Raw genomic sequence first — 56,574 nt, forward strand, 5'->3', positions numbered from 1 at the left:
CCGAGGGCCGCGACCGGCTCTCGCAGTGGGGCCGTGTCTTCGGCGGCGCCCCGCGCGCGCCCGGCCCGGACCTCGCCACCGGCGCCGTCGCGCCCGTCAGGACGGGGCGGCGGATCGGCGCCGTCGCGCTGGGTATCGCCCTGGTCGTGCCGCTCGCCCTGCCCTCCCTGGAGGGCGGTCTGCTGGACGGCACGGGGCGGGGCGTGGGGAACGGCCCCGGAGGCGGCGGCACCATCTCCGCCGTGAACCCGCTGGTCTCGCTCCGCGACAGTCTGAACGTGGACGAGGACCGCACGGTCATGACCTATCGCACCAACACGAACGAGACGCAGGACCTGTATCTGCGGATCGTCTCGCTGGACGACTTCGACGGCACGGCCTGGAAGCCGGCCCAGCGGCACATCCAGGAGGTGCCGAAGACGTTCCCGGCGCCGATCGGTCTCGGCGGTGACGTCCGGCGGTCCGCGATCCAGACCCGCATCTCGGCGGCCGAGTGGTACGGGCAGGACTGGCTCCCGATGCCCTATCCGGCCAGCAAGGTCGACATCAGCGGCTCCTGGCGGTACGAGCCCGTGGGGCGCACCCTCGTCGGCGACCACGGCCAGAACACCCGTGGTGTGCAGTACCAGGTGACGAGCCTGATGGTGCAGCCGACGGCGCAGCAGCTGGCGGACGCTCCGCCCCCTCCGGCCTCCCTGAAGCGGGAGTTCACGAAGGTGCCGGAGTCGTTGCCCGCGGTCGTCGCGAACACGGCCCGCAAGGTCACCCGTGGCTCGGCCAACCAGTACGAGCAGGCGGTCAAACTCCAGGACTACTTCGCCGTCAGCGGCAATTTCCGGTACGACACCCAGGTGCAGGCCGGCAGCGGCTCCGCCGCGATCGCCCGGTTCCTGAAGGAGAAGGAGGGCTTCTGCGTCCACTTCTCCTTCGCGATGGCGGCGATGGCACGGACGCTGGGGATCCCGGCCCGCGTGGCGGTCGGTTTCACTCCGGGCACCCCGCAGGCCGACGGATCGATGTCGGTGGGGCTGCGGGACGCGCACGCCTGGCCCGAGCTGTACTTCGAGGGGGTGGGCTGGACCCGCTTCGAGCCGACCCCCAGCCGGGGCACGGTGCCGGCGTACACGCAGTCGGACACCCCGGGCAATGACCTGCCGGTGGTGCCGAGGCCGTCCGACTCGGCGTCCTCGGCGCCCTCCACGGCCCCGTCGGCCAGCGAGAGCTGCTCGACGCAGTTGCGGAAGCTGCAGGCCTGCCCGAGCGAGTCCTCGGCGGCGGCGATCGGCCCGTCCGACGACGACTGGCCCTGGTTCAAGATCCTCGCGCTCACCCTGGCCGGCCTTCTCGTCCTGGGTCTGCCGCTGCTGCCGATGCTCTGGCGGATGAGGGTCCGTGCCGTGCGGCTCGGCGGCCACGGCCGCACCGAGGCCGATGTCCCGGCGTACACGCTGGCGGCCTGGCTGGAGGTGACGGACACGGCGTGGGACCACGGGATCGCGCCGGAGGAGTCGCAGACCCCGAGAAAGGCAGCCGAGCGGATCGCCCGGCTGGGCGAGTTCGGGCCGGAGGCCTCGGCCTCGGTGCACCGGCTGGCCGCGGCCGTGGAGCAGGTGCTCTACGCTCCGCGTCCCCGCCCGGTGACGGGTCTCGCGGAGGACGCGCGCCGGATCGAGGGGGCCTTGAGAGCCTCCGCGAGCCGTCCCGCACGACTGCGTGCTCTTCTCGCCCCGCGTTCGGCCGTCCGGGTGGCCTGGTCCACGGCGGCAGCCTGGACCACGTTCAGAACGCGCCTGTCGGCCCGTCTGGACGCCGTCCTCCGTCGCCCCCGCCCGTCGGGCCAGAATCCCTGAGCGACACGGAGCCCGGCCGCAGATCTCGCACGATCCGCGGCCGGGCTCCGGTCTGTCGCGCCTCCCACGGCGGTGGCCCGTGGGCCCTCGGGCCGGGGCACCGCCCGGCGGCAGGCCGCACGGGCCGTCGATCATCGGGCGCAGACGTCAAGGGCCCGGCGTGGGCGGTTACCGCGATGCCCGGCCCAGGCCCGGAGAACGCCCGCGTGAGTCCGCACCGCGGGGCGTGGAAGGTGCCTGAACGCATGCCTGAGGGGGCGTCCACCCGATCGGGTGGACGCCCCCTCACGTACAAGGTCTTCGGCTACGACACCGGAGGTCTACTGACCGCCCTGTTGTTCGTCGCGACGACGCTGCCAGCGCTGTTCGATCCGATCCATCACGGACCGGCGTTGCCGGCCCTGACGGCGAGCGGCGGGCGAACCCGCAGCGGTCGGCTGTTCACCCGGCTTGGGAGCTTTGCGCCAGCCGGTGACGGCGAGCACCGCGCAGCCCAGCATGACGAGGAAGCCCACCACGCTCAGCCAGATCTGAACTGCGACCATTCCAGCCATGAGGAGCGCGATACCCACCAGGAAGCCCGCGACCGCCTGGTAGACCCGTCGCCGGGTGTACGTACGCAGCCCGCTTCCCTCAAGCGCTGTCGCGAACTTGGGATCTTCGGCGTACAGCGCTCGCTCCATCTGCTCGAGCATTCGCTGCTCGTGCTCCGAGAGCGGCACGGAGTCCTCCTCATCGTGCAGTCGCCGGGGCGACCGGGGGTCCCCTTCAGGATAGGCAGGGAATCGCCCCCGTGAAACCCGCCCCTCTACGCCAATCCGCCAACCGGAACCCGCCATGGCACCCCGATCCACTGAGGCGTGCATTCCCCAGCGAACGGTCCGTCATGCCGGACGGTCTCCCTCGATCATACGGCGCCGAGCACACGATCGGGTGGTCTGTGGCGTACTCCATCTGACGCCGAGCCCCTGATCAGCGGCGCACCACGGGAGGCACTCAGCCCTCGACGGCCCCGCGGGCCTCACCGAGCACATGGAGCTGTGTGGCCACGGAGTGGAAGGCGGCGAGCTCGGCCGCCGCGGCCTCCAGCTTCAGAAGCGCCTCCAGCGCGCCCGGCTCGGTGTCCACCAGGACTCCCGGGACCAGGTCCGCGAAGACCCGGACCCCGTGCACGGCGGCCACGTGCAGGCCCGCGCCGGTGACCAGAGCGGTGAGCTGTTCGGCGGTGAAACGGTGCGGAACAGGATCACTCTCACCCCAGCGTCCGTCCGGGTCGTCCAGGGCGTGTCGCGCCTCCTTGAAGTGACCGGCGAGGGCACGGGAGAGCACGGCGCCGCCCAGTCCCGCGGCGAGGAGGCTGAGGACGCCCTCGGGCCGCAGGGCGTCCACCACGTTGCGGACGCCTTCGGCCGAGCTGTCCACGTACTCCAGGACGCCGTGGCACAGCACCGCGTCGTAGCCGCCGCGGTCGACCACGTCGAAGAGTCCGTGCGCGTCGCCCTGGACGCCCTGCACGCGGTCGTCCACGCCGGCCTCGGCGGCGCGGCGCTCCAGTGCGAAGAGCGCGTTCGGGCTGGGGTCGACGACGGTGACCCGGTGTCCGAGGCGGGCGACCGGCACGGCGAAGTTGCCGCTGCCGCCTCCGGTGTCCAGGACGTCGAGCGACTCCCGCCCGGTGGCCTTGACCCGGCGGTCGAGGGCGTCCTTGAGGACCTCCCAGACCACGGCGGTACGGAGAGAAGCGCGGGGGCGCATCGGGTCCGACACGGCAGTTGACTCCTCGGCGCGGCACCGCCTCGTGAACGGCGGAGCGATCTTCGGGCCCCCCGGCGGGAGGCAGCAGGCGCCTCCACCCTATTGCCTCCGCCGCCGTGGCCGATCCCCCGTCTCACGCGCGCCGGACCACGTGCCGGCCGGGTGCCGATCCCGTGCCCGTGGGGGCGCCCGTCGGGTGCGGATCGGACACCGGTCGGAGGCGGATCGGGTGCGGATCGGACGCGGATCGGACGCGGACAGGACGCCGATCAGGTGCCGACCTGATCCCCGCGGCTCCTCCGGTTCCCCCACTCGCGCCCCTCCCCCGGCTCGGCCTCCTGGTCCTGCCGGGGCTGGGGCAGCACGGGTTGCAGGACGAGCATGCGCTCGACGAGACGCAGGAACACGGCGACGTCGCGTATCAGGTCGTCGGCGTCGCGCGTCGTGGCCGCTCCCCGTATGCCCGCCTCGGCGCGGGCGCGGCGGGTCGCCCCCGAGGCGAACAGCGCGCTCCACTCGGTCAGTTCGGGTGCGATCTCCGGGAGGACCTCCCAGGCGCTGCGGATGCGGGCCCTGCGGCGGGACGTGGGCTCCGGACGGCCGCGGGCGGCGAGTACGGCGGCGGCTGTTCGAAGCGCCGCCAAGTGGGCAGTCGCGTAGCGCTCGTTCGACGTCTCCAGCGCTGTCGCCTCGTCGAGGCCGGCGCGGGCCTGGGCGAGCAGGTCGAGAGCGGCGGGTGGCGCGGTGGCCCGGCGGAGCACGGGATGCACGTCGCCGGCGGGGCCGGTCAGTGAGGGGGCAGGGCCGGTGGCGCGGCGCCGGCGGGCGGCGGCTGCGGACGAGCTGGCCATGACGAACCTCCTGTCGTCGTGTGACGGCACTGTGGCCGTATGTGCCCATCGTGCGGTATGGCACTGACAATCCGTTCTGACCTGGGATTTTGCTTCGATCGAAGGTTCGGAGTAGTTTTTGCACTGACCAGTCAGTTTAAAATCAGTTCGATGTTCCAGGGGATGGGGAAGCTGTGGACGGTCCGCACGGACTGGGCGTCACGGCCGAGGAGTTCGGGCTCAGGGGACCCCGCGGCTGGGCGTTCCGAGGGGTCCGGTTCGACGTGGAGCCTGGATCGCTCGTCGCGATCGAGGGACCGTCCGGATCGGGCCGCACCTGCCTGCTGCTCGCGCTCACGGGACGGATGAAGGCCACCGAGGGGACGGCGGCCGTCGGTCCGTCGAGGCTGCCGAAGCAACTGGGCGCGGTGCGCCGGGTGAGCGCCGTCGCGCACGTGCCCGGGGTCACGGACCTCGACCCGGCGCTGACCGTCGGGGAACACCTGCGTGAACGGGCCCTGCTGCAGCGAAGGTTCGGCGGCTCTCTGCGGTCCCTGCTGCGCCCGCGCGGCGAGCGGGCGCGCGAGGCCGCGCTGCGGATCGAGGCCGCCCTGACCGCCGCCGGGCTCGACCCGGAGGCGCTTCCCAAGGGGGCCAGGACCGCCGTACGGGATCTGGAGCGCCTCGAAGCCTTGCGGCTGGAGATCGCGCTGGCCCTGATCGGACGTCCCCTGCTGCTCGGCGTCGACGACACCGACCTCAAGCTCTCGGATGCCGAACGGGCCGACGCGTGGGCCCTGCTGTCCTCGCTCGCCGCGTCCGGTGTCACGGTGTTCGCCGTGTGCAGCGAGGCTCCCGAAGGGGTCCCGGCCGTGTCCACCACCACGCCGGCGGACACCGACGTCCCGGTCGACGCCCACACCCCGGTCACCGGCGACAGCGACAGCGACAGCGACAGCGACAGCGACAGCGACGACAACAACGACAAGGAGTCGGCCGATGCGCTCGCCGAGACTGGCCGCTCTTGAGCTCCGCCGCTTCGGGCGGGGCAAGCTCCCCCGTGCCGCGCTGGTCGCTCTCCTGCTGCTGCCCCTGCTGTACGGCGCCCTCTACCTGTGGTCGTTCTGGGACCCGTACGGCCGACTCGACCGCATACCCGTGGCGTTGGTGAACGACGACAAGGGCGCGACGGCCGCCGGCCGGAAGATCGAGGTCGGCGACGACATCACCGAGGGGCTGCACGACAGCGAGACCTTCGAGTGGCACGAGGTGAGTTCGGCCGAGGCGCGGCGGGGCGTCGAGGACGGCACGTACTACCTGTCGCTCACGATGCCGGGCGACTTCAGCGAGCGGATCGCGTCCAGCTCCGGCAGCTCGCCTGAGACGAGCGCTCTCCAGGTGCGGACCAACGACGCGAACAACTACATCGTCGGGCAGATCTCCCGGACGGTGTTCGGCGAGGTCCGCACGGCGGCGTCCACGAAGACCTCGCGCTCGTTCCTGGACAAGATCTTCATCTCGTTCTCGGACATCCACGGGAAGACCGTGCAGGCGGCCGAGGGGGCCGACGAGCTCAACGGCGGCCTGGGCAAGGCGAAGAAGGGCTCCAAGGACCTGGCCGACGGCCTGAAGGAGGCCAAGAAGGGCAGCGGGAAGCTCTCCGGCGGCCTGAAGAAGCTCACCACGGGCGCGGGCGACCTGGAGGACGGTTCGCGCCAGGTCGCTGACGGAACCCAGCAGTTGGCGGACAAGGTCAACGGGGTCGCGGACAAGGTGGGGCCGTTCCTGAAGGACAACGAGAAGTCGATCGGGGACACCGCGCAGCTCGTCGCCGACTCGACCTCGGGGATCCGGCACAACCTGGACACCCTGGTGACCACGGCCCCGCTCGCGGCCAAGGGCGCCCACGCGGCGTCCGACGCGCTGGACGGCGTCTACCGCGCACGGTGCGCGGCCCTGCCCCTCCCCGACCCGGCGTGTCCCGAGCTGAAGAAGGCGAAGGAGGCGGCCTCCGACGTCGTGAAGGTCGCCGACGACCTCAACACGCTGATCGACGACCAGGACGGCGACCTCGCCGCGATGGACAAGAACCTGAAGACGCTGGGGAAGCAGGCCCAGGCACTCGCCGACCGCTCCCCGCATCTCTCCGAGGACCTCGACGACGCCGTCTCCAAGATCAACAAGCTGAACGACGGTGCAGCGAAGGTCGCCAAGGGGGCGAAGCGGCTGCACTCCGGGCTCGGCACCGCCGAGACCGGCGCCGCCGACCTCGACGACGGCCTGGGCCGCCTGAAGACGGGCGCGACCACGCTCGACGGCGGCCTGTACAAACTCGTCGGCGGTTCCGACAAACTGGCCGGCGGACTGCACGACGGCGCCAAGAAGATCCCCGACTACGACAAGGACGACCGCGACCGGCGGACGCAGGTCATGGCCGACCCGGTCCAACTGGCCTCCAGGGACCTGCACAAGGCACCCAACTACGGCACCGGATTCGCCCCGTACTTCATTCCGTTGTCGCTGTGGGTGGGCGCGATGGTGGCGTACATGCTGATCCAGCCGCTGAACCGCCGCGCGCTCGCCGCGGGGGCCTCGGCCTGGCGCATCGCGCTGGCCGGCTGGCTCCCGGTCGTCGCCGTCGGCGTCCTCCAGACCGCCGCCCTGATGGCGGTGCTGCACTGGGGGATCGGCCTCCAGATGGTGCGGGCCGCCGGAACGGTCGGGTTCCTGTTCCTCGTCGCGGCCTGCTTCGCAGCGATCGTGCAGTGGCTGAACGCCCGCTTCGGACCGGCCGGACGGATCCTCGTCCTCGCCCTCCTGATGCTCCAGCTGACGTCCGCGGGCGGCACCTACCCCGTCCAGACCAGTCCGGGCTTCTTCAACGCGATCCACCCCTTCCTGCCGATGAGTTACGTGGTCGAGGCGCTGCGCCGGCTCATCACCGGCGGCGGCCTGGGACCCGTCTGGCCGGCCTGCGCCGTCCTGACCGCCTTCACCGCGGGCGCCCTCGCCCTGACCGCCCTGTCGGCCCGGCGCAAACAGGTGTGGACCCTCGACCGGCTGCACCCGGAGCTGAGCCTGTGACCCGGCACGCGGGCGCTCCTGTGAGAATCGGGACCATGGAAAGCAGCAGCACCACGGCGGCCGGCGGCGGCCGCCGCGAGGCCACCCGGCAGAAGCTCTACGAGGCGGCCGTCACCCTCATCGCCGAGCAGGGCTTCTCCGCCACCACGGTGGACGAGATCGCGGAGCGTGCCGGGGTCGCGAAGGGCACGGTCTACTACAACTTCGCGAGCAAGTCCGTCCTCTTCGAGGAGCTGCTGCGGCACGGGGTGGGACTCCTCACCGCCTCGCTGCGGGAGGCGGCGGAGGGCACCGCGCGGGACGGCGGCAGCAAGGTCGACGCGCTGGACGCGATGATCCGCGCCGGTCTCGTCTTCATCGACCGCTACCCGGCCTTCACCCAGCTGTACGTGGCCGAGCTGTGGCGCACCAACCGCGCGTGGCAGTCCACGCTGATGGTGGTGCGGCAGCAGGCGGTCGCCGTCGTGGAGGGCGTGCTGCGCGACGCGGTCGCCGAGGGCGAGCTGAGCGACGAGATCGACATCCCGCTGACCGCGGCGGCGCTGGTCGGGATGGTCCTGGTGGCGGCCCTGGACTGGCAGGCGTTCCAGCCGGAGCGCTCCCTGGACGACGTCCACGCGGCGCTCTCCCGGCTCCTCCAGGGACGCGTCAGCGGCCGGGGCTGACCCCTCCGGGACGGACGGCCGCCGCCGACGAGCACACCAAAGCGCCGGTCCGCAGTGGCCGCGTCCCCCGCGGGCCCTGCGAACCGGCGCTCCGTCGTGCTCCCCCGTGCGTTCCCCGACGAGACCCCGTTCGGTCGTCCTCCGGGCTCCCCCGTGCCTCACTCCCGCCGAGCCTGCCGGCGGAAGGAGCGGCCAAGGGCGCGTGTTCCGTTCCGCCGCCCCGTGTCGGCGGTACCGGAGCCGCGCCCCCTCCGTGCCTCCACTCTCTCGTTCCCGCAGGTCGGAACCCATCCGTACGCCTACTCATCTCGGCGTCTGGGTACGGATACTCAGGCCTGCGCACGGATGCCCAGGACGTGCGCCCGCCGAGTGGCTACGATCGCGTCCGTGTCCGTACTCCCCCTGGTCTTCACCAGCGGCTGGGCCAGCGGCATCAACGCGTACGCGGTGGTGCTGCTCCTCGGCATCTTCGGCGCGACCGGGCTGACCGACGAGGTCCCGGAGACGCTCCAGCGCCCCGAGATCCTGATCACCGTCGGCGTGCTGTTCCTCTTCGAGGCGGTCGCGGACAAGATCCCGTACGTCGACTCGGTCTGGGACTCCGTGCACACCGTGGTCCGGCCCGCCGCGGGCGCCTGGGTCGGGGCGCTGCTCGCCGGACAGAGCGGTTCCGTCTCCGACCTGTGGGCGGGGGTGCTCGGCGGTTCCACGGCGCTGGCGAGCCACACGGTCAAGGCCGGGACCCGGATGGCGATCAACACCTCACCCGAGCCGTTCAGCAACTTCGTGATGAGCACCGCCGAGGATCTCGGGGTCGCGGGCATCCTCACGTTCGCCATGTTCCATCCGGAGGCGGCGGCGATCATCGCCGCCGTTCTGCTGTTCAGCGGCCTCGTGGTGGTCTACTTCCTCGTCTCGCGCATCCGGCGGTTCATGCGCCGCAGGGCACAGCGCCGGGAGGAGAGACGGCTCGCGGAACGGGTCGGACAGCCACCCGACAGGACCGGGCCCGTCCACCGGGACTGACCTCCCGGAGGGGGCTGTCGGTGGCGGCCGATAAAGTCGCCGGCATGGGACGGATTGCGGTGATCGGCGCCGGGATGGGCGCGATGGCGGCCGCCGCCCGGCTGGCCGTCGCGGGCCACCGGGTGGTGGTGTACGAGCGGGCGGAGACCTACGGGGGTTCCGTGGGCCGCTTCGAGCGCGACGGCTTCGCCTTCGACACGGGCCCCGGCCTGCTGACGCTGCCCGCGGTCTACCGCGATCTGTTCGTCAAGACGGGCCGGCAGCCGTTGGAGGAGTCCGTCGGCCTGGTGCAGGTCGATCCGTCGGCGCACCACGTCTTCGCCGACGGCACCCGGGTGTCCCTGCCGAACGCCTCGCGCGCGGGGGTGCTCTCCGCGCTGGACGAAGCGCTCGGCGCGGGCGCCGGCGCGCGGTGGGGCGACTTCCTGGTGCGGGCCCGCGAGGCGTGGGACCGCGCGCGCAGACCGCTCCTGGAGGAGCCCCTGTGGCCCAACTGGCCGGTGCTGGCCGAGCGCGACCCGTATCCGTCGGTGCCGCACAAGAAGCTGCTGCGCACCCGCCGGGCCGGCACGCTCGCCGAGGTCGCCGCCTGGGAGCTGCGCGACACCCGTCTGGCGGCCCTCCTGGAGAGCCACGCCCTGGCGTACGGGCTCGACCCGCGCGTCACGCCCGCGAGCGCCGCGGTGCTGCCGTACATGGAACACGCCTTCGGCACCTGGTATGTGCGCGGCGGTGTCCGGGAGTTGGCGCGCGCGGTGTACGAGCGGTGCGTGGCCCGCAGGGTCGAGTTCCGGTTCGGGACGCCGGTCGGGCGGATCGTCGAGAAGGACGGCCGGGCCGTCGGCGTGGAGGTGTCCCCGGACGGCGCCGGTGCTTCCGGCCCGGGCACGGGCCCGTTCGAGGAGGCGGACTTCGTGGTCGCCGGTGTGGCCCCCGGGGTCCTCGAAGGTCTGCTGCACGGCACGGTGATCCGGAGCGGCGACGACGTGCCGGAGCGATCCGGGGGTGCGAGCCGGCTGACCGTCCTGCTGGCGCTGCGTGGCGCTCGTCCCGCGGGGACGGCGCACCGGACGGTGGTCCACACGGCCGACAGGGACGGGGAGTTGGAAGGGATCTTCGGCGAGCGCCCGGGTCCCCCGGTGGCGCCGACCGTCGTGGTCTCGCGGCCCGACGATCCGGCGCTGGTGCCCGACAGCGGCCATGAGGCGGTCACGCTGACCGTCACGGTGCCTTCAGGCGCTCCGGTCCGCGAGGCGGACGTGGAGCGGGTCCTCGACACCGCCGGGCGCGCCCTGCCGGGCCTGCGGGACCGGCTGTTGTGGCACGAGGTCCGGACGCCCGCCGATGTGGCCCGGGCGACCGGTGCCGCGGGGGGCGCGGTTCCCGCCCCGGCCCTCGCCGCGGCGGACGGGCTACTCCTGCACCCGTCGAACAGCACGCGGCTGCCGGGGCTGTTCACGGCAGGAGGGTGGGCGCATCCCGGCGGCGGCCTGCCGCACGCGGGCATGTCGGGCGCCCTGGTGGCGGGACTGATCGTGGAGGGACCGGACTTCCGGGGCTCGCAGTGACCGGAGCCGCCGGGACCCCGGCCGGCGCCCCTACGGGCCTTCGCGCGTGGTGGGCCGGTCAGTACCGGTACTGCTCGTCGTACCCGGTGTTGCCGTTGCCGCCGCCGTTCCCCTGGTAGGGGTACTGCTGCTGCTCGGGCGGGAGTTCGCCGCCGTAGGACTCGTCGGTGTTGCGCTGCTGCGGGACCCAGACACCACCGGCCGGGGTCTCACCGCCGTACGTGCCGTTGCCGTACTGGTCCTGGCCGTAGCCCTGCTGCGGGTACTGCTGCTGGTCGCCGTAGCCCGTGGTGTCGTACGAGGCGCCGGAGTACGTCTGGGTGCCGATGTACGGGTCGGAGTAGGCGGCGTACTGCTGCTGGCCGTTGTCGTAGCCGTACTGCTGCTGGTCGTAGCCGGTGTAGCCGTCGTACGCGTAGGCCTGCTGGTCCGGGGACTGGGCCGTCGGCGCGTACGCCTGCTGGTCCTGAGCGGCACCGCTGTAGGACTGGTCGGCGGCGGCCGCGTAGGCGTTGGCGTCGTACACGCCGTAGGAGCCGGTGTCCTCGGGCAGGGGCTGCGGCTCGTAGACAGCGGTGGACTCGGCGGCCGCGGGCTCGGCGCCCGGGGGCATGAACCGGTCGGACTGCGCGGGCGTGAAGACGTCGTCGTCGCCGGGATACGGGTCCTCGTGGGCGTAGGACCGCCCGCCGGTCGATTCGAGGTCGGAGACCTCCGGCGGCGGGTCCGCGAGGTCCGGTTCGCCGCGGCGACGCTTGCTGGGCTTGGCGGGCTTCTCCTGCGCGGAGCGGCCGTTGATGGCCCAGCCCTGGGCGAAGCCCTTGCGGAAGGAGAGCGTCACGTACGTCTGGCCGACGGTGAACGCGATCGCGCCCAGACCGATGACCACGACGGAGTGCATCAGGACGCCGAGGACGACACCGAGGAAGCCGACGAAGGCGAGCAGCCGGAACCGCAGGCGCGCCTTGTACTGCAACAGCACCTCGCCGAGCAGCCACAGCGCGACGATGCCGAATGCAAGATAGAGGACCGTCAAGCCCATGTACGCCCCTCTCCCAGTGGCCGCACGCAGTCTGTCGTACGCGGGTGCGACCGGTCTAGGCCTGCTGTGGGTGGTGCAGGCCCAGATTCTCGTAGATCTCCAGTGTCGCCGTGGAGTTGTTCAGCGTGATGAAGTGCAGTCCGGGGACTCCCTCGGCCAACAGCCTCGCACAGAACTCCGTCGCGAACTCGATGCCAATGGAGCGTACAGCCGCCGGATCGTCTTTGACTGTGAGGATGCGCTCTTTCAGGGCGTCCGGGAGCGAGGCGTTCGAGAGCTGCGGCAGCCGCTCCAGCATCCGCACACTCGTCACCGGCATGATCTCGGGGATGACCGGGGTGTCGCAGCCGGCCTCGGCCACGCGGTCGCGCAGCCGCAGGTAGGACTCGGGCTGGAAGAACATCTGGGTGATCGCGTAGTCGGCGCCGGCGCGGCACTTGTCGACGAAGTGCGAGACGTCCAGGTCCCATTCCGTGGACCGCGGGTGCATCTCGGGGAAGGCCGCCACCCCGACGCAGAAATCGCCCGACTCCTTGATGAGGCGCACCAGTTCGGCGGCGTAGGTCAGGCCCTTGGGGTGCGGCACCCAGTCGCCCATGGGGTCGCCCGGCGGGTCACCGCGCACGGCCAGCATGTTGCGGATGCCGGCGTCCGCGTACTGGCCGATGATGTTGCGCAGTTCCGCGACCGAGTGGTTGACGGCGGTCAGGTGGGCGACCGGGGTGAGCGTCGTGTCGAGCACGATCTGCTCGGTCTCCTTGACCGTGCCGGCCCGGGTGGAGCCGCCGGCCCCGTAGGTCACCGAGACGAAGTCGGGCGCCACGGCCTCGACCCGTCGCAGGGCGTTCCACAGGTTCCGCTCACCCTTCGGGGTCTTGGGCGCGGAGAACTCGAACGAGCACGTCTGTTTGCCGGTCGCGAGCATGTCGCGCACGGTGCGTGCGCGATCAGTCCTGGTGGAAGCAGATCCGAGGGCCATACTCGCAGGTTAGTCAGAGGGTGCCTCTCCCCCAACCGAACCGCTGCGATTTGTCCCATCTGCCGGTTTCTTGTCCACCCCTCGGACAAGGGGGCAGGTCTCGGCCTGCGGGGTCGTCCGTTCTCGGCCGCGACGACCCCGGGGCCGCCGGGGCCTCGCCCCTCGGGGTCATGCCTCGCGCAGCCGCTTCGCGAACTCGGACGCGGCGGCACCCGGGTCGTCCGCCTCGGTGATCGCGCGGACGACGACGACACGGCGGGCGCCCGCTTCGAGCACCTCGTCGAGGCGGCCGAGGTCGATGCCGCCGATCGCGAACCAGGGACGGTCGGTGTCGAGGGCGGCGGTGTGCCGGACCAGGTCGAGGCCGGGTGCGTGCCGGCCGGGCTTGGTGGGGGTGGGCCAGCAGGGCCCGGTGCAGAAGTAGTCCACACCGTCCTGGGCGGCGGCGGCCTCGGCCTCCGGGCCCGCGTGCGTCGAACGGCCGATCAGCACCTCGTCGCCGAGGATGGCGCGGGCCGCGGGGACCGGCAGGTCGCCCTGGCCCAGGTGCAGCACGTCGGCGCCGACGGCGTGTGCCACGTCGGCCCGGTCGTTGACCGCGAGGAGCTTGCCGTGGCGGGCACACGCGTCCGCGAAGATCCGGAGGTGCTCCAGCTCCTCCGCGGCCTCCATGCCCTTGTCGCGCAGCTGCACGATGTCGACCCCGCTCGCGAGGACCGTGTCGAGGAAGTCGGCGAGGTCCCCCTGGCGCCTGCGGGCGTCGGTGCAGAGGTAGACGCGGGCGTCGGCGAGCCGGGCGCGGGCGGAAGTGGCGGCTGCTGCGGGCATGCGTGGGTCCCCCCGGGGTCGGTGCGCGGGGAGGCACGACGGCCGGTTCGTCCCGGGCCGCCGCGCTCTCCCCGCGCCGGACTGTCTCGATTCAGGTCAGACGGCGAGCGCCTGGGCGCGGCGCTTCACCTCCGTGCCGCGATTCTCGCTCAGAGCCTGCGCGGGGGTACCGGGCAGGGTCGCGTCGGGGGTGAAGAGCCATTCGAGGGCCTCTTCGTCGGAGAAGCCGTCGTCCCTCAGGAGCGTCAGGGTGCCGGACAGGCCCTTGACGACCTTCTGCTCGTCCACGTCGATGAAGGCGGCGGGGACGTGCAGCGCGCGGTTCTCACCACGGCGTACGGCGATCAGCTGGCCGTCCTTGACCAGCTGCCGGACGCGGGTCACCTCGACGCCGAACTGTTCGGCGATGTCGGGGAGGGTGAGCCAGGCGGGGACGAGAGCATCGATCTTTGCGTCAATCTCGGTCACGGGACAAGCCTGCCATCCCGGACCGACAGTCGGAAGCCGAGGGCGTCCGACCTGGGGCGACGCCCCGCCTCCCGGCCCTAGACCGTGGCGGTCTTCAGCGGCCTCGACGGGTCCGCGAGCAGCAGCGGATCCATGCGCGCACCCGCCTCGATGAGCCGGCGGCCCTGCGCGAGATCCCTCGGGCGGCCCACCGCCAGGAGGGCGACCAGGCGTGTCTCGCGGAGCCAGCACACCGACCAGGCGGTGCCCGCGGGGTCGCCGCGCCACACCAGGGTGTCGTCGGGCGTGTGGTGGCCGACGTACTGCACGAAGCGGCCGAACTGCTCGGACCAGAAGTACGGCACCGGGTCGTAGGCGGCGGGCGTCTCGCCGACGATGTTCGCGGCGACGGTTCGGGGTCCCTGGAGCGCGTTGTCCCAGTGGTGGACGAGGAGGCGGTCCTCGTAGCGCCCCGAAGGGAAGGAGGCGCAGTCCCCGACGGCGTAGACGTCCGGCAGCGAGGTGCGCAGGTGGTCGTCGGCGAGGATCTCCCGGTCGGCGCCGAGTGTGATGCCGGAGGCGGCGATCCACCCCGTCGCGGGCCGCGCCCCGATGCCGACGACGACGGCACCGGCGGGCACCCGGGTGCCGTCGTCCAGGACCACGGCACCGGGCTCGACGCGCTCCACGCGCGTGTGCGTGCGCAGCGTGGCGCCGCTGTCCGCGTACCAGGCGGCCATCGGCCCGGCCACCTCGGCGGGCAGCACGGCGGCGAGCGGCCGGTCGGCGGCCTCGACGACCGTGACCGCGCAGCCGGCCTCGCGGGCGGCGGTGGCGAACTCGGCGCCGATCCAGCCGGCGCCGACGACCACGATGTCGTGCTGCTGGAGCAGGACCGGCCGCAGCCGGTCGGCGTCGTCCAGCGTGCGCAGCAGATGCACCCCCGGCACGCCCTCGGCGCCGGGAAGCCGGATCGGCTCGGCGCCGGTGGCGACGACCAGGACGTCGTACGGGACGGGTCCGCCGGCCGTGTCGAGTTCGTGGTCCCCGGCACGCACGCCGAGGGCCTCCAGGCCGAGCCGCAGGTCGATGTCGAGGGCCTCGAAGTCGACGTCGAAGGCGGAGCCCTCGGCCTTGCCGAGCAGGACGGCCTTGGACAGAGGTGGCCGGTCGTACGGCTGATGGGGTTCCGCGCCGATCAGCGTGACGGTTCCCGTGAAGCCCTGCTCGCGCAGGGCGACCGCCGTCTGCACCCCGGCCATGCCCGCGCCCACCACGACGACCCGCCGTGCGGGGGACCCCTGCGCCTTCGCCTGCGTCTGCTCGATCACCTGATCACCATAGACACCTGACAATTCGTCAGTCAGCGGACGTGCTCGGTGATCTGCTGCACAGCGACCGTCTTCGGGACCTCCTCGACGACGCTGGTGCCCGACCCGGCCTGTGACTCCCAGGCCCAGGTCTCCACCAGCCGCACCCGGCCGTCGGACAGTTCGGTCACCAGCGACACGCAGTGCCCGGACGAGGTGGTGCCGTCGGCCCTGAGCTGGACGTAGCGGAAGTCGAGACGGTCGCCCTCGCGGGTCCCGACGAGGTGTCCGTGGACGACGTCGCCGCCCGTGTAGTCGGCCCAGACCGTGCCGTCCTGCTCCCGGTAGGCGAAGCGGGTGCGGGTGCCCACCTGACCCGGTGCCTGGTCGGCGACCGGGGCGAGGACGAGGCCGTCGAGCGAGCGTGCCATGGGCGGAGGCTCCCTTACCGAGTCGGGGGAGGGCGGGCTAGGGTGGCCACGGTAAAGCACTCGCGGGAGCCCGTACGCAACGGGCTGAGAGGGAGGCTGGGCGGCCTCCGACCGTACGAACCTGATCCGGGTCATGCCGGCGAAGGGAGGGGCTGGACGCCCATGTCGCCTGCACGTTCGTCCGACGTCCTCGTCATCGGGGGCGGGATCATCGGTCTGGTCACGGCCTGGCGGGCCGCGCAGCGCGGGTTCACCACCGCGCTCGTCGACCCCGAGCCGGGTGGCGGGGCCGCTCAGGTCGCGGCGGGGATGCTCGCGGCCGTCACCGAGCTGCACTACGGCGAGGAGACCCTGCTCGGCCTCAACCTCGCCTCCGCGCGCCGCTATCCGGACTTCGCCGCCGAACTCACCGAGGCGACCGGCCAGGACCTGGGCTACCGCCGGTGCGGCACGCTGGCCGTCGCGCTGGACGCCGACGACCGCGCCCACCTGCGGGAACTGCACGCGTTGCAGAGCCGTTCGGGGCTCGACTCGCAGTGGCTGACCGGCCGGGAGTGCCGTCGCCTCGAACCGATGCTCGCCCCCGGGGTGCGCGGCGGCCTGCGGGTCGACGGCGACCACCAGATCGACCCGCGACGCCTCGCGGCGGCCCTGGTCACGGCCTGCGAGCGGGCCGGGGTGAGCATCCACCGGACCTGGGCGGAGCGCCTGACGGTCGTCCGTGACCGGGCCGCCGGAGTGGTCACCTCGGACGGCACCGAACGCGGCGCCGGCCAGGTGGTGCTGGCCGGGGGCAGTCTCAGCGGGCAGCTGGCCGGTGTCCCCGACGACGTCCTGCCGCCGGTGCGCCCGGTGAAGGGGCAGGTGCTGCGGCTGACCGTGCCGCAGCGGTACGCGCCGTTCCTGAACCGCACCGTACGGGCCGTCGTGCGCGGCGGCCACCTTTACCTGGTACCGCGCGAGAACGGCGAACTCGTCGTGGGCGCGACCAGCGAGGAGCTCGGCTGGGACACCACGGTGACGGCGGGCGGCGTGTACGAGCTGCTGCGCGACGCCCACGAGCTGGTACCCGGGATCACCGAGCTGCCGCTCACCGAGACCCGGGCGGGACTGCGCCCCGGCTCCCCCGACAACGCGCCGCTGCTCGGCCCGACCGCGCTGGACGGACTGCTGCTGGCCACCGGGCACTTCCGCAACGGGGTGCTCCTCACGCCGGTCACCGGTGACGCCATGGCGCACGTCCTGACCTCCGGCGAACTCCCCGACGAAGCCCGCCCCTTCAGCCCGCGGCGCTTCGCCGCCACCGCCTTCACGGAGCAGCCCGCATGAACATCGTCGTCAACGGAGAGCGGCGGCGGATCGCCGCCGGAACCGCTCTCGACACCCTCGTCGCGACGCTCACCCCGGCACCGTCGGGGGTGGCGGCAGCCCTGAACGAGACCGTCGTCCCGCGCGGGCGGTGGTCGTCCACCGCACTGGCCGAGGGCGACCGCGTCGAGGTCCTCACCGCCGTACAAGGAGGCTGAACCATGGCCGACGACCCCTTCGTCCTCGGGGGGACGACCTACGCCTCCCGGCTGATCATGGGCACCGGCGGGGCGCCCAGCCTCGACGTCCTGGAGCGTTCCCTCGTGGCGTCCGGCACGGAGCTGACGACGGTCGCCATGCGGCGCGTGGACGCGTCCGTGCACGGCTCGGTCCTGTCGGTGCTCGACCGCCTCGGCATCCGGGTCCTGCCGAACACGGCCGGCTGCTACACCGCGGGCGAGGCCGTCCTGACGGCCCGCCTCGCGCGCGAGGCGCTCGGCACCGACCTGGTCAAGCTGGAGGTCATCGCCGACGAGCGCACCCTGCTGCCCGATCCGGTGGAACTGCTGGACGCGGCGGAGACGCTGGTCGACGACGGCTTCACCGTGCTGCCGTACACGAACGACGACCCGGTCCTCGCGCGCAAACTGGAGGACGTCGGCTGCGCCGCGGTCATGCCGCTCGGCTCGCCCATCGGGTCGGGGCTCGGCATCCGCAACCCGCACAACTTCCAGCTGATCGTCGAGCACGCGCGCGTGCCGGTGATCCTGGACGCCGGGGCCGGTACGGCGTCGGACGCGGCGCTCGCGATGGAGCTGGGCTGCGCGGGGGTGATGCTCGCCTCGGCGGTGACCCGCGCGCAGGAGCCGGTGCTGATGGCCGAGGCCATGCGGCACGCGGTGGAGGGCGGACGCCTCGCACGGCGGGCCGGCCGCATCCCGCGCCGGCACTTCGCCTCGGCGTCCTCCCCCACCGACGGCATGGCGGCCCTGGACCCGGAGCGTCCCGCGTTCTGACCTCAAGGACAGGTGCGTACCGTGTGATGTGTGCCTCGGCGCGGGGGTCGCACCCCCTGCGAAGCGCCGGCCGCCGGGTGGCCCTGCGGTGCCCCGACGGGACGGCGGCCGGCGCGTCACGGGCCCGCCGGAGCGGACCCGAGCGGGCCGGACGCCTGTGCGAGAGCGGGGTCCCGGTGCGCGCGGTGCGCGTCACAGGTCGGTCGCAGTCATGCCCCGGTATCGGCCGAACGGGGCGGTCCGCCGGTGGTGGCTCGTAGACTCACCTGCGTGGATACGACCCTTCAGGACCCCCTTGTCGGACACGTGCTCGACGGCCGCTACCGCGTCGACGCGCGCATCGCGGTCGGCGGGATGGCCACGGTCTACCGGGCCCTGGACATCCGCCTCGACCGCGTGGTCGCGCTCAAGGTGATGCACCCGGCGCTGGCCATGGACGGTTCGTTCGTCGACCGTTTCATCCGCGAGGCCAAGTCGGTGGCCCGGCTGGCGCACCCCAACGTGGTGCAGGTCTTCGACCAGGGGACGGACGGGTCGTACGTCTACCTGGCGATGGAGTACATCGCCGGCTGCACCCTGCGTGACGTGCTCCGCGACCGCGGCGCGCTCCAGCCGAGGGCGGCGCTCGACATCCTGGAACCGGTGCTCGCCGCGCTCGGCGCCGCGCACCGCGCCGGGTTCGTGCACCGCGACATGAAGCCGGAGAACGTCCTGATAGGGGACGACGGCCGGGTCAAGGTCGCGGACTTCGGTCTGGTGCGCGGGGTCGACACGGTGACGAGCACGACGGGCGCCGTCCTCGGCACCGTCTCGTACCTGGCGCCGGAGCAGATCGAGCACGGCACCGCCGACCCCCGCGTCGACGTCTACGCCTGCGGGATCGTCCTCCACGAGATGCTCACCGGCGCCAAGCCGCACACCGGGGACTCCCCCGCCCAGGTCTTCTACCAGCACCTCAACGCGGACGTGCCGCCGCCGTCGGCCCGGGTGCCGGGGATGGCGTACGAGCTGGACGAGCTGGTCACCACCTCCACCGCCCGCAATCCGGAGGTGCGCCCCGCCGACGCCGTGGCGCTGCTCGGGCGGGTCCTCGAAGCTCGCGCCGCCCTCACCGCCGACCAGCTCGACGCCGTACCGCCGGGCGCGCTCGCCGTGGGCCACGACAACGCCCACGACCGTACGAGCGTGATCCCGCGCTCGCTGTCCATGCAGCGCCCGTTGCCGGTGAACGAGGACGAGGGCCACGGCGTCAACCGGACCAGCCGGTTCGAGAGCACCGGGTACCTCCAGGCCCCGCCCGAGTCACCCTCGCGGCCTGCTCGCACGCGTCCGCGGCGGGGCATGCTGTTCGTCGTCGCCGCGCTCGTGCTGGTGCTCGGCCTGGGCGCCGGTGTCTGGTACATCAACTCCGGCCAGTTCACGAAGGTCCCGCCGGTCCTGACGCAGACCGAGGGGCAGGCCAGGGACCATCTCAAGGACGCCGGGCTGGACGTCAAGCGGGTCGAGCACGCCTACAGCGACACGGTGAAGCGGGGCAGTGTCATCAGCACCGACCCTGGGGTCGGCGAGCGGATCCGGGACAACGACGCGGTGACGCTGACCGTGTCGGACGGGCCGAAGACGGTGAAGGTCCCCGATCTGTCGGGCGTCGCCCTCGGGAAGGCGAAGGCGGAGCTGAAGGACGCCGGGCTCGCCGCGGGCATGGTCACCCGGGAGTTCAGTGAGGACGTCCCCCGGGGTTCCGTGGTCGGCACGGACCCGGACGCGGGCACCTCGCGGCACGCCGGCTCGGCGATCGCGCTCGTGGTCAGCAAGGGCAGCCCGGTGGAGGTGCCCGACGTCACCGGCTCGTCCGTGGAGGATGCCAGGGCGGAGCTGGAGGACGCCGGCCTGAAGGTGAAGATCGCCACGCAGCAGGTCAACTCCGAGTTCGACAAGGGCCAGGTCGCCCAGCAGTCGCCGAAGCCGGAGCAAGAGGCCGCCACCGGCGACACGGTGACGCTGACGGTCTCCAAGGGGCCCGAGATGATCGAGGTCCCCGACGTCGTGGGCGACAGTGTGAACGACGCGACGCAGAAGCTGAAGGACGCCGGATTCGAGGTCCACGAGGACCGCGGCCTCCTCGGCCTCTTCGGCGACACGGTCAAGAAGCAGTCGGTGGACGGCGGCGACACCGCGCCCAAGGGCTCGACCGTCACGATCCAGATCCGCTGAGCCACGAGCGCCCGCGGTTCACGGACCGGCGGCCCCCGGGGGTGCCCGAGGACCGCCCGCGGGACGGCCGACGGCGCGTGACACCCTGACGGGTGTGACCAGCAAGCAGCTCCGCAACCCCGTCGGCGGCCATGTCCCGGTGGCCGGCGGCCTCAGCTCCGTCGGCCTGTCCTACGCCCGCGACCTCGCGGCCGAGACCGTTCAGGTCTTCGTCGCCAACCCGCGCGGCTGGGCGACCCCCGCCGGGAACCCGAAGCAGGACGAGGAGTTCCGCGCCGCCTGCGCCGCCGGGTCGATCCCCGCCTACGTCCACGCGCCGTACCTGATCAACTTCGGTTCGCACACCGAGGCCACGGTCGAGAAGTCGGTGGAGTCGCTGCGGCACTCGCTGCGCCGCGGCCGGGAGATCGGCGCGCTCGGCGTCGTCGTGCACACCGGGAGCGCCACCGGCGGCCGGGAACGGTCCGTCGCCCTCCGGCAGGTACGGTCCCGTCTGCTGCCGCTGCTCGACGAACTGACCCACGACGACGACCCGTTCCTCCTGCTGGAGTCGACCGCGGGCCAGGGCGCCTCCCTCTGCTCGCGCACCTGGGACTTCGGACCGTACTTCGAGGCCCTCGACGCCCACCCGAAGCTGGGCGTCTGCCTGGACACCTGCCACATCTTCGCGGCCGGCCACGACCTGACCGGCCCGAGCGGTATGCACCAGACCCTCGACCTGCTGGTCGACACCGTCGGCGAGGGCCGGCTGAAGCTGATCCACGCCAACGACTCCAAGGACGTCGTCGGAGCGCACAAGGACCGGCACGAGAACATCGGCTCCGGGCACATCGGCGAGGACCCCTTCCGCGCCCTGATGACCCACCCCGCCACCGAGGGCGTCCCGCTGATCATCGAGACGCCGGGAGGCAAGGAGGGGCACGCGGCGGACGTCGAACGGCTGAAGAAGCTGCGCGACGGCTGAGACACGCGGAAGGGAATACCCCTGGGGGGTATACGGTTCCGGTGAGGTACAGGAACCGCTACCGGACGTCGGGGGCCCTCATGGATCACGGACCGCACACGCACACAGGGGCGAGCTGGCAGACGGCCGCCCAGGCCACGCTGCACTGCCTCACGGGCTGCGCCATCGGCGAGGTGCTCGGCATGGTGATCGGTACCGCGTTCGGCTGGGGCAATCTGCCGACCACGGTCCTCGCGATCGTGCTGGCCTTCTTCTTCGGCTACGCGCTCACCCTGCGCGGCATCCTGAGGGCGGGCGTCGCCTTCCGGACGGCGTTCCGGGTGGCGCTGGCCGCGGACACCCTGTCGATCGCGGTGATGGAGCTGATCGACAACGGGGTGATCGCGCTGTGGCCGGCCGCGATGGACACGGAACTGGCCGACGCCCTGTTCTGGGTGTCACTGGCGGTCTCGCTGGCGATCGCCTTCGTGGTCACCACGCCCGTGAACAAGTGGATGATCGGCCGCGGCAAGGGCCACGCCGTGGTGCACGCCTACCACTGACCCAGCCGGAGGAGGCGGCGCCGGACCTCAGAGTTCGGGGCCGTCCCCGGGCTCCTCCTGGTACGAGTAGCGCTGCTCGCGCCAGGGGTCGCCGACGTTGTGGTAGCCCCGCTCCTCCCAGAAACCGCGTCGGTCGGCCGTCATGTACTCGACGCCCCGGACCCACTTGGGGCCCTTCCACGCGTACAGCTGCGGGACCACCAGGCGCAGCGGGAAACCGTGCTCCGCCGTCAGGAGTTCCCCGTCCTTGTGGGTGGCGAACATGGTGCGCTCGGAGGCGAAGTCCGCGAGGCGCAGGTTCGAGCTGAAGCCGTACTCGGCCCAGACCATCACGTGGGTGACGGTGGGCGCGGGCGGGGCGATCTCCAGGATGGTGCGGGCGGGCACACCACCCCATTCGGCCCCGAGCATGCTGAACTTCGTGACGCAGTGCAGGTCGGCGACGACGGAGGCGTACGGCAGGGCGGCGAACTCCTCGTGGGTCCAGCAGCGCTTGTCACCGTCGGCGGTGGCCCCGAAGACGCGGAACTCCCAGCGTTCGGGGCGGAACTTGGGGACGGGTCCGTAGTGGGTGACCGGCCATCCGCGCTGGAGTCGCTGTCCCGGCGGTAGCTCCGACAGTGCCGATTCTCCTGTTTCCCGCTTTGCCGGCTGACCCATGTCTCCATCCTGACAGACCGGGGGCCGTGCCCATGACCAGCGGGTCGTCGATTCGGGCAACTACTACTAAGCGTGCACTTACTGGACGGTTTTCCGTGGCCGGTGCAAAGATGCGGCGCAACCTTGCCCCTCCCCCCGCTTGGAAGGAGCCTCTGCGATGCAGGGCGACCCCGAGGTCATCGAATTCCTCAATGAGCAGCTGACCGGCGAGCTGACAGCGATCAACCAGTACTTCCTGCACGCGAAGATGCAGGAGAACTTCGGCTGGACGAAGCTCGCCAAGTACACGCGGCACGAGTCGTTCGACGAGATGAAGCACGCGGAGGTCCTCACCGACCGCATCCTCTTCCTGGACGGACTGCCGAACTACCAGCGGCTCTTCCACGTGCGGGTGGGGCAGACGGTCACGGAGATGTTCCAGGCCGACCGTCAGGTGGAGGTCGAGGCGATCGACCGGCTGCGGCGCGGGATCGAGGTGATGCGGGCCAAGGGCGACATCACGTCCGCGAACATCTTCGAGTCGATCCTGGAGGACGAGGAGCACCACATCGACTATCTCGACACCCAGCTGGAACTGGTCGAGAAGCTCGGCGAGGCGCTCTACATCGCGCAGCTCATCGAGCAGCCGGAGAGCTAGGCCGGACACGGCCCGGGCCCGGACGGGGCTAGGCGGCCTCGCGCCCGGCGGTGTCGTGCAGCGCGGTCTCCTGCAGGACGGCTTCGTGCTGAGCGGCCTCGACCGCACCGCGCACCTCGGCGAGGACCGGCATGCCCTGGTCGGCGAGCTGACGGCGCGGGCAGGAGCCCCTGCCGAGCAGCGCCTGGATCTGGCGGACGCAGGACCCGCAGTCCGTGCCGGCCTTGGAGGCGGACGCTATCTGGCGAGGAGTGCAGGCGCCGTCCTCCGCGTGCTTCTTCACCTGCTGTTCGGTGATCCCGAAGCAACTGCAGACGTACACGCGGTTCACCTCCCGCCGAATGGATGGGGCACTGCCGTCCCGATAATCGGTGAGGCTAACCTAACCTTACCCGGCATGCCAGAGCCACAAAAGTGGGGTGGGGCGCGGATCGTATGTGATCCGCGCCCCACCCTGTGCGCCGGTGACAGGCCCGAACCAGGCCGGTCTCTTACTGGTCGCGGTACATCTCGGCGACGAGGAAGGCCAGGTCCAGGGACTGGCTGCGGTTCAGGCGGGGGTCGCAGGCCGTCTCGTAGCGCTGGTGCAGGTCGTCGACGAAGATCTCGTCGCCGCCGCCCACGCACTCGGTGACGTCGTCACCGGTGAGCTCGACGTGGATGCCGCCCGGGTGCGTGCCGAGTCCCTTGTGGACCTCGAAGAAGCCCTTCACCTCGTCGAGCACGTCGTCGAAGCGGCGGGTCTTGTGGCCCGAGGCCGCCTCGAAGGTGTTGCCGTGCATCGGGTCGGTCACCCAGGCCACGGTCGCGCCGGAGGCGGTGACCTTCTCGACCAGCTCCGGCAGCTTGTCCCGGACCTTGTCGGCGCCCATGCGGACGATGAAGGTCAGCCGGCCCGGCTCACGGTCGGGGTCGAGACGCTCGATGTACTGGAGCGCCTCCTCGGCCGTCGTCGTCGGACCCAGCTTGATGCCGATCGGGTTGCGGATCTTCGAGGCGAACTCGATGTGCGCGCCGTCCAGCTGACGGGTGCGCTCACCGATCCACACCATGTGGCCCGACACGTCGTACAGGCGGCCCGTACGCGAGTCGACACGGGTCAGCGCCGACTCGTAGTCGAGCAGCAGCGCCTCGTGGGAGGCGTAGAACTCGACGGTCTTGAACTCCTCCGGGTCGGTGCCGCAGGCCCGCATGAAGTTCATCGCGTTGTCGATCTCGCGCGCCAGCTGCTCGTAGCGCTGGCCCGAGGGGGACGACTTCACGAAGTCCTGGTTCCAGGCGTGCACCTGGCGCAGGTCCGCGTAGCCACCGGTGGCGAAGGCGCGCACGAGGTTGAGCGTGGAGGCGGACGCGTTGTACATCCGCTTCAGGCGCTCGGGGTCCGGGATGCGGGCCTTCTCGTTGAAGTCGAAGCCGTTGACCGAGTCGCCCCGGTAGGTCGGCAGGGTCACTCCGTCACGGGTCTCGGTGCCCTTGGAGCGCGGCTTCGAGTACTGGCCGGCGATCCGGCCGACCTTCACGACCGGCACGGAGGCGGCGTACGTGAGGACGGCGCCCATCTGGAGCAGCGTCTTGAGCTTGTTGCGGATCTGGTCGGCCGACACGGCGTCGAAGGCCTCGGCGCAGTCGCCGCCCTGGAGAAGGAACGCCTCTCCCTTGGCGACGGACGCCAACCGGGCGCGCAGCTGGTCGCACTCGCCCGCGAAGACGAGCGGCGGATACGACTCGAGGTCCGCGATCACATCGCGCAGAGCCTCGGCATCGGGGTACTCAGGCTGCTGCGCCGCGGGAAGGTCTCGCCAGGTGTTGCCAGCGCTCGCGCTGGACTTAGCGTTCACGGTCACCCCGACAACATTACGGGGTCGTGTCGGGCGTCCCTTCACATGCTCATCAATTGAGACGAACCCCGCTCGATCGGAGCGGCTCCGGGTGGCCGTACGCGCCTCGCGGCGGCCCCCCGGAGCCGGTCCGACGGGAGGGCTAGTCGACGTCGAGGCGGTCGCGGTCGATGGAGATCGTCACGCCGCCGTGGGTCTCCGTGGTGTCGCCGACGTACTGGTGGATGCGCTGGTGCTTGGCCCACAGGGTCGAGGGGATCGACGCGTCGGAGGTGGTCGACGTGCCGTTCCAGCGGGCGAAGTGGATCACGTCGGGCAGGGTGACGTCCGCCCGGTTGGCGATCAGGTCGGCGACGAGGGACGAGGTGTTGCCGTACGCGCCCGAGCGGTAGCCCAGCGCGTGCAGGCGCTCGGTGTAGGCGTCGATGTAGCCGAGCACCTGGGCGGTGACCGTCTTGCCGGGCTCGTAGTGCTCCAGGTCGTTGTAGAGCACCGTGCCCTTGCCGAAGCCGAGCGCCGCCGCCTGGGCCGCGGCGTCGTCGGCGGCGGCGGTGCCCTGCGCGACCGGGCTGGTGATGGCCGCGCAGCCGCCCCCGCAGCTGCCGCCGTCCGAGGAGGGCTGGCGGCCGACGTAGAGCGGGAAGAACCGCCAGCCGCGCGTGTACTGGGTGCGCACCCAGTCGGCCGTGAGGTGCTGCTGGGCGCAGGCGCGGTTGAGGCCGCCGATGTAGACGCCGATGGCGCCGTAGCCGGAGTTGTCGCGCCAGGCGTCCATCGCGGACTGGCTCGGGGCGGTGCAGGCGTCGAAGCCCTCGCCGCGGAAGGAGGTCGCGTCGGCGGGCAGCGCGGCGACGGCGGGCAGCGCGGCGGGGGCGCCGGGGGTCGCGGTGACGGGCAGCCCGGCGCTGCGCAGGACGTCCTGGATGCGGGTGCGGTCGTAGCCGTAGGCGGCGGTCACGGTGATGCGGTCGGCGGTGGCCCGGTAGGTGCGGGCGGTGGGGTTCTCGCTGACGGCGCGCTCCGCGGCCCGGGCGGGCTGGACGAGCAGCGCCTCGGTCCGGCCGCTGGCCCGGGCCGGACACTTCTGGTTGGCGCCCGGGGTGCCGAGGTAGACGGCGTGACGGTCGAAGCGGACGCAGGCGTCGGGATGTTTCTCCAGGTCCACGATCTGCCAGGAGGCGGGGACGGTGAAGGCGTGACCGCGGTAGGAGACCTGGGTGACGTCCTCGGAGTCGGTCGGGCGCGGGGCCGACCGCGCGGCGCCGAGCGGCCCGGCGGCGAGGGCGGCGGCCGCGAGCAGCACGGTCAGCGTGCGGGCTCCGGTCCGGCGGGACTGTGGCGAGCGGGCAGGGGGCATGGCGGGCGCTCCTCGGTCGGTTCTTCTGTCTGGCCATCCATGGCCGGTGACCGCCTTCTCGGAACGCCGCGCGGAAGCGGTTCACGCTGTTGCCCGCTCCGGGGCGTCGGGTACAGTGCGGCGCATGTACGCGCCGACGAACCAGAACTGGTGGTGGACCGCTCATCCGGCGGCCCACTGACTGCGCGTACGCACCACTTCGCGAAGGCCGCCCGAGGGGCGGCCTTCGGTGTTTGCGGACCCGGGTCGTTCCTCTCCGAGATGCACGATCCGAGAGAAGGACCGCACGCATGAACCTGCACGAGCTGCTGGACGATCCCCGCCCGTTCGCCCTGCTGCGCCGCCGCACCCCGGGCCACGACCACGACGTCGTGGAGCTGCTGCTGGGGCCGGTGCGCGAGGTGGAGCACCTCGCCTCCCTCCCCGACGAGTGCCTCGCGCTGATCCCGTTCCGGCAGATCCGGGAGCGCGGATTCGACGTCCGCGACGACGGCACCCCGCTCGCCGTGCTGGTCCCCGAGGAGCGCCACGAACTGCCGCTCGGGCAGGTGCTGGAGCAGTTGCCCGCGCGCGACGTGCGGGTCGAGGGCGGCGCCTTCGACGTCGGCGACGAGGAGTACTCCCGGATCGTCGGGCGGGTGCTGCGCGAGGAGATCGGCAGCGGCGAGGGCGCGAACTTCGTGATCCGGCGGACGTACGAGGGGCGGATCCCGGGGTTCGGGCGGGCGGACGCGCTGGCCCTGTTCCGCAGGCTGCTGGAGGGCGAGCGCGGCGCGTACTGGACGTTCGTCGTGCACACCGGGGAGCGGACGCTGGTCGGGGCGAGCCCGGAGGTGCACGTGCGGATGTCCGGCGGGACCGTGGTGATGAACCCGATCAGCGGGACCTACCGCTACCCGGCCGGCGGTCCGACGCCCGAGGACCTGCTCGCCTTCCTCTCCGACGGCAAGGAGATCGAGGAGCTCTCGATGGTCGTCGACGAGGAACTGAAGATGATGTGCACCGTCGGCGACATGGGCGGGGTGGTGGTCGGGCCGCGGCTCAAGGAGATGGCCCATCTCGCGCACACCGAGTACGAGTTGCGCGGCCGGTCCTCGCTGGACGTGCGGGAGGTGCTGCGGGAGACCCTGTTCGCGGCGACGGTCACCGGCTCGCCCGTGCAGAACGCGTGCCGGGTCATCGAGCGGCACGAGGTCGGGGGGCGCGGGTACTACGCGGGCGCGCTGGCCCTGCTCGGACGGGACCGGGGAGACGGACCGGACGGCGCCGGCGGCGCGCAGACGCTCGACTCCCCGATCCTCATCCGGACCGCCGACATCGGCGCGGACGGCCGGCTGCGGGTGCCGGTCGGCGCCACGCTCGTCCGCGGATCGGACCCGGCGGGCGAGGTGGCCGAGACGCACGCGAAGGCGGCCGGGGTGCTGGCGGCCCTCGGGGTGCTGCCCGGCCGCCCGCGCCCGGACGGCGCTCGGCCCCGGCTGGGCGACGATCCGCGGGTCCGGGCGTCGCTGGACGGCCGGCGGGCCTCGCTCGCGCCGTTCTGGCTGCGGATGCAGGAGCGGTCCCCGGAACTGTCCGGGCACGCCCTGGTCGTGGACGCCGAGGACACCTTCACGGCGATGCTCGCGCACGTGCTGCGGTCGTCGGGGCTCGACGTGACGGTGCGCCGCTACGACGAGCCGGGACTGCGGGAGGCCGTCCTCACGCACCGGGGACCGGTCGTCCTCGGCCCCGGCCCCGGTGACCCCCGCGACCTCGCGGACCCGAAGATGCGCCTTCTGCGGGCGCTCACCGCCGAGGTGATCCGGGAGCACCGGGACGGCGTTCTCGGTGTCTGCCTCGGGCACGAGCTGATCGCGGCCGAGCTGGGCCTCGACATCGTCCGCAAGGACGTGCCGTACCAGGGCGCGCAGACCGTGATCGACCTGTTCGGGCGGCAGGAGACCGTCGGTTTCTACAACAGCTTCACGGCCCGGTGCGACGAGGAGGCGCTGGTGGAGCTGTCGGCGCACGGCGTCGAGGTCAGCCGCGCGGTGAACGGCGAGGTGCACGCGCTGCGGGGACCGGGGTTCGCCGGCGTGCAGTTCCACCCGGAGTCGGTGCTGAGCCTGAACGGCGCGGCGGTCGTCCGGGAACTGGTCGGTCAGCTGCGCGGCACCAGCACGTTCTCCGAGCGGCGGCCCTCCGCGTAGTCCACGACGTTGCGGACCGTGGCGTCGACGATCTGGCCGACGGCGTCGGCGGTGTAGTACGCCTGGTGCGAGGTGACCAGGACGTTCGGGAAGGTGACGAGGCGGGCCAGGGTGTCGTCCTCGACGGCTTCGAGGGACTTGTCGAGGAAGAACAGCCCGGCCTCCGCCTCGTACACGTCGAGGCCGACCCCCGTGAAGCGGCCCTCGCGCAACTGGACGACGAGGGCCCGGCTGTCGATGAGGCCGCCGCGGCTGGAGTTCACCAGGACGGCGTCGTCCTTCATCGTGCGCAGGGCGTCGGCGTCGATCAGGTGCTGGGTCTGCGGCATCAACGGCACGTGCAGGGAGATGAGGTCGGACTCGGCGAGGAGACGCTCCTTGGGGACGTACTCCATGCCGAGTTCGACGCAGGCCGGATTCTCGGCGATGTCCCAGCCGAGCAGCTTCATGCCGAAGCCGTGGGCGATCCGGGTGAACGCCTCGCCGATCTTCCCGGTGCCGAGGACGCCCGCGGTGCGTCCGTGCATGTCGCGGCCCATCAGTCCGTCGAGCCGGAAGTCGAAGTCGCGGGTTCGGTTGGCGGCGCGCACGACCCGGCGGTTGACGGCCATCCCGAGAGTCCAGGCGAACTCGGCCACGGAGTGGGGCGAGTAGTACGAGACCCGGGCGACGGTCATGCCGAGGCGCTCGGCGACGTCCAGGTCGATGTTGTTGAAGCCGGTGGAGCGCTGGGCGACGAGCTGGGTGCCGCCGGCGGCCAGGGTCTGCAGGACCCGGTTTCCCAGGCCGCAGTTGACGCTGGTGGAGATCGCCTCGTGGCCCGCCGCGATGGGCGCGGTGTCCTCGGTGAGGAAGACGTCGAGACAGTGGACCTCGTGGCGTCCGGCGAAGGCCTTCTCGATCAGGGGCTTCTCGTCGGACTGGACGCCGAACGCCAGGATCTCCACCGGCTGCTCCCGTTCTGGAGGGTTATGGGCCGGATGCCGAATATACGGCCCGTCCCCTCAGATCGCAGGGGCGAACGGAGGCGCGGTGGAGATCGCGGAGCGGCGTCGCCGTCAGCCGAAGAAGACGCCGACCTCCTCGTACAGTGCCGGGTCGACGGTCTTCAGGCGGGCGGTCGCCTCGGCGATGGGGACGCGGACGATGTCCGTGCCCCGCAGGGCGACCATCTTGCCGAAGTCACCGTCCCGGACGGCCTCGATGGCGTGCAGCCCGAACCGGGTGGCGAGCCAGCGGTCGAAGGCGCTGGGCGTCCCGCCGCGCTGGACGTGCCCGAGGACGGTGGTGCGCGCCTCCTTGCCGGTGCGCCGTTCGATCTCCTTGGCCAGCCACTCGCCGACACCGGAGAGCCTGACGTGCCCGAACGAGTCCAGCGTGCCGTCCTTGAGGACCATGTCGCCGTCCTTGGGCATCGCGCCCTCGGCGACGACGACGATCGGCGCGTACGACGCCTTGAAGCGTGAGGTCACCCAGGCGCAGACCTGCTCGACGTCGAAGCGCTGCTCGGGGATGAGGATGACGTTCGCGCCGCCGGCCAGGCCCGAGTGGATCGCGATCCAGCCCGCGTGGCGGCCCATCACCTCGCAGACGAGGACGCGCATGTGCGACTCGGCGGTGGTGTGGAGGCGGTCGATGGCCTCGGTCGCGATGCCGACCGCCGTGTCGAAGCCGAAGGTGTAGTCGGTCGCGGACAGGTCGTTGTCTATCGTCTTCGGCACGCCGACGATGTCGATGCCGTACTCGTCGCCGAGTCGCGCGGCGACGCCCAGGGTGTCCTCGCCGCCGATCGCGATGAGCGCGTCGACGTCCTGCTTGACGAGGGTCTCCTTGATCCGGCGGATGCCGTTCTCCTGCTTGAGGGGATTGGTGCGCGAGGACCCGAGGATGGTGCCGCCGCGCGGCAGGATGCCCCGGACGGCGGGGATGTCCAGCCGGACCGTGTCGTCCTCCAACGGCCCCCGCCAGCCGTCCCGGAAGCCGACGAACTCGTAGCCGTACTCCTGTACGCCCTTGCGGACGATGCCCCGGATGACGGCGTTGAGTCCGGGGCAGTCGCCGCCTCCGGTCAGTACTCCGACCCGCATGGAAAGTCCCTTCGCCGAGTGGCTGATGGACTCACGCTAGAGGTGACCCACGTCACTTCGGGATGGTGCGGATGGTCAATTCCGGTACATTGTCGCGTAGTTGATCACCAGAGATCACCCGAAGGGGGGCCTTGGGTGGTTATCGGGCGGTTTACTCGTCGTCCAGGCCGCGCTCGATGGCGTAGCGGACCAGCTCGACACGGTTGTGGAGCTGGAGCTTGCCCAGGGTGTTCTGCACGTGGTTCTGGACCGTGCGGTGCGAGATGACCAGACGCTCGGCGATCTGCTTGTAGCTCAGGCCCTTGGCGACCAGACGCAGCACCTCGGTCTCGCGGTCGGTCAGCTGCGGCGCCCGCGGCTCGTCGGCGCCCGCCGCCGTGACGGGCTCCGAGGCCAGTCGGCGGTACTCGCCGAGGACCAGCCCGGCGAGGCCGGGGGTGAACACCGGATCCCCGACGGCCGTCCGCCGTACGGCGTCGGTCAGCTCCTCGGTGGACGCGGACTTGAGGAGGTAGCCGGTCGCCCCGGACTTCACCGCCTCCAGCACGTCGGCGTGCTCGCCGCTGGCCGACAGGACGAGGACCCGCAGAGCAGGATCCGCGCCGACCAGTTCCTTGCAGACCTGGACACCGGGTTTGGCGGGCAGGTTCAGGTCGAGGACGAGGACGTCGGGGGTGACGGCCAGCGCGCGGCGCACGGCCTGCTCGCCGTCGCCCGCCGTGGCCACCACGTCGAAGCCGGCCGCCTCCAGGTCACGGGCCACGGCGTCCCGCCACATCGGGTGATCGTCCACCACCATGACCCGCACGGGACCCTCGCCCGTCCGCCGCTCCTCCGCCGTGCCGTCCGTCATCGCCGTCCCCTCGTGTCCGTCATCGTGTGCTCGCCCTTCCCCGTGAGACCTTCGGTACCTTCAGCTCGACCTCCGTGCCCTGCCCGGGGACCGAGACCAGCTCCGCCGTGCCGCCCAGGTCGCGCAGCCGGCCGCGGATGGACAGCGCCACCCCGAGGCGGCCCTCACCCTCGGCCTGCGCGAGCCGGCCCTCCGGGATGCCGGGGCCGTCGTCGCGCACGGTCACCACGACCGCGTCCGGTTCGTCCTCGACCAGGATCCAGGCGCGGGCGTCCGCGCCGACATGCCTGCGGACGTTGTCCAGGGCTGCCCCGACGGCCGCCGCCAGCTCCCGCGCGGCGGCCGGGGTGAGCGGTACGGGAGCGCCGGGCTCGGAGAAGGTCACGCGCGCGGTGGCGTACGGGGCGAGCAGGGAGCGCAGGTCGACGGGGCCCACGGGGTCGTCCTCGTCGTCCGGTTCGTCGACCGCCCGCACGAGCGCGCCGAGCGCGGCGTCCTCCGACACCCGGGAGAGGGGCACCATCCCGCCCGACACCAGCGTGCGCAGCGCGACCTCCTGCTCGCCGGCCATCCGGCCGAGGTCGGCGGCCTCGCCGCCGAGCGCGCTGCCCCGCCGCTGCACCATCGCGAGGACCTGGAGCACGCCGTCGTGGATGTCCCGGGCGAGCCGCTCGCGCTCACGGGTGGCGGCCTCGATCTCCAGGGCGCGGGCGAGGGTGCGCTCCGAGGCGCGGGCCACCTCGACGACGTAACCGATCGCGATGGAGGCGACCCAGACGAGGATCACGTTGTGCACGGTGTCGCGGGTCGGGGCGCCCCGCTCGACGAGGTTGGCCGCCGCGACGAGGGTGGAGGCGAACGCCGCCCACCGCCAGCCGCCCTTGATCGCGAACGCCAGGACGGCGCCTGCCGTCCATATCGACGGCAGCGTCGGCCCTCCCCCGTCGATGCGCGAGCCCGCGTCGGCGACCCGGGTGAGCAGGATTCCGGTCAGCGCGACGGTGAGGTCGGCGGCGAGGAACGGCTTGGTGCAGTGGACCGCGCCGGCGACCCTGGGCAGGGTGGCCAGGGTCCAGACGAACAGCACGGCGAAGTAGGTGACGGCCACCCAGGGGCGGGTGAAGTGGTCGTAGGCGGTGGCGAACAGTCCGACCGCGTAGAACATGGTCAGCACCCGGTACGCGGTCAGGGCACGCCACAGCGGCTGCTCGACCGACATCCTCATGACTCTCTCGCGCTTGGCCATGTCTCCCCCACCCCACACTGCCGACGTCCTGACGGACGCTCCCGGCGGCCGGACCGTTCCCGTCCGCGCCGGTCCGGCTTCCCCCGCGCCGGTCGGCCCGCGGCCCGCCCGGGGTCTCCGGACCGCCGCTCCCCCGCTAGGCGTCCTTGTGCCCGCTGTCCTTCGCCGCGCCGTTCCCGTCGCCCTCGGCGTTCCCGTCGCCCTCGGCGTTCTTCGCCGCGCCGCCCTCGTCCTCGACGAGCTTCAGCTCGGAGCGCCTCCGCTCGGCGGCCCGCTGTTCGGCCGCTTCCGCCGCCGCCAGCTTCTCGGCCTGCGCGAGCGCCGCCTTCTCGGCCTTCTCCTCTTCCTTCTCGGCCTTGGCCGCCTCCGCGATCTGCCGCTTGGCGGCCGTCGCGTAGATGTCGACGTACTCCTGGCCGGAGAGCTTCATGATCTCGTACATGACCTCGTCGGTCACCGCGCGGAGCACGAAACGGTCGTGCTCCATGCCGTTGTACCGGCTGAAGTCCAGCGGCTTGCCGATGCGGATGCCCGGACGCATCAGCTTGGGCATTACCTTCCCCGGCGGCTGGATCTTCTCGGTGTCGATCATCGCGACGGGGATGACGGGTGCGCCGGTGGCCAGCGCCACGCGCGCGAGGCCGCCCGGCTTGCCGCGGTACAGCCGCCCGTCGGGCGAGCGGGTGCCCTCCGGGTAGATGCCGAACAGCTCGCCGCGCTCGATCACGTCTATCCCGCTCTTGACGGCCGCCTCACCCGCACCGCGGGCGCCGGAACGGTCCACCGGGAGCTGGCCGACGCCCTTGAAGAAGGCGGCGGTCATCCGGCCCTTGAGACCGGGCGTCGTGAAGTACTCCGCCTTGGCGATGAAGGTGACCTTGCGGTCGAGGACCGCGGGAAGGAAGAACGAGTCCGAGAACGACAGGTGATTGCTCGCCAGGATGGCGGCCCCCTCGGCAGGGATGTTCTCGAGGCCTTCCACCCAGGGCCTGAAGGCGAGCTTCAGTGACCCCCCGATGGAAAACTTCATTGCGCCGTAGATCACCCGAGTGCCTCCTGAGTCGTGGATCAGACCTTAACCCGGAGCACTGTCAAAGGCCCCGACGACCCTGGTCGGTGTCCGTACCGTCGCGTACGGTGAAGCAGACCCTGGGGTCGTTCCCGTCCTTCTCACGAACAGGAGACCGAGGTGCCGGTCCTTCCTGGAGCCGAGCCGTTCCGCCACGAGGGCGGAGAGGTCGGAGTCCTCCTCTGCCACGGTTTCACCGGCTCCCCGCAGTCACTGCGCCCCTGGGCGGAGTACCTGTCCGAGCGGGGCCTCACCGTCGCGCTCCCCCTGCTGCCCGGGCACGGCACCCGCTGGGAGGACATGCAGCTCACCGGATGGCAGGACTGGTACGCGGAGGTCGACCGCGAGCTGCGCTCCCTGCGCGAGAGGTGCTCGCGGGTCTTCGTGTTCGGTCTCTCCATGGGCGGCGCGCTGGCCCTGCGGCTCGCCGCCCGGCACGGCGACGAGATCAGCGGCATCGTGGTCGTCAACCCGCTGAACAAGGTGCACGGCCTCGCGGCCTACGCCCTGCCGGTCGTCCGGCACCTCGTCCCCTCCACGAAGGGCATCGCGAGCGACATCGCGAAGGAGGGCTCCGAGGAGCTCGGCTACACACGCGTGCCGCTGCACGCCGCGCACTCGATGCGGAAGCTCTGCGCCGTCGTCGACGCGGAGCTGCCGCAGGTCACGCAGCCGCTCCTGCTGCTGCACAGCCTCCAGGACCATGTCGTCTCCCCCGCCGACGCGGCCCGCATCCTCGGCCGGGTGTCGTCCACGGACGTGACGGAGTCCGTCCTGGAACAGAGCTACCACGTCGCGACGTTGGACCACGATGCGGACCGGATCTTCGAGGAGAGCTACGCCTTCGTCACCCGGCTCGCTCCCGGGGCGGACAAGGAGTCCGGCCCGGGTCAGGTGGGTCAGCAGGAAGGGACGGCAGCCGGTGGCTGAGCAGGACGCGGACCGCGGCGATTCCGAGGAGAAGGGTGTTCCCGTCGGCGAGCCCCTGGACGGGGCTCTCGGCGAGGGGATCGGGGAGTCGCGCGCCGAGCCGCTCGGAGAACCGCTGGCGGAGCCCCTCGGTGACACCCGCGCGCAGGCCCCGGGTGACGCGGGCGGGGAGTCGCCGGGCGACGGACAGGGCGTGCCGTTCGACGAGGAGGCCGCCTGGCAGTCGATCGTCGAGGGCTACGGCGAGGAGCCGCCGGACCCGCCCGGCGCGAAGCCGTTCAAGTCCGTGGAGGACCTGGCACTGCTGGACCCCGAGACGAACGACGGCCCCGACGGCGGCGGCAGGTCCGGCAAGCGCGCCGGGACAGCCGAGGACGACGGAGACGGGAACGGGGCGGAGGACGCCACCGGTGCCGCTTCCCCGTCGGACACCTCGGCCGGCGAGAAGCCCCCGGCCGCCAAGGCCCTCGGCAGCTCGGTCGCCTTCACACCCGGTGTGGGCGGCGGCGGGGGCCCGCGTGACCACACCGCGCCCGAGCCGGCGGAGGGCGACTTCGACGAGGACGACGAGGGTCACTTCGTGCCGCCCGAGCCGCCCCCGCTGCCGGCCGCGGACACGACCGCGAAGTTCGCCTGGCTCGGCGTGCTCGGCGGACCCACCCTGCTGCTGCTCGCCGTGCTGCTCGGCTGGGACATGACGTGGTGGCTCAGCACCCTCGGCATCGGCGGTTTCCTCGGCGGCTTCGCCACCCTGGTGACCCGTATGCAGACCGACGACGACGATCTGGACGACCCGGGCCGCGGCGCGGTGGTCTGAGACCCCGCACCGTCCGAACCTCGCAGAGCGCGGCACCGGACGGGCGACGAGCTACGACAGACGTCAGGACGCGGGCACTCTGAGCGCGGCCAGCACGGGCAGATGGTCCGTGGCCGCCCTCAGGTCCGCCTCCGTGACGCCGGGCAGGCCGAGCGGGACGCCGCAGCCCAGGACCTCCACCCCGGGCGTCGCGAAGATCGCGTCGATGCGGCGCTCCGGTTCCGTACGCGTCCAGGTGTTCTCCCCGCCCCAGGGGCGGGTCACCCAGCCGTCCTGGAGCGCACCGGCGATACGGCGGAACGTCGGCCCGCTCGGGCGTTCGTTGAGGTCGCCGCCCGCGACGGCGTACGGCGTTCCGAGGTCGGCCAGTCGGTCGAGCAGCAGGCCGCCGTGCGCCGCGCGCTCGTCCTTGTGCAGCGACAGGTGACAGCTCAGCACGCCGATCCGGGCTCCCCCGAAGCGGACCACGGCGGTGGCGAAACCGCGCCGGTGCCGTCCGGGCATCCGCGGGAGCAGCACGTCCTCGGTGCGTTCGACGGTGGCCCGCAGGGAGCACAGCAGCGCGGGCCCCGAGGTGGTGGCGCCGCCGGCGAGCATCACCTGGCCGGAGGCGGCGGCCAGCCGTGCGAGCTTCTTGCGCCACCGGAAGAAGCGCGGCGCCTCCTGGATCAGCACGAGGTCCGGCGCGCAGGCGGTGATCACACGGGCGAGCGCATCGGTGTCGTCACGCATCGAGCGGATGTTGTAGCTGAGCACCCGGATCACGGCCGAACCGTCGGGTTCGGTGCGGGAGGCGGGCAGCGGACTGGCGGTGGGGCTGGTCGGCATGGCGATCAAGATACGCGTTGCGGCCGTGCCGGACGGGCCGAAAGGCGGAAGGGCGGAACGCTCGAAGCGCGACGCGGGTCCGGGCTCATCGGTACCGGCCGTCGCACTCGGCCGCGATCGCCCTCGCCCCGGCCTCGATCCGCCCCGGCAGCCCGGCCGGGCGACGGGGCGGGCGCGAGCCGGGAACGACGGAGCCCGCCGGCCCCGTGGGGCTCGGCGGGCTCCGCTGTGCGGCAGAAGAGTCGCGCTACATGATCGGGTCGGGCTCCCGGGCCAGGTCGGCCGCGCCGACCAGCCCCGCCTTGTTGCCCAGCTGGGCGGCGATCACATCGGCGACCGGGCGCCAGTTGCCCCCCACCAGCCAGCGCTTGTACGACTTGCGGATCGGGTCGAGAACCAGCTCGCCCTCGTCCGAGAGGCCGCCGCCGACGATGAAGGCGGACGGGTCGAACAGCGAGGCGAGGTCGGCGAGACCCGCGCCGGCCCAGCGGGCCAGCTCACGGTAGGAGTCCACCGCCACCGGGTCGCCCTGCCGGGCGGCCATCGAGATGTGCTTGCCCTCGATGCCGTCGGGGGAACCGTCGCCGAGGCCCAGCAGGACCTCCGCGGCCTCCGGGGTGGCGTTCGCCCGCTGCTTGGCGTAGCGGACGAGGGCGCGCCCGGAGGCGTACTGCTCCCAGCACCCCTGCGAGCCGCAGCCGCACAGCAGGCCGTCCGGGACCATCCGGATGTGGCCGAACTCGGCGGCCACGCCGAAGTGCCCCCGGCGCAGCTTGTTGCCGATGATGATGCCGCCGCCGAGGCCGGTGCCCAGGGTGATGCAGATGACGTTGCGGTGCCCCTTGCCCGCACCGAACTTGTACTCCCCCCACGCGGCCGCGTTCGCGTCGTTCTCCACGACGACCGGCAGGCCCACGCGCTGCTCGACCTCGGCCTTGAGCGGCTCCTGGCGCCAGTCGATGTTCGGCGCGAAGTACACCGTCGAGCGCTGGCGGTTCACGTATCCGGCGGCACCGATGCCGACGCCCACGATGTCGTGACCGGCCCGTGCGCCCTCCACGGCCGAGGCGATGGCGTCCACGATGGCCTGCGGCGTGCTGGGAGTCGGCACCTTGTGCGTCGAGAGGATGTTGCCTTCCTCGTCGACCACACCGGCCGCGATCTTCGTGCCGCCGATATCGACGCCGATGGTGAGTCCCATGAATCCCTCAGTTTCGGTCGAGCCCCGCTACGGGCAACCGTACCCGAGCGACCTTTAGTCCAGGTCGATGTGTTCCCCTGGACCGGGCTCCTCGTCACGAGATCCGGTGTCCCGGGTGGTCCAGCGCCGCTCCTGCGTCTCGACGGCCGAGCGGTAGGCGGCGAGCAGTTCGGTGCCCGCGGCGGCGAGATGGTCGAAGACGTCCGGGTTGCGCTCGATCACCGGTTCGACGGCGGCCCTGGCCTGCTGGACGACCTGGTTGACCATCTGCTGGGCGGTGCCCGAGGCGACCGCGCCGAACAGCGGCGACTGGATCCCGGAGAGCTTGTCGGCGACGGCGTCGACGAGCTTGCGCAGTTCCTCGGCGGCGGAGCCGGGGGGCGGGCCGTGCTGGGCGCGGCGGCGGGCCTGCTCCTCCGCGAGGTCCTCGGCGCACGCCGTCGCCCAGGCGTCGGCGTCCGTCGCGTGCGCCTCATCGACGCGCACCTCGTCGGCCGTCTCCTCCTGAGCGGCGTCGGATGGGGGGCGCTCTTCGCTCATGGCGGACTCCTGCCTACGGGTGCGTGCCTTCGACGTTACCCGAACGGCGGTACACCGTTCACCGTCGCGACGGCCCCGATCACGACCGGGGCACGTCCTTCGGCCACGTCGCCGACCGCTGGCCCGCTCAGGTGCCGCGCGGCCACAGGCCGGGGTCCGGCGCGAAGCGGATGCGCAGCTCTCCCTCGCGCAGGGCCGCGCCCGCCACGGTGCAGCGGCGCAGCGCGGACGGCAGCGGCACGATCCGGCGGAAGGGGCCGACGGTGACGACGAGCTCGTCGCCGCGGCGGATGAGGTCGAGTTCGTCGCGTATCGCGCCGGGCAGCGGGATGTTCCAGACGAGGACGCCGTCGTCGGCGAGACGGTCGACGACGGGCCACTCGACGGGGGTGGGCGCGGTGTTGACGGCCGGTACGGGCAGCGCGGCGAGGTCGTGCGGGCCGCGGGGGTCGTGGCCCGCGTGCGGGACCTCGTGGAGGTCGTACGCGTCCTGCCACTCGTCCAGGGCCTTGCGCTGCTGGGCGGCGAGGGCCGCGAGCCAGGTGTCGTTGGTGGCGCCCGGCAGTACCCGGTTGGCCACCAGGGTGTCGACGGGCAGGCCGCGCAGGGCCAGGGCGGTGGCCGCGGTGCGGACGGCGTCGGCACCGGCGGGGCCCGGCTCGGCGACCAGGCGCACGGTCGTGGCGCGGTCCTCGACGACGGCCTGCACGGCGGCCAGCTCGACGTCCCAGCGGGCGGCCGTCTCGTACAGCCACTCGGCGGGCATCGGGACGCCCGCGAGCCGCCCGAGGACGGGGCGCAGGGCGCGGGCGGCCTGACGCTCGGGCGGGAGCAGGCGGCGCAGGTAGCGGCGGAGTTCCTCGGGCAGGGCGAGGAGGGCGAGGGCCTGCGGAGCGGGCGGCAGGTCCACGACGAGGAAGTCGTACGCGTCCGACAGAGCGGCGTCGCGCAGGGCCCTGAGCAGGGCGAGCTCCTCGGCGCCGGGCAGCGGCGTGACCTCCTCGGCGTCCAGGCGGGAGGCGCCGAGCAGGTCGAGGGCGGTGGTGGCGCGCTGCTGGAACGCGGTGAGGTCGTCGCGGAAGCGGGCGGCCGCGTCGGGGCGCCAGGCGGAGAGGTGAGGGGCGGCCTCGACGGGGTCCGGGCCGGTGGGAACGCCGAGGACGGCGCCGAGGGTGTCGGTGCGGTCGGCGGTGAGCACCAGGGTGCGGGTGCCCTCGCGGGCCGCCTTCAGCGCGGTGGCCGCGGCGACGGTGGTACGGCCGGTGCCGCCCTGGCCGGTGATCAGGATGGTGCGCATGGGGGTGAACGCTACCGGTACCGGGCCGGGAGCCTTTGCCGGTCGCGGGCCGGGGGCCTTTACCGGTACCGGGCCGGGGGCCGGTGCGGATAGAGGGCCGGGGGCCTGTGCGGATACCGGGCCGGGGGCCTGTGCCGGTCTCGGGTGCGGTCCGGTGGTGGGGCGGGGCCGTGCCGGTACATCCGCCCGTCGCCGCTGAATCAGACGTCGGTCATCAACGCCCGGCTGCTCGATCCGGACGTAAGCGACGGGCATCTGATGTACCGGCACGGCCCCTCCCGCCGGACGCCGACCGCGGGCCGTGCGTGGCCGGCACTCGCCCCTTCCGCCGGATCCCGGGTGCGGGCAGATCCTTCAGCGCTTCGAGCGGGGAAAATTCAGCCCCTCCGGCGCTTGAGGAGCGGGGTCGGGGGCGGAGCCCCGGGGCGGGACGGGTAGGGGCGGAGGGGGCGAGGAAAAGGGGGCGGCCCTGACGGGCGCGGCTCACCGTGTTCACCGGGGTCACCGGGGTCACCGGGGTGAGTGCGCGGGCCGGGAGAGCGGGCACCCCTGGGTGGCTAGGCCGTTTCTTCGACGCGCTTCTTCAGGCCCGCCAGCGCCCGGTCGATGATGACCTTCTCGGCCTTGCGCTTGATCATCCCGAGCATGGGGATCTTGACGTCGACGGTGAGCCGGTAGGTCACCTCGGTCGCCCCGGCACCGACGGCCGCGAGCAGGTACGAGCCGTCGAGCGAGCGCAGCATCTGGGACTTGACCAGGGTCCAGGAGACCTCGTGGTCCCCGGTCCAGGTGTAGCCGAGGGTCTGGTCGTCCTTGATGGCGCCGGCGTCCATGACGAGGCGGACCTGTTCCGCGCGGCCCTGCGCGTCCGTCTTCAGCACCTCGGCCTCCTTCACCTCACCCGTCCAGTCCGGGTAGCGGGCGAAGTCGGCGATCACCGCCATGACCTCCTCCGGTGCCGCCTCGATCGTGATGCTCGAACTGGTGTGTTCCGCCATCGCGGTGGCTCCTCCAGATGCGGTCCGGTGAGGGAGGGTGGTGCGCACGTCTGTGCAGCGTGAAGGCTACCGCGCACAGCCACGGCCACCGTCACCCCGCCCGGCGTTCACCACCCCGGCGGCTCACCACTCCAGCACCCAGGGCCGGCCCGACCCCGCGAAGTGCCCCACATTCACGCATTCCGTCGCCCCGACGCGCATCCGGCGGACGAGGGGCTGGTGGACGTGGCCGAAGAGCGCGTACCGCGGGCGCGTGCGCCGGATCGCGTCCAGCAGGGCACGGGATCCCCGCTCGAAGCGGCGCGCCACGGTGTCGTAGACCAGCTCCGGAACCTCCGGCGGGATGTGCGTGCAGAGCACGTCGACCTCGCCGACCGCCTCGATCTTGGCCGCGTACTCCTCGTCGCTGATCTCGTACGGGGTGCGCATCGGTGTCCGCAGTCCGCCGCCGACGAAGCCGAACACGCGACCGCCGATCTCCACCCGCTCGCCGTCGAGGACGGTGGTACCGGGTCCGGCGTACTCCGGCCACAGGTTCGGCATGTCGACATTGCCGTAGGTGGCGTACGTCGGAGTGGGGAACGCGGCGAACATCTCGGCGTACTGCTTGCGTACGGCCTTCTCGATGGCGGCGGCCCGCTCGGTGCCGATGCCGGCCCACAGCCGGGCCCCGAACGCGCGGGCCTCCTCGAAGCGGCGGGCGGTGCGCAGCTCGACGATGCGGTCGGCGTTCTCCACGCCGAAGAGCTCGGGGAAGATGCCGCGGGAGTGGTCCGCGTAGTCCAGGAAGAGGACCAGGTCACCGAGGCAGACCAGGGCGTCCGCGCCGTCGCCGGCCCGGGCCAGGTCCCGGACGTTGCCATGCACGTCACTGACCACGTGAACGCGCGTCCTCGGGTTTCCGACCGGTGTGGGTGCCATGACGATCAAGCGTAGGCGTGTGCGGCAAACGTGAACAGAGGCGGCCGGACCTGCGATTACTGGCTGGCCGGGAAAGGCGTGGACTACTCTGCGCGAAGGAACGCCAACACGTGTGACGCATGGAACATCTCGCTCGACCCCCCTGTCGAAGAAGCCATACCGGCGGGTAACGTCCGGCCAGTCCAGTCGTACTCAGGATTTCAACCAGTGATCTTCCGAGTACCTGCCCGAGCCTTGGACCGCACCGTCGCATCACACAGAGTCGTGGCGTCGGCGCCCTATGAGGAGCAGCAGTCTTGCGCGAGTTCAGCCTTCCGGCTTTGTACGAGGTCCCCGCTGACGGAAATCTCACCGACATCGTCCGCAGAAACGCCGCGCAGCATCCCGACGTCGCCGTCATCGCGCGCAAGGTCGGCGGCACGTGGACGGACGTGAGCGCCACGACGTTCCTCGCCGAGGTGCGCGCCGCGGCCAAGGGCCTGATCGCCTCGGGCGTACAGCCCGGGGACCGGGTGGCCCTGATGTCGCGTACCCGCTACGAGTGGACGCTGCTCGACTTCGCGATCTGGAGCGCCGGCGCGGTCACCGTCCCGGTGTACGAGACCAGCTCGGCCGAGCAGGTGCAGTGGATCCTCGGTGACTCGGGCGCGACCGCCTGCATCGTCGAGCTGGCCAACCACGCGGCCTCCGTCGAGTCGGTGCGCGACCACCTGCCCGCCCTCAAGCACGTCTGGCAGATCGAGGCCGGCGGCGTCGAGGAGCTGGGGCGTCTCGGTCACGACGTCAGTGACGCCGCGGTCGAGGAGCGCAGTTCGCTCGCCAAGGCGGACGATCCGGCGACCATCGTCTACACGTCCGGGACGACGGGCCGCCCCAAGGGCTGTGTCCTCACCCACCGTGCCTTCTTCGCCGAGTGCGGCAACATCGTGGAGCGGCTGCGTCCGCTGTTCCGTACGGGCGAGTGCTCCGTGCTGCTGTTCCTCCCGCTCGCCCACGTCTTCGGACGGCTCGTGCAGGTCGCGCCGATGATGGCGCCGATCAAGCTGGGCTGCGTCCCGGACATCAAGAACCTCACGGACGAGCTGGCCTCGTTCCGGCCGACGCTGATCCTCGGTGTGCCGCGCGTCTTCGAGAAGGTCTACAACTCGGCGCGCGCCAAGGCCCAGGCGGACGGCAAGGGCAAGATCTTCGACAAGGCCGCGGACACGGCCATCGCGTACAGCCGGGCGCTGGACACCCCCTCGGGCCCGTCGCTCGGCCTGAAGATCAAGTACAAGACGTTCGACAAGCTGGTCTACAGCAAGCTGCGCGCGGTCCTCGGCGGACGCGGCGAGTACGCGATCTCGGGCGGCGCCCCGCTCGGCGAGCGGCTCGGCCACTTCTTCCGCGGCATCGGCTTCACGGTCCTGGAGGGCTACGGTCTCACCGAGTCCTGCGCGGCCACGGCCTTCAACCCGTGGGACCGCACGAAGATCGGCACGGTCGGCCAGCCGCTGCCCGGCTCCGTCATCCGCATCGCCGACGACGGCGAGGTGCTGCTGCACGGTGAGCACCTGTTCAAGGAGTACTGGAACAACGAGGGCGCCACCGCCGAGGCGCTGGCCGACGGCTGGTTCCACACCGGTGACATCGGCACCCTCGACGAGGACGGCTATCTCCGCATCACCGGCCGGAAGAAGGAGATCATCGTCACCGCCGGCGGCAAGAACGTCGCCCCGGCCGTGATCGAGGACCGCATCCGCGCGCACGCACTGGTCGCCGAGTGCATGGTGGTCGGCGACGGACGTCCGTTCGTGGGCGCCCTCGTCACCGTCGACGAGGAGTTCCTGGTCCGGTGGGCCGAGGAGCACGGCAAGCCGGTCAGTTCGACCGCGGCGACGCTGCGCGAGGACCCGGACCTGCTCGCCGCCATCCAGGACGCGATCGACGACGGCAACGCGGCGGTGTCCAAGGCCGAGTCGGTCCGTAAGTTCCGCATCCTGGCGCACCAGTTCACCGAGGAGTCGGGGCACCTGACGCCGTCGCTGAAGCTGAAGCGGAATGTCGTCGCGAAGGACTACGCAAGCGAGATCGAGGCACTTTACCGGGGCTGAGGCGCTGCCTCGGGGCTGATGCCCGAGCGCCGGGGTCGCGGCCCCGGCCCCTTCCCGGCGGCGCCACGACGGGCCGGCCGTCCGCCGGGATCCGCCGTAGGGGCGGAGGTCCCTCCCGGGCGACCGGCCCGTCGTGACCGCTCGCCCGGTTCCCCGCGCCCCTGATGGGGCGGCCCGGGGCCCGGCGGGCGGCTTCAGAGCAGTTCGCGCAGCCGTTTGGCCAGCAGGTCCCAGCGCCACTTCTCCTCGACCCAGGCGCGGCCCCGCTCCCCCATGCGGCGGCGGAGTTCGGGGTCGGCGAGCAGGGTGGTGACGCGGTCGGCGGTCTCCTCGGCGGAGCCGCCATGGACGACCCAGCCCGTCTCACCGTCGAGCACGGCGTCGGGCGCGCCGCCCGAGTCGCCGGCCACCACCGGCAGGCCCGTCGCCGACGCCTCCAGGTAGACGATGCCGAGCCCCTCGACGTCGAGGCCGCCCCGGCGGGTACGGCACGGCATCGCGAAGACGTCTCCGGCGCCGTAGTGGGCGGGCAGTTCCGACCAGGGCACCGCCCCGGTGAACCGGACCGACTCCGTCACCCCGGTGTCGCGGACGAGGGCACGCAGGTCCTTCTCGTAGGGCCCGCCGCCGACGATCAGCAGCACTGCGTCCGGGTGCTCGGCCAGGACGCGGGGCATCGCGCGGACGAGGGTGTCCTGGCCCTTGCGCGGGACCAGGCGGGAGACGCAGACGACGACCGGCCGGTCGGTGAGGCCGAGCCGGGCGCGGACCTCCGCGCCGCCGGACCCCGGGTGGAAGGTCCCCTCGTCGACGCCCGGCGGCAGCTGGACCATGCGCGCGGCGGCCTCGGGCGTCAGGGCGGCGGCGATGCGGGAGCGCGTGTACTCGCCGAGGTAGGTGATCGTGTCGGTGGACTCGCCGATGCGGCGGAGCAGGGTGCGTGCGGCGGGCAGCTGGGCCCAGCCGGCCTCGTGCCCGTGCGTGGTCGCCACGATGCGGCGGGCGCCCGCCCGGCGCAGCGCCGGTGCCATCAGGCCGAGCGGGGCGGCCGCCCCGAACCACACCGACGTACAGCCGTGTTCGCGCAGCAGGCCGACGGCGCGGCGGGTGACGCCCGGCGTCGGGAGCAGCATCGTCGTGCGGTCCCGTACGACGGTGAAGGGCTGTTCGGCGTCGAACGCCGCGGTCGCCTCGGCACCTTCGTGGCCGCGCTTCCACGTGGAGGCGTAGACGACGAGTTGTTCGGGGTCCAGGCGCAGCGCCATGTTGTGCAGGAAGGCCTGGATACCACCCGGACGGGGCGGGAAGTCGTTCGTCACGATCAGGGTCTTGTGCATCGTGTTCGACACTATCGAACCTATACTCACAGGTCGGCACGGCCGCGCTCGGCGGCTCGCACACAGGCCGGCGCGTCACCCTGACTCCTCGAAGCACGGCGGCGACGCACACGGAATCCGGAAGAAGAGGGCCAGGTGGGCATGACGGGCGCCAGTCGCGCGAGGGTGGCGTCGGGGATCACCGCGCTGCTCGGCATCTGGGCGCTGACCAGGGTGCTGCTGCTGCTCTTCGTCACCAAGGTCTACGTCTTCCCCGGCCCGGACGTCACAAGTGACGTGTCGGTGATCTACCAGGGCTGGTACGACGTGCTGCGGCACGGTTCGTTCCCCCGGCAGGACGTCACCTGGCAGTACCCCCCGGCCGCCGCCCTCGCCATCCTCTCCCCCGGTCTGCTGCCGTTCCTGGACTATCCGCACGCCTTCTTCGTGCTGGCCTTCGTCGCCGACCTGGTGGTGTTCGGGCTGCTCCTGTACGCGGGTTCGCGCTCCGGCAGCACACGGCGGGGCACGTGGGTGTGGGTGATCGGTGTGCCGCTGCTCGGCCCGACCGTGTACGCCCGCTACGACCTGATGGTGACGGCCGTCGCGGTCGCGGCGCTGCTGGCCGGGGTGCGTCATCCGCGGGTGATGGGGGCGCTCGTCGCGTTCGGCGCGATGGTGAAGGTGTGGCCGGTGCTGCTGCTGGTCGGGGCCGTGCGGCGGCGCGCCTGGGCGTCGGCCGCGGTGACGGCTGCCGTGATCGCGGCGGTGTTCTGGATCACGATGCCGGGTGCCTTCGCCTTCCTGACCTTCCAGCGCGACCGCGGCACCGAGGTGGAGTCGCTCGGCTCCCTCGTCTTCCATGTGGCCCGGCACCACGGCTGGAACGGCCAGGTGCTGCTGAACTACGGCTCGGTGGAGTTCCTCGGCCCGCACGTCGACCTGGTGAGCACGGCGGCCCTGGTGCTGACGGCGCTCGCGTTCGGCTGGCTGCTGCTGTGGCGGCTGAGTGCCAGGCGGTTCCTGCCGCACACGCTCGCGGACGCGGCGTTCGTGGCCGTGCTGATGTTCACCGCGACCAGCCGGGTCATCAGCCCGCAGTACATGGTGTGGCTGGTCGGGCTCGCCGCGGTCTGCCTGTGCTTTCGCGCGAGCCGGATGGCGCTGCCCGCGGCCCTGGTGCTGATCGCGTGCTTCGTGACGGTGCTGGAGTTCCCGGTCTACTTCGCGGACGTCGTGGCCAGCGACACGCTCGGCATCACCCTGCTGGTCGTCCGCAACGGGCTGCTGGTCGCCGCCTCGCTGCTCGCGGCCCGGTCGCTGTGGCGCGGCACGGTCTCCGAGCCCGCGCCGGACCTCCCCGCTCAGCCGTCCCTCGCCAGGGAGACCCTGGCCTCCTCCTGAGGGCCCTTCCGCGACGGCCCGCGTCCGCGACGGCAGGGCTGCGCACGGTACACGCGGGGACAGCGCGAGGCGGTGTCAGCCCAGTTGGTCCCGGAGGTAGTCCCGCCACTGCTGCGTGAACCGCTCGGGCGTCGTGTGCAGCACGTCTCGCAGCGCGTCCTCGACGGCGCCCGGGCGCTTGTGGTGGTCGCCCACGGCCCGGTAGAACGCGTTCAGGCTGTCCTCGCCCCAGTGGCCGGCGATCAGCCGGCAGGCCATCCAGCCCCCCTCGTAGGCCTGCGCCAGCGCGGTCGCGTCACCGCTGAACCCGAAGGCCTTGTCGTCGGGCAGGGCGGCCGGCACCTGCCCGTCCGCGACGGCCCGTTGCAGTTCGGAGGCGACCTGCCCGGGGGTCCGCCCGCTCCCCCGGTAGCCGACCCAGTCCGCGTACCCCTCGGAGAGCCACAGCGGGGTGGCGGCGGTGGTGTGGGCGCGGGTCGCGACATGGGTGCTCTCGTGGGTGAGCACGACCTGCTTGCCGAAGTCGCCGAGGACGCCGTACGCGTCCGGGTTGACGATGATCCGGTCCGCGGGCGCCCGCGCGGAACCTCCCACCTCACCGGTGGTGACCGCCGCGATCCCCCGGTACCCGGCCGCCGGGGCCCCGAGCAGCCCCGCCATCCCCTCCAGCGACTTCGGTACGAGGACGACGACGTGCCCGGCCCAGTCGGGGCCCCACGCCCGCGACACGGCGGGCACCGCGTGGTCCGCGAGAGCGGCGAAGGAACGCAGCCGCTCACCGGACTGCCCCACCCCGAGCACGAGGCTGTGCTTCCCGCGTGCGACCGCCACGGCCCCCTGCTCCCAGAGCTGGCGGCCGCTCCCGCCCGTGGGCTCGTCCGAGTCGACGTGCCAGGTCCCCGCGGTGCGGGTCAGACCCAGGGTGCGGCCGGCGGTCACCGGTGCCGTGTCGTAGCCCTCGATGCGGTAGCGGAGCTGGACGCGGGCCGTGGCCCGGTCGCCGGAGACGTTCAGCCGGTCCAGGTGGTAGGACCAGGCCGCGAGGGGCACCTCGCGCAGGTTGGCGAACTCGTCGGAGGCGGCCGACGGGTCGCCCGTGGCACGGTACGCGGACACGTCCCGGTCCAGGACGGCGGCGGCCCGCCGGTCGAGGACGCGCTGCACGGCGGCCGACGAGGCGGTGTCGGCGGACGGCCCGCCGGAGCAGCCGACGAGCACGGCGAGCAGCAGCACCAGGGAGAGCCCCGCTCGCGACACACGCCTTCGACCAGCCACGTCGACGATCGTACGGTGCGCACGCCGTTCGGCACGGGCCGTGACCCGGGACCCGGTCCGAGCTACGGGCGCCGGTCCGGCCGAGCGTCCGTCACGGCCGGGTGACGGACGAGATCGGCATCATGCCGACCGGGTCGTAGCGCACCGGGGCGCCCGGGTACGGCGCGTGGATCACCTGGCCGTTGCCCACGTACATCCCGACATGACTGGCGTCGGACCGGTAGGTGACGAGGTCGCCGGGCCGCGCCTGGGACAGCGGCACCTGGCGTCCGGCGTACCGCTGGGCCTGCGAGGTGCGCGGCAGGCCGACACCGGCCCGCGCGTAGGACCACTGCATGAGGCCCGAACAGTCGAAGCCGCCCGGCCCGTTCGCGCCCCAGACGTACGGGCGGCCGAGGGCCGAGCGGGCGGCGGCGACGGCGGCGGCGGCGCGTCCGGAGGACGGAGCGTCGCTCCCGAAGCCGGGCAGGTCCGCGCGGGTCGAGCGCGAGGCGCGGTCGTAGGCGGCGCGGTCGGCGTCGGGCAGCGAGTTGAGCAGGCGGCGGGCCTTGGCGAGTTTCCGCTCGACGGTGCGCTTGTTCTGGGCGACGGCCTTGCGGCTGCTCTCCAGCTCGGCGAGTTTCCCGCCGGCCTCCTCGCGTTTCTGGGAGAGGTCGCGCATCGCGGTCTGGAGGTCGCGGAGTTCGCCCGCCTGGTGCGAGGTGATGCGGTCCAGGGCGGCGGCCTTGTCGAGGTAGTCGGCCGGGTCGTCGGAGAAGAGCAGGGCGAGGGAGGGGTCGATGCCGCCGGAGCGGTACTGGGCGCCGGCGAGCGAACCGAGCGCCTCCCGCATGGTGTTGATGCGGTCCTGCTGCCGGGCGATCTCGTCCTGTGCGGTGCCGATCTGCCGGCGCAGGGTGTCGGCGCGTTCGTCGGCCTTGTTGAACGCCTCGGTGGCCTTCTCCGCCTGGGTGTACAGGCGGTCCACCTCGGCGCGGGTGTCGTCCTGCGGTGCCGCGGAGGCGGGCAGGGTACCGAGTGCGGCTGCCGCCGCGGACATCACGCAGGCGGCGATGCCGAAGGCGCCGGCGCCCCGGTCGAAGCCGGTCGGTGCAAGGCGGCGATGGAACCCCACGAGTGGCCGCGCTCCCTTCCGCTGACGGTCCCCCGCCGTCGGGGGGAAACGCGCCAGACAGTAGCCGTGCGACCAGGCACCGGCCAAAGACCTCCGCGGGCACGCACAGTGACGCCCCGCCGGAGACGCAGGTCACCGACGGGGCGTGGGGTCAGCGGGAGTTGTCGCAATTCGCCCGTTTGGGCGGCGTGGCGACGGGTCCCTTCAGGCGGCGGAGGCAGGCTCCGGACCGCCCGTCCGGATCAGATCCGGACGCCGAACTGGAAGGGCATGTTGCCGATCGCCTCGTAGCGGACGACCGCGCCGGTGTGCGGGGCGTGCAGCACCTGGCCGTTGCCCGCGTAGAGACCGACGTGGTGGAAGTCGCCATAGAAGATGACCAGGTCACCGACCTGGAGGGCGCTCTGCGAGTAGATCCGGGTGCCGGCGTTGGCCTGGGCCTCGGAGGTGCGCGGTATGGAGACGCCGGCCTGGGCGTAGGCCCAGGAGGTGAGGCCGGAGCAGTCGAAGGAGCTGGGTCCTGAGGCGCCGTAGACGTACGGCGATCCGATGGCGCCCTGCGCGGCGGCGAACGCGGCGCCGGCCCGGCCGGAGCCCTTGCTGCTGCCGAGGTTCACACGCTCGGTGGCGCGGGTGGCGCGCTCCTGCTCCTTCGCGGCGAGCGCGGCCTTCTCCTTGGCCGTCAGCGAGTTCAGGAGCTTCTGGGCCTCGCCCAGCTTGCCCTGGACTTCCTTCTTCTTCTTCGCGAGCTCGGTGCGGGTGTCGGCGAGGTCCTTGAGCTTCTCGGAGGCCTCGGACCGCTGCTGGGCGAGCGAACGCTGCTTCTCCTGGACCTTCTTGAGCGACTCGACCTGCTGGGCGCTCAACTGGTCCATGGCCGAGGCCTTGTCCAGGTAGCTGTCCGGGTCGGAGGAGAGGAAGAGCGCCACGGACGGGTCGATGCCGCCGGTGCGGTACTGGGCGCTGGCCATCGAACCGAGGCCGTCGCGCAGGGTGTTGAGGTCTTCCTGGCCGCGGGCGACGTTGTCCTGGAGGGAGCTGATCTCCTTCTGGAGCTTCTCCTGCTTCTCCTTGGCGCCGTCGAGCTTCTCCGTGGCCTTCTCGGCCTCTTCGTAGAGCTTGTCGACCTTGGCCTTGACCTCGTCCTTGCTGGGCTTCTCGGACGGCGCGGCATTGGCGACGTTGGCACTGAGGGCAACGGCGGCGGCGGCTGCGGTGGTGAGCACGGTCACACGGGTGCGGCTCGGCTGCTTGGGTCGACGGTGGGACGCCACGAAGGCGAGCTCCTTCTTCCTCGAGCCGCCTGCCGCGTCACGCCGACGGGCGGTGCCCCTCCACCGTCACTCCTGATGAGTGATCACCCTAGTTGGAGGTTCGAGGCATGACCCTAGTGACCTTCTTGTGATCAGTTCAAATCCAAACCTGAAAATTCTTTGTCACGGAGCGCATTCTTTGCATTCAACTCACGTGCAGTGATGTCCGCTTGACACTACGTCGTGTGAACACCGGGCCAATTCGGGCATGAAGCCCAGAGGTTACGCATGGTGCGTAGGTTGCTCTTGCGACGTACACCCCAGATCGGCGGGGCGCCGTCTCAGCCGCGCGTGAAGCGCTTGAGGAGGACCGCCGAGGCAACCGGGCGGGCGCCCGCCTTGGCGATGCCGTCGGCCACCTCACGGTCCGTGGAGGCGACGATGACGGGCCGTCCCGGCGGCTCGGCGCGCACCAGCTGGCGGATCACCTCGTCCGCGGTGACCCCCGGCTTGGAGAACAGCACCCGGACCCCGCGCGGCGGCGCGAGCAGCACCGGTGCGGCCAGCTCGGCCCCGTCGAAGACGCAGGTGACCTCCGCGCCGGTCTGCGCGGCCAGCTGCGAGAGCTGTCCGAGCAGCCTGAGCCGCTGCTTCTCCAGCGGCATCTGCGGATAGCCGGTCTTCGTGACGTTGTAGCCGTCGACGACCAGATGCGCCTGGGGCAGGGCGAGCAGCTGGTCCAGGATCGCGGGGTCGTTCTCCGACAGGGCGCGGGTCGCGATGTCCTTGGGCGTCATCCGCCCGGGCTCGACCGCCTCCACCGTCTCCGCGGGCCGCACCGAGACGGGCGGCAGCGCGAGCTCGCGGCGCAGGCCCTGAGCCGCGTCCAGCACCGTGTCGAGGAGCAGCCGCAGCCGCATGTCCTCGACGCTGCGCCCCTCGCGCGCGGCCTTGCGGCCGGCCTCCAGGGCCGCCTCGGCCTCGGCGAGGCGTGCCTTGAGCCGCCGGCTCTCGCTCTCGGCCGCGGACACCTGGGCCTGGCTCTCGGCGCGCGCCCCGTCGGTCTCGGCCTGGAGCTTGCGCAGCGCGGCCTCGCCGCGCTTCACGTCACTGAGGGCCCCGCGCAGCTTGCGGTGAAGCGATTCCGCTTCCTTGCGGGCCGTGTCCAGTTCCGTGCGCAGCCGATCGGTCTCGGTCCTGATCTGGCCGCGCGCCGCCGCGAGTTCCTCGCGCAGCCGCTCCAGCTCGGCCCGGTTCTCCTCGTCGGCGCGCTCGGCGTCCGCCCGCAGGGCCTCCTCACCGGCGGCGGTCACCAGCTTCACCCAGCCCGCCGGGCGCAGAACATAGGCCGCGGCCGCCACATCCAGCGGATCCGCGGCCGGAGGCGGCGCGGCCGAGTCGAGCGCCGCGGTCAGCTCGGGCTGCGTCTCTCTCAGCTTCTCGGCGATGCGCTGTCTGAACAGCGGGTCCGTCTCCAGCGCCGCCGCCATGGCGTTGCCGGCGAACTTGGCCCGCCGGCTCGGTGTGAAGCGGGCGTACTGCCGTAGCTGCGTGGGCAGTTCGGCCAGCGTCAGGCCGCCGAAACCGTCCGAGACGATCTGCACGACCCGTCGGCGCACACCGTCGGGCAGCGGACGATCGAGCACCTCGGCGGTGCCGTCGTCCGGCTCCCCGCCTGTGGTCTCCATCATCCGTCACCCCATTATCCGTGCGGGGCCCGCTCCCTCAGGAGCCGGCGCCCGGCCTGTCCACGAGTTCGACCTGATCCACCGCGTTGCACCAGCGACACCGCACCGACTCGATGGTCTCACTGACCACCTCACGCTCCTCGACCTTCGGCTCACCGGCGAGGTCGAGGTGCACGTACTCGACGACCTTCGAGGAGCGGGTGACGTCGAAGCGCGTGAGGTTGCCGCAGAGCGAGCAGCGCCAGCGCGTCTTGGCGTCCGGCAGGGGAACCGTCATAGGGCAGTCGCTTCCTTCTAGTGTCCGTCCGGCACCGGTCTCCCGGTACATGTGGCTCGTAACCCTACGGCCTGGCGGGTAGTCGACGCTCGGCCGTCCACGGCGGCGAGGCTGTCTGTGCCGATCCGTCCGGTACGTCATGCTCTGCACCATGATCGGCAATTGGAGTACGGCAATCGGCAGAGCGGTGCGGTCCCAGTCGGCACCGGTGACGTACGGGCTGATCGTCCTGTGCTGTCTGATCTTCGTCATCGGTCCCGCCTCGGGCCTCAGTCCCGGGTACGGCACCGGGGACGAGCTGCTGGCCGTCCAACGGGCGTACTTCCGGCGCTGGGGCGTGGTGCCGGCCGATCTGTTCGGCGGGCCGCCCCGCGAGCTGCTCACCCCGGCCACGGCCCTGTTCATCCACGGCAGCTGGCTCCATCTCCTGGGCAACATGCTCTTCTTCTACGTCTTCGGGCTGCTGACCGAGGAACGCATGGGCCATGTGGAGTTCGCGCTGTTCTACCTCGGGTGCGGTTACCTGGCCCTGCTCGGCTACGCGGCCGCCAACGCTTCCTCGGAACAGTCCCTGGTCGGGGCGTCCGGGGCGATCTCCGCGGTGCTCGGCGCGTTCCTGTACCTGTTCCCCAAGGCCAGGGTCACCAGTCTCTTCCCGTTCCTGTTCTTCCTGCCGCTGCGCTTCCCGGCCTGGGTGGTGCTGCCGTTCTGGTTCACGCTGCAGTGGCTGGCGGCGGGGCAGAGCGAGTCGGGCCCCGGCGTCGCCTATCTGGCGCACCTGGTGGGTTTCTCGCTGGGCTTCGTCTACGCGTGGGCGCGGTTCGGGCGCCGCGGCACCGCCGTGCCCGTCGTGCCAGCCGCGGGGGGTCCGGTCGGTGCGCCGCCGGACGGACGGGGCCAGGTGGAGCGCGAGTAGGGTGAGATCCCCAGCAGTGGCCCCCGAGGGAGAGAACCAGCCGTGATCACCGCGATCGTCCTCATCAAGACCAGCGTGGACCGGATCCCCGAGATCGCCGAGTCGATCGCGTCGCTGGAGAGCGTCAGCGAGGTCTTCTCCGTCACCGGCACCTACGACCTGATCGCCATGGTCCGGGTCAGGGCCCACGACGACCTCGCGGACGTCATCCCCGGCAGCATCAGCAAGATCCCGGGTGTCGAGGCGACGGACACGCACGTGGCGTTCCGCACGTACTCCCAGCACGACCTGGAGGCGGCGTTCGCGATCGGTCTCGACTCCTGACCGGTGCGCCCGCCGCCTCGCGGCATGTCGTCGTGGGTTCCTAGACCGCCGGCACGCAGCGGCCGTCCTGGGTGCGGTACTGCCACCGTGCGCCGTCCCGCACCAGCTCGCGCACCGCGCGGACGAACCGCTCGACGTGCTCGTCGGGCGTCCCGGCGCCGAAGCTGACGCGGATGGCGTTGAGGGACTTCTCGCCGGGCGCCGCCTCGGGGGCGCCGCACTCCCCCTGGGTCTCGGGGTCGCTGCCGAGCAGCGTGCGCACCAGCGGGTGGGCGCAGAAGAGGCCGTCGCGGACGCCGATGCCGTACTCGGCGGACAGCGCGGCCGCGAAGTGCGAGCTGTTCCAGCCCTCGACGACGAAGGAGAGGACGCCGACGCGCGGGGCGTCGTCACCGAACAGGGAGAGGATCCGGACCTCGGGGACCTCGGCGAGGCCGGCACGGACGGTGCCGATCAGGTGCTGCTCCCGGGCCAGAAGGTTGTCGAAGCCCTCTTCGGTGAGCGCCTTGCAGGCCGACGCGATGGAGTAGGCGCCGATCACGTTCGGCGAGCCGGCCTCGTGGCGGGCCGCGCTGTCGTGCCACTCGACGTCCACGCCGCCGTCCGCGCGCCGGGCGACCTTGCGGCTGGCGCCACCACCCGCGAGGTACGGGTCGGCCTCGCGGAGCCAGTCGGAGCGGCCCGCGAGGACACCGGAGCCGAACGGCGCGTACAGCTTGTGGCCGGAGAAGGCGACCCAGTCGACGTCGAGGTCCTGGACGGACACCGGGTGGTGCGGGGCGAGCTGGGCGGCGTCGAGGACGATCCGGGCGCCGTGCGCGTGCGCGGCGGCGGCGAGCTCCCGCACCGGCCACAGCTCCCCGGTGACGTTCGAGGCGCCGGTGACGCAGACGAGGGCCGGTCCGTGGGGGTCACGGGCCGCGAGGGCGTGCTCCAGGGTCGCGACGGCCTCGCCGGGGGTGCGCGGGGCGTTCAGGTACGTCACCCGGGCGTCGCGCCAGGGCAGCAGCGAGGCGTGGTGCTCGGTCTCGAAGACGAAGACCTGGCAGCCGGCCGGGAGCGCGGCGGCGAGCAGGTTGAGCGAGTCCGTGGTGGAGCGGGTGAAGACGACCTGGTCGTCGGCCCGGCAGTCGAGGAACTCCGCGACGGTCCTGCGGGCGTTCTCGAAGAGGTCGGTGGACAGCTGCGAGAGGTACCCGGCGCCGCGGTGGACACTGCCGTAGTACGGGGCGTACGCGGCGACGTCGTCCCACACCCGCTGGAGGGCGGGGGCGCTGGCGGCGTAGTCGAGAGCGGCGTAGCTGACCTCGCCGCCGGTGACGAGCGGAACGGTGACGTCGCGGCCGAGGACGGGCAGCGGGGCACAGACGGAGGTGTCGGCGGCGGTGGTGGTGACAGACATGGCGGGCTCCTGTGAGGCAGGCGGGATCGCCGCGCGAGCCGGCCGCCCGGAGGCAGCGCTCGGCGCAGGAAGGGGAAAAAAGGGTGTGCGGAGGCGGGGCTCGGCGCCCTATCGCATTCGCTTGCTCACAGAAGGCTCCCTCGAACGACCAGGACCCCTGGTTACGTCCACTCGAAAGAGTGGGAGGGGTCCGCGCTTGCCGTAGACCTCGCTGCCTACGGCCTGGTCTTCACCCGGGGCACCCCGCCACGGACGGAGGGTTGCCGGACAGCCGGCCGGGGCCTGATGGCTGTCGCTCATGACCTGGTACAGCATCTTGCCAGAAGATCTTCGACGCGCAAGGCGCGGTCCGAATTGTGGACCGCGCCCCCGCGTCACGCCGGCGTCGCTCAGGCGTTGCTGGCCGCCACCCACCGGTCGAGGGTGCCCTTCGCGGCCCCGGAGTCGATCGCCTCCGCCGCCTTCGCCATACCGGCCCGGAGCTGGTCCGCGAGGGGCGCGTCGGCCGGCGACAGGGCCACCAGGGCGGCCGCCGAGTTCAGCAGCACGGCGTCGCGCACCGGCCCGGTCTCGCCGTCCAGCAGCCGCCGGGCGACCTCCGCGTTGAACGCGGCGTCGGCGCCGCGCAGGGCCTCCACCGGGACGACGTCGAGGCCTACGTCGCGGGGGTGGAAGCGCTCCTCGGTGACCTTCCCGTCGCGGACCACCCAGACCCGGGAGCCCGCGGTGGTGGTCAGCTCGTCGAGGCCGTCGTCGCCGCGGAAGACGAGCGAGGAGTTGCCGCGCTCGGCGAAGACGCCCGCCACGATGGGCGCCATCCGGGGGTCGGCGACCCCGACCGCCTGGGCCTTGACCCGGGCCGGGTTGGTGAGCGGGCCGAGCACGTTGAAGGTCGTACGGATGCCGAGCTGCCCCCGGGCCGCCGCCGCGTGGCGCAGCGCCGGGTGGAACTTCACCGCGAAGCAGAAGGTGATGCCGGCCTCCTCGGCCACCTCCGCCACCCGTTTGACCGTGAGCTGGAGGTTGACGCCGAGCTTCTCCAGGACGTCCGAGGCGCCGGACGCCGAGGACGCGGCGCGGTTGCCGTGCTTGACGACCTTGGCTCCGGTGCCGGCCACCACGATCGCGGACATCGTGGAGATGTTGACCGTCTTCGCGCCGTCGCCGCCGGTGCCGACGATGTCGACGGTCTGCCCGGGCACCTCGATCACGTTGGCGTGCTCGTACATCGCCCGGACCAGGCCGGAGATCTCCTGGACGGTCTCGCCCTTGGCCCGCAGGGCCACCACGAAGCCGGCGATCTGCGCGTCGGTCGCCTCGCCGCGCATGATGCGGTCCATCGCCCAGGCCGTGTCGTCCGCGCTCTGGTCGCGGCCTTCGAGAAGGCCGTTCAGTACCTCGGGCCAGGAACGGCCCGCCGCGGTGTCGCCTCCAGCGGGGTTCACAGCGCTCATGGTCGCTCCTGGGTTCATGGGTCACGCGAGTGGGTTCGCCCCGCAGCACGGGGGTGAGTCCACCCTATCCAGCCCCGGAGACGGCGAAGAGCCCCGTCCGTGGACGGGGCTCCTGCCGTGGCGAACCGGGGGTGTCGCGGGGATCAGTGGTGGCCGTGGCCGCTCGTGATCTCCTTGTACTCCTCGACGGTGGGCTTGGGGATCTGGTTGTCGTCCCCGTAGAAGCCCTTGCTCATCTTGGCGCGCAGCTTCTGGGCGCTGTTGACCTTGCGCTCGACACCGTTCTCGTCGACCGCCGGGCCGATCTCGGCCGGCTTGTACTGCTCGTGCGCGGTGAGCGTGTGCAGCGCGTCCTGGCTGAGCGGCTCGTGCACCTCGATGAACTCACCGTGCGGCAGGCGCTTGATGATGCCCGACTCGCGGCCGTGCAGCACCTTGTCCCGGTCCCGGCGCTGGAGGCCGAGGCAGATCCGCTTGGTGGCGAGGAAGGTGAGCACCGGCACGACGAAGAAGGCGATGCGCACGAACCAGGTGATCGAGTTGATCGCCAGGTGGAAGTGCGTGGCCCAGATGTCGTTGCCACCGCCGACGAGGAGCACGAAGTACCAGCTGATCCAGGCGGCACCGAACGCGGTCCGGGTCGGGACGTTGCGCGGGCGGTCCAGGATGTGGTGCTCGCGCTTGTCGCCGGTGACCCAGGACTCGATGAACGGGTAGACCGCGATCGC

53 protein-coding genes and 2 riboswitches (2 of these 55 running past the window's edge) are annotated in these 56,574 nt (G+C 72.1%); of the genes, 20 read left to right on the plus strand and 33 right to left on the minus strand.

What is annotated here, in order from left to right:
- Positions 1–1,850, plus strand: the 3' portion of a protein-coding gene (locus B0675_RS00495) for a DUF3488 and transglutaminase-like domain-containing protein (RefSeq protein WP_081216745.1). The gene continues 547 nt to the left of window position 1, outside the view; 1,850 of the gene's 2,397 nt are visible here — the last part of the coding sequence; the start codon falls outside the window, past its left edge; the stop codon is at positions 1,848–1,850.
- Positions 1,851–2,170: 320 nt separating this feature from the next.
- Here the strand turns inward: B0675_RS00495 and B0675_RS00500 are convergent, their stop codons facing one another.
- The 3 genes from B0675_RS00500 to B0675_RS00510 all read right to left on the minus strand — a co-directional run bounded on the left by B0675_RS00500 (position 2,171) and on the right by B0675_RS00510 (position 4,456).
- Positions 2,171–2,572 (minus strand): DUF3040 domain-containing protein, encoded by a 402-nt coding sequence (locus tag B0675_RS00500; RefSeq protein WP_081216746.1) that lies wholly within the window; start codon positions 2,570–2,572, stop codon positions 2,171–2,173.
- A 274-nt stretch (positions 2,573–2,846) separates the two neighbouring features.
- The gene (locus B0675_RS00505) at positions 2,847–3,617 is read right to left on the minus strand and encodes a methyltransferase (protein WP_081216747.1); all 771 of its coding nucleotides are present in this window, start codon (positions 3,615–3,617) and stop codon (positions 2,847–2,849) included.
- Between the two features lie 257 nt (positions 3,618–3,874).
- Positions 3,875–4,456: an SAV_6107 family HEPN domain-containing protein gene (locus B0675_RS00510; protein ID WP_081216748.1), complete on the minus strand. Its 582-nt coding sequence runs from the start codon at positions 4,454–4,456 to the stop codon at positions 3,875–3,877.
- A 173-nt stretch (positions 4,457–4,629) separates the two neighbouring features.
- Between B0675_RS00510 and B0675_RS00515 the strand changes: the two genes are divergently transcribed.
- The 5 genes from B0675_RS00515 to B0675_RS00535 all read left to right on the plus strand — a co-directional run bounded on the left by B0675_RS00515 (position 4,630) and on the right by B0675_RS00535 (position 10,778).
- On the plus strand, positions 4,630–5,463 hold the full coding sequence (locus tag B0675_RS00515) for an ATP-binding cassette domain-containing protein (RefSeq protein WP_081216749.1): 834 nt from the start codon (positions 4,630–4,632) through the stop codon (positions 5,461–5,463).
- Entirely contained in the window at positions 5,435–7,519 is a 2,085-nt protein-coding gene (locus B0675_RS00520; protein WP_081216750.1) for a YhgE/Pip domain-containing protein, read from the plus strand. The genes B0675_RS00515 and B0675_RS00520 overlap by 29 nt, the downstream gene beginning before the upstream one ends.
- Positions 7,520–7,554: 35 nt before the next feature.
- Complete coding sequence (locus tag B0675_RS00525; protein WP_081216751.1) at positions 7,555–8,184, plus strand: TetR/AcrR family transcriptional regulator; 630 nt, start codon at positions 7,555–7,557, stop codon at positions 8,182–8,184.
- Between the two features lie 387 nt (positions 8,185–8,571).
- Positions 8,572–9,210, plus strand: a complete 639-nt coding sequence (locus B0675_RS00530) for a DUF4126 domain-containing protein (RefSeq protein WP_081221506.1) — start codon at positions 8,572–8,574, stop codon at positions 9,208–9,210.
- Between the two features lie 44 nt (positions 9,211–9,254).
- Complete coding sequence (locus B0675_RS00535; protein WP_081216752.1) at positions 9,255–10,778, plus strand: NAD(P)/FAD-dependent oxidoreductase; 1,524 nt, start codon at positions 9,255–9,257, stop codon at positions 10,776–10,778.
- Between the two features lie 58 nt (positions 10,779–10,836).
- Here the strand turns inward: B0675_RS00535 and B0675_RS00540 are convergent, their stop codons facing one another.
- From B0675_RS00540 to B0675_RS00565, 6 genes are all read right to left on the minus strand, one after another.
- On the minus strand, positions 10,837–11,820 hold the full coding sequence (locus B0675_RS00540) for a hypothetical protein (RefSeq protein ID WP_081216753.1): 984 nt from the start codon (positions 11,818–11,820) through the stop codon (positions 10,837–10,839).
- A gap of 55 nt (positions 11,821–11,875) precedes the next feature.
- The gene (gene metF / locus B0675_RS00545) at positions 11,876–12,799 is read right to left on the minus strand and encodes a methylenetetrahydrofolate reductase [NAD(P)H] (protein ID WP_081216754.1); all 924 of its coding nucleotides are present in this window, start codon (positions 12,797–12,799) and stop codon (positions 11,876–11,878) included.
- Between the two features lie 168 nt (positions 12,800–12,967).
- Positions 12,968–13,627, minus strand: a complete 660-nt coding sequence (thiE, locus tag B0675_RS00550; RefSeq protein WP_081216755.1) for a thiamine phosphate synthase — start codon at positions 13,625–13,627, stop codon at positions 12,968–12,970.
- 96 nt (positions 13,628–13,723) lie between these two features.
- Positions 13,724–14,095 (minus strand): Rv2175c family DNA-binding protein, encoded by a 372-nt coding sequence (locus tag B0675_RS00555; protein WP_081216756.1) that lies wholly within the window; start codon positions 14,093–14,095, stop codon positions 13,724–13,726.
- 77 nt (positions 14,096–14,172) lie between these two features.
- Positions 14,173–15,336, minus strand: a complete 1,164-nt coding sequence (locus B0675_RS00560) for an FAD-dependent oxidoreductase (RefSeq protein WP_241539880.1) — start codon at positions 15,334–15,336, stop codon at positions 14,173–14,175.
- Positions 15,337–15,437: 101 nt separating this feature from the next.
- Positions 15,438–15,815, minus strand: a complete 378-nt coding sequence (locus B0675_RS00565; RefSeq protein ID WP_081216758.1) for a hypothetical protein — start codon at positions 15,813–15,815, stop codon at positions 15,438–15,440.
- 52 nt (positions 15,816–15,867) lie between these two features.
- Positions 15,868–15,980, plus strand: a riboswitch (TPP riboswitch).
- Between B0675_RS00565 and thiO the strand changes: the two genes are divergently transcribed.
- From thiO to B0675_RS00595, 6 genes are all read left to right on the plus strand, one after another.
- Positions 15,978–17,144 (plus strand): glycine oxidase ThiO, encoded by a 1,167-nt coding sequence (gene thiO / locus B0675_RS00570; RefSeq protein ID WP_081216759.1) that lies wholly within the window; start codon positions 15,978–15,980, stop codon positions 17,142–17,144. It overlaps the preceding riboswitch by 3 nt.
- Entirely contained in the window at positions 17,141–17,341 is a 201-nt protein-coding gene (thiS, locus tag B0675_RS00575) for a sulfur carrier protein ThiS (RefSeq protein ID WP_081216760.1), read from the plus strand. The genes thiO and thiS overlap by 4 nt, the downstream gene beginning before the upstream one ends.
- Before the next feature lie 3 nt (positions 17,342–17,344).
- A complete protein-coding gene (locus tag B0675_RS00580) occupies positions 17,345–18,139 on the plus strand; it encodes a thiazole synthase (protein ID WP_081216761.1) in 795 nt (264 codons plus the stop codon).
- A gap of 270 nt (positions 18,140–18,409) precedes the next feature.
- A complete protein-coding gene (pknB, locus tag B0675_RS00585) occupies positions 18,410–20,353 on the plus strand; it encodes a Stk1 family PASTA domain-containing Ser/Thr kinase (protein WP_081216762.1) in 1,944 nt (647 codons plus the stop codon).
- Positions 20,354–20,447: 94 nt separating this feature from the next.
- Positions 20,448–21,317: a deoxyribonuclease IV gene (locus tag B0675_RS00590; RefSeq protein WP_081216763.1), complete on the plus strand. Its 870-nt coding sequence runs from the start codon at positions 20,448–20,450 to the stop codon at positions 21,315–21,317.
- An 80-nt stretch (positions 21,318–21,397) separates the two neighbouring features.
- Entirely contained in the window at positions 21,398–21,859 is a 462-nt protein-coding gene (locus B0675_RS00595; RefSeq protein WP_081216764.1) for a DUF4396 domain-containing protein, read from the plus strand.
- Between the two features lie 27 nt (positions 21,860–21,886).
- Here B0675_RS00595 and B0675_RS00600 read toward each other — a convergent pair whose 3' ends face one another.
- Positions 21,887–22,519: a sulfite oxidase-like oxidoreductase gene (locus B0675_RS00600; protein WP_081216765.1), complete on the minus strand. Its 633-nt coding sequence runs from the start codon at positions 22,517–22,519 to the stop codon at positions 21,887–21,889.
- 157 nt (positions 22,520–22,676) lie between these two features.
- Here B0675_RS00600 and bfr point away from each other — a divergent pair, with 157 nt between their 5' ends.
- Entirely contained in the window at positions 22,677–23,156 is a 480-nt protein-coding gene (bfr, locus tag B0675_RS00605; protein WP_081216766.1) for a bacterioferritin, read from the plus strand.
- A gap of 28 nt (positions 23,157–23,184) precedes the next feature.
- On the opposite strand, the gene B0675_RS00610 is transcribed toward bfr, so the two are convergent.
- From B0675_RS00610 to B0675_RS00620, 3 genes are all read right to left on the minus strand, one after another.
- Positions 23,185–23,487 (minus strand): (2Fe-2S)-binding protein, encoded by a 303-nt coding sequence (locus tag B0675_RS00610; RefSeq protein ID WP_081216767.1) that lies wholly within the window; start codon positions 23,485–23,487, stop codon positions 23,185–23,187.
- Between the two features lie 160 nt (positions 23,488–23,647).
- Positions 23,648–25,000: a 3-deoxy-7-phosphoheptulonate synthase class II gene (locus tag B0675_RS00615; RefSeq protein WP_081216768.1), complete on the minus strand. Its 1,353-nt coding sequence runs from the start codon at positions 24,998–25,000 to the stop codon at positions 23,648–23,650.
- A 136-nt stretch (positions 25,001–25,136) separates the two neighbouring features.
- Positions 25,137–26,351, minus strand: a complete 1,215-nt coding sequence (locus tag B0675_RS00620) for a glycoside hydrolase domain-containing protein (protein WP_081216769.1) — start codon at positions 26,349–26,351, stop codon at positions 25,137–25,139.
- 290 nt (positions 26,352–26,641) lie between these two features.
- On the opposite strand from B0675_RS00620, the gene B0675_RS00625 reads away from it, so the two are divergent.
- Positions 26,642–28,543, plus strand: a complete 1,902-nt coding sequence (locus B0675_RS00625; RefSeq protein WP_081216770.1) for an anthranilate synthase family protein — start codon at positions 26,642–26,644, stop codon at positions 28,541–28,543.
- Here B0675_RS00625 and B0675_RS00630 read toward each other — a convergent pair.
- The 5 genes from B0675_RS00630 to B0675_RS00650 form a co-directional block, all read right to left on the minus strand.
- On the minus strand, positions 28,495–29,490 hold the full coding sequence (locus B0675_RS00630; protein ID WP_081216771.1) for a 2-hydroxyacid dehydrogenase: 996 nt from the start codon (positions 29,488–29,490) through the stop codon (positions 28,495–28,497). The genes B0675_RS00625 and B0675_RS00630 overlap by 49 nt on opposite strands.
- Before the next feature lie 111 nt (positions 29,491–29,601).
- Entirely contained in the window at positions 29,602–30,630 is a 1,029-nt protein-coding gene (locus tag B0675_RS00635; RefSeq protein ID WP_081216772.1) for a 6-phosphofructokinase, read from the minus strand.
- 151 nt (positions 30,631–30,781) lie between these two features.
- A complete protein-coding gene (locus tag B0675_RS00640) occupies positions 30,782–31,483 on the minus strand; it encodes a response regulator transcription factor (RefSeq protein WP_179165211.1) in 702 nt (233 codons plus the stop codon).
- A gap of 19 nt (positions 31,484–31,502) precedes the next feature.
- A complete protein-coding gene (locus tag B0675_RS00645; protein ID WP_081216773.1) occupies positions 31,503–32,729 on the minus strand; it encodes a DUF5931 domain-containing protein in 1,227 nt (408 codons plus the stop codon).
- A 136-nt stretch (positions 32,730–32,865) separates the two neighbouring features.
- On the minus strand, positions 32,866–33,759 hold the full coding sequence (locus tag B0675_RS00650; RefSeq protein WP_241539658.1) for a lysophospholipid acyltransferase family protein: 894 nt from the start codon (positions 33,757–33,759) through the stop codon (positions 32,866–32,868).
- A gap of 159 nt (positions 33,760–33,918) precedes the next feature.
- Here B0675_RS00650 and B0675_RS00655 point away from each other — a divergent pair, with 159 nt between their 5' ends.
- Positions 33,919–34,728, plus strand: a complete 810-nt coding sequence (locus tag B0675_RS00655; RefSeq protein ID WP_081216774.1) for an alpha/beta fold hydrolase — start codon at positions 33,919–33,921, stop codon at positions 34,726–34,728.
- On the plus strand, positions 34,721–35,545 hold the full coding sequence (locus tag B0675_RS00660) for a hypothetical protein (protein WP_081216775.1): 825 nt from the start codon (positions 34,721–34,723) through the stop codon (positions 35,543–35,545). The genes B0675_RS00655 and B0675_RS00660 overlap by 8 nt, the downstream gene beginning before the upstream one ends.
- Before the next feature lie 63 nt (positions 35,546–35,608).
- Here the strand turns inward: B0675_RS00660 and B0675_RS00665 are convergent, their stop codons facing one another.
- The 6 genes from B0675_RS00665 to B0675_RS00690 all read right to left on the minus strand — a co-directional run bounded on the left by B0675_RS00665 (position 35,609) and on the right by B0675_RS00690 (position 41,330).
- Positions 35,609–36,373, minus strand: a complete 765-nt coding sequence (locus tag B0675_RS00665; RefSeq protein WP_081216776.1) for an endonuclease/exonuclease/phosphatase family protein — start codon at positions 36,371–36,373, stop codon at positions 35,609–35,611.
- 247 nt (positions 36,374–36,620) lie between these two features.
- A complete protein-coding gene (locus B0675_RS00670) occupies positions 36,621–37,574 on the minus strand; it encodes an ROK family glucokinase (protein WP_081216777.1) in 954 nt (317 codons plus the stop codon).
- Between the two features lie 54 nt (positions 37,575–37,628).
- Complete coding sequence (locus B0675_RS00675) at positions 37,629–38,114, minus strand: DUF5304 domain-containing protein (RefSeq protein WP_081216778.1); 486 nt, start codon at positions 38,112–38,114, stop codon at positions 37,629–37,631.
- A 127-nt stretch (positions 38,115–38,241) separates the two neighbouring features.
- On the minus strand, positions 38,242–39,411 hold the full coding sequence (locus B0675_RS00680; protein ID WP_081216779.1) for an ArsA-related P-loop ATPase: 1,170 nt from the start codon (positions 39,409–39,411) through the stop codon (positions 38,242–38,244).
- 557 nt (positions 39,412–39,968) lie between these two features.
- Positions 39,969–40,409 carry an SRPBCC family protein gene (locus B0675_RS00685; protein ID WP_081216780.1) on the minus strand — a complete coding sequence of 147 codons (441 nt, stop codon included), beginning with the start codon at positions 40,407–40,409 and terminating at the stop codon, positions 39,969–39,971.
- A gap of 123 nt (positions 40,410–40,532) precedes the next feature.
- Positions 40,533–41,330: a metallophosphoesterase gene (locus tag B0675_RS00690; protein ID WP_081216781.1), complete on the minus strand. Its 798-nt coding sequence runs from the start codon at positions 41,328–41,330 to the stop codon at positions 40,533–40,535.
- Positions 41,331–41,626: 296 nt separating this feature from the next.
- On the opposite strand from B0675_RS00690, the gene B0675_RS00695 reads away from it, so the two are divergent.
- Positions 41,627–43,423 carry an AMP-dependent synthetase/ligase gene (locus B0675_RS00695; RefSeq protein WP_081216782.1) on the plus strand — a complete coding sequence of 599 codons (1,797 nt, stop codon included), beginning with the start codon at positions 41,627–41,629 and terminating at the stop codon, positions 43,421–43,423.
- A gap of 194 nt (positions 43,424–43,617) precedes the next feature.
- Here B0675_RS00695 and B0675_RS00700 read toward each other — a convergent pair whose 3' ends face one another.
- Positions 43,618–44,760, minus strand: a complete 1,143-nt coding sequence (locus B0675_RS00700; protein ID WP_081221508.1) for a glycosyltransferase family 4 protein — start codon at positions 44,758–44,760, stop codon at positions 43,618–43,620.
- A 141-nt stretch (positions 44,761–44,901) separates the two neighbouring features.
- Here B0675_RS00700 and B0675_RS00705 point away from each other — a divergent pair, with 141 nt between their 5' ends.
- A complete protein-coding gene (locus B0675_RS00705) occupies positions 44,902–46,143 on the plus strand; it encodes a glycosyltransferase 87 family protein (protein WP_081216783.1) in 1,242 nt (413 codons plus the stop codon).
- Positions 46,144–46,218: 75 nt separating this feature from the next.
- Here B0675_RS00705 and B0675_RS00710 read toward each other — a convergent pair whose 3' ends face one another.
- The 5 genes from B0675_RS00710 to B0675_RS00730 form a co-directional block, all read right to left on the minus strand.
- Entirely contained in the window at positions 46,219–47,418 is a 1,200-nt protein-coding gene (locus B0675_RS00710; protein ID WP_081216784.1) for a hypothetical protein, read from the minus strand.
- 91 nt (positions 47,419–47,509) lie between these two features.
- Positions 47,510–48,532 carry a C40 family peptidase gene (locus B0675_RS00715; RefSeq protein ID WP_081216785.1) on the minus strand — a complete coding sequence of 341 codons (1,023 nt, stop codon included), beginning with the start codon at positions 48,530–48,532 and terminating at the stop codon, positions 47,510–47,512.
- 242 nt (positions 48,533–48,774) lie between these two features.
- Positions 48,775–49,806, minus strand: coding sequence for a C40 family peptidase (locus tag B0675_RS00720; RefSeq protein WP_081216786.1), 1,032 nt, complete (start codon positions 49,804–49,806; stop codon positions 48,775–48,777).
- A gap of 320 nt (positions 49,807–50,126) precedes the next feature.
- Positions 50,127–51,476 (minus strand): NYN domain-containing protein, encoded by a 1,350-nt coding sequence (locus tag B0675_RS00725; protein WP_081216787.1) that lies wholly within the window; start codon positions 51,474–51,476, stop codon positions 50,127–50,129.
- Positions 51,477–51,510: 34 nt separating this feature from the next.
- On the minus strand, positions 51,511–51,750 hold the full coding sequence (locus B0675_RS00730) for a hypothetical protein (protein WP_081216788.1): 240 nt from the start codon (positions 51,748–51,750) through the stop codon (positions 51,511–51,513).
- Between the two features lie 151 nt (positions 51,751–51,901).
- On the opposite strand from B0675_RS00730, the gene B0675_RS00735 reads away from it, so the two are divergent.
- Positions 51,902–52,666: a rhomboid family intramembrane serine protease gene (locus B0675_RS00735; protein WP_081221509.1), complete on the plus strand. Its 765-nt coding sequence runs from the start codon at positions 51,902–51,904 to the stop codon at positions 52,664–52,666.
- Between the two features lie 42 nt (positions 52,667–52,708).
- The gene (locus tag B0675_RS00740; protein ID WP_081216789.1) at positions 52,709–52,990 is read left to right on the plus strand and encodes an Lrp/AsnC ligand binding domain-containing protein; all 282 of its coding nucleotides are present in this window, start codon (positions 52,709–52,711) and stop codon (positions 52,988–52,990) included.
- A gap of 40 nt (positions 52,991–53,030) precedes the next feature.
- Here B0675_RS00740 and B0675_RS00745 read toward each other — a convergent pair whose 3' ends face one another.
- The 3 genes from B0675_RS00745 to B0675_RS00755 form a co-directional block, all read right to left on the minus strand.
- The gene (locus B0675_RS00745) at positions 53,031–54,392 is read right to left on the minus strand and encodes an aminotransferase class V-fold PLP-dependent enzyme (RefSeq protein ID WP_081216790.1); all 1,362 of its coding nucleotides are present in this window, start codon (positions 54,390–54,392) and stop codon (positions 53,031–53,033) included.
- A 187-nt stretch (positions 54,393–54,579) separates the two neighbouring features.
- Positions 54,580–54,696: riboswitch (SAM riboswitch) on the minus strand.
- A gap of 85 nt (positions 54,697–54,781) precedes the next feature.
- Entirely contained in the window at positions 54,782–55,846 is a 1,065-nt protein-coding gene (trpD, locus tag B0675_RS00750; RefSeq protein WP_081216791.1) for an anthranilate phosphoribosyltransferase, read from the minus strand.
- 143 nt (positions 55,847–55,989) lie between these two features.
- A protein-coding gene (locus B0675_RS00755; RefSeq protein ID WP_081216792.1) for a cytochrome bc complex cytochrome b subunit crosses the window boundary here: on the minus strand, positions 55,990–56,574 show its end. Its footprint extends 1,053 nt past the window's final position; the window shows 585 of its 1,638 coding nt (coding positions 1,054–1,638); its start codon lies off the right edge, out of view; it ends in the stop codon at positions 55,990–55,992.

Source organism: Streptomyces sp. M41(2017) (genome assembly GCF_002078175.1).
GTDB lineage: Bacteria > Actinomycetota > Actinomycetes > Streptomycetales > Streptomycetaceae > Streptomyces.

What these genes read in the sequence shown, in the direction of transcription:
- B0675_RS00510 (WP_081216748.1), bottom strand. Translation starts at nt 4,456, where the DNA reads ATGGCCAGCTCGTCCGCAGCCGCCGCCCGCCGGCGCCGCGCCACCGGC.
- B0675_RS00520 (WP_081216750.1), top strand. Translation starts at nt 5,435, where the DNA reads ATGCGCTCGCCGAGACTGGCCGCTCTTGAGCTCCGCCGCTTCGGGCGG.
- B0675_RS00525 (WP_081216751.1), top strand. Translation starts at nt 7,555, where the DNA reads ATGGAAAGCAGCAGCACCACGGCGGCCGGCGGCGGCCGCCGCGAGGCC.
- B0675_RS00535 (WP_081216752.1), top strand. Translation starts at nt 9,255, where the DNA reads ATGGGACGGATTGCGGTGATCGGCGCCGGGATGGGCGCGATGGCGGCC.
- B0675_RS00540 (WP_081216753.1), bottom strand. Translation starts at nt 11,820, where the DNA reads ATGGGCTTGACGGTCCTCTATCTTGCATTCGGCATCGTCGCGCTGTGG.
- metF (WP_081216754.1), bottom strand. Translation starts at nt 12,799, where the DNA reads ATGGCCCTCGGATCTGCTTCCACCAGGACTGATCGCGCACGCACCGTG.
- thiE (WP_081216755.1), bottom strand. Translation starts at nt 13,627, where the DNA reads ATGCCCGCAGCAGCCGCCACTTCCGCCCGCGCCCGGCTCGCCGACGCC.
- B0675_RS00560 (WP_241539880.1), bottom strand. Translation starts at nt 15,336, where the DNA reads ATGGCCGGGGTGCAGACGGCGGTCGCCCTGCGCGAGCAGGGCTTCACG.
- B0675_RS00565 (WP_081216758.1), bottom strand. Translation starts at nt 15,815, where the DNA reads ATGGCACGCTCGCTCGACGGCCTCGTCCTCGCCCCGGTCGCCGACCAG.
- thiO (WP_081216759.1), top strand. Translation starts at nt 15,978, where the DNA reads ATGTCGCCTGCACGTTCGTCCGACGTCCTCGTCATCGGGGGCGGGATC.
- thiS (WP_081216760.1), top strand. Translation starts at nt 17,141, where the DNA reads ATGAACATCGTCGTCAACGGAGAGCGGCGGCGGATCGCCGCCGGAACC.
- B0675_RS00580 (WP_081216761.1), top strand. Translation starts at nt 17,345, where the DNA reads ATGGCCGACGACCCCTTCGTCCTCGGGGGGACGACCTACGCCTCCCGG.
- B0675_RS00595 (WP_081216764.1), top strand. Translation starts at nt 21,398, where the DNA reads ATGGATCACGGACCGCACACGCACACAGGGGCGAGCTGGCAGACGGCC.
- B0675_RS00600 (WP_081216765.1), bottom strand. Translation starts at nt 22,519, where the DNA reads ATGGGTCAGCCGGCAAAGCGGGAAACAGGAGAATCGGCACTGTCGGAG.
- bfr (WP_081216766.1), top strand. Translation starts at nt 22,677, where the DNA reads ATGCAGGGCGACCCCGAGGTCATCGAATTCCTCAATGAGCAGCTGACC.
- B0675_RS00620 (WP_081216769.1), bottom strand. Translation starts at nt 26,351, where the DNA reads ATGCCCCCTGCCCGCTCGCCACAGTCCCGCCGGACCGGAGCCCGCACG.
- B0675_RS00625 (WP_081216770.1), top strand. Translation starts at nt 26,642, where the DNA reads ATGAACCTGCACGAGCTGCTGGACGATCCCCGCCCGTTCGCCCTGCTG.
- B0675_RS00635 (WP_081216772.1), bottom strand. Translation starts at nt 30,630, where the DNA reads ATGCGGGTCGGAGTACTGACCGGAGGCGGCGACTGCCCCGGACTCAAC.
- B0675_RS00640 (WP_179165211.1), bottom strand. Translation starts at nt 31,483, where the DNA reads ATGACGGACGGCACGGCGGAGGAGCGGCGGACGGGCGAGGGTCCCGTG.
- B0675_RS00645 (WP_081216773.1), bottom strand. Translation starts at nt 32,729, where the DNA reads ATGGCCAAGCGCGAGAGAGTCATGAGGATGTCGGTCGAGCAGCCGCTG.
- B0675_RS00650 (WP_241539658.1), bottom strand. Translation starts at nt 33,759, where the DNA reads ATGAAGTTTTCCATCGGGGGGTCACTGAAGCTCGCCTTCAGGCCCTGG.
- B0675_RS00665 (WP_081216776.1), bottom strand. Translation starts at nt 36,373, where the DNA reads ATGCCGACCAGCCCCACCGCCAGTCCGCTGCCCGCCTCCCGCACCGAA.
- B0675_RS00670 (WP_081216777.1), bottom strand. Translation starts at nt 37,574, where the DNA reads ATGGGACTCACCATCGGCGTCGATATCGGCGGCACGAAGATCGCGGCC.
- B0675_RS00675 (WP_081216778.1), bottom strand. Translation starts at nt 38,114, where the DNA reads ATGAGCGAAGAGCGCCCCCCATCCGACGCCGCTCAGGAGGAGACGGCC.
- B0675_RS00680 (WP_081216779.1), bottom strand. Translation starts at nt 39,411, where the DNA reads ATGCGCACCATCCTGATCACCGGCCAGGGCGGCACCGGCCGTACCACC.
- B0675_RS00685 (WP_081216780.1), bottom strand. Translation starts at nt 40,409, where the DNA reads ATGGCGGAACACACCAGTTCGAGCATCACGATCGAGGCGGCACCGGAG.
- B0675_RS00690 (WP_081216781.1), bottom strand. Translation starts at nt 41,330, where the DNA reads ATGGCACCCACACCGGTCGGAAACCCGAGGACGCGCGTTCACGTGGTC.
- B0675_RS00700 (WP_081221508.1), bottom strand. Translation starts at nt 44,760, where the DNA reads ATGCACAAGACCCTGATCGTGACGAACGACTTCCCGCCCCGTCCGGGT.
- B0675_RS00705 (WP_081216783.1), top strand. Translation starts at nt 44,902, where the DNA reads ATGACGGGCGCCAGTCGCGCGAGGGTGGCGTCGGGGATCACCGCGCTG.
- B0675_RS00725 (WP_081216787.1), bottom strand. Translation starts at nt 51,476, where the DNA reads ATGATGGAGACCACAGGCGGGGAGCCGGACGACGGCACCGCCGAGGTG.
- B0675_RS00730 (WP_081216788.1), bottom strand. Translation starts at nt 51,750, where the DNA reads ATGACGGTTCCCCTGCCGGACGCCAAGACGCGCTGGCGCTGCTCGCTC.
- B0675_RS00735 (WP_081221509.1), top strand. Translation starts at nt 51,902, where the DNA reads ATGATCGGCAATTGGAGTACGGCAATCGGCAGAGCGGTGCGGTCCCAG.
- B0675_RS00745 (WP_081216790.1), bottom strand. Translation starts at nt 54,392, where the DNA reads ATGTCTGTCACCACCACCGCCGCCGACACCTCCGTCTGTGCCCCGCTG.
- trpD (WP_081216791.1), bottom strand. Translation starts at nt 55,846, where the DNA reads ATGAGCGCTGTGAACCCCGCTGGAGGCGACACCGCGGCGGGCCGTTCC.